Origin of the sequence: Endozoicomonas acroporae (genome assembly GCF_002864045.1) — a bacterium.
Taxonomy (GTDB): Bacteria; Pseudomonadota; Gammaproteobacteria; order Pseudomonadales; family Endozoicomonadaceae; genus Endozoicomonas; species Endozoicomonas acroporae.
Genome location: NZ_PJPV01000074.1, coordinates 1 through 57,671, shown reverse-complemented (window position 1 = coordinate 57,671; position 57,671 = coordinate 1). Strand labels below are relative to the sequence as shown.

Annotated in this window: 45 protein-coding genes and 1 pseudogene (1 of these 46 running past the window's edge); 7 read left to right on the top strand and 39 right to left on the bottom strand. The window is 50.1% G+C overall.

Translation table 11 applies throughout. The features are described 5' to 3' along the window. Both CX664_RS12650 and CX664_RS12645 read right to left on the bottom strand, forming a co-directional pair. Positions 1-349, bottom strand: the 5' portion of a protein-coding gene (locus CX664_RS12650) for a helix-turn-helix domain-containing protein (protein ID WP_101747135.1). Its footprint begins 20 nt before the window's first position; the window shows 349 of its 369 coding nt (coding positions 1-349); the start codon lies at positions 347-349; its stop codon lies off the left edge, out of view. Positions 350-381: 32 nt separating this feature from the next. Then, positions 382-624 carry a type II toxin-antitoxin system RelE family toxin gene (locus tag CX664_RS12645; RefSeq protein ID WP_145999983.1) on the bottom strand — a complete coding sequence of 81 codons (243 nt, stop codon included), beginning with the start codon at positions 622-624 and terminating at the stop codon, positions 382-384. Positions 625-983: 359 nt separating this feature from the next. Here CX664_RS12645 and mutS point away from each other — a divergent pair, with 359 nt between their 5' ends. Next, positions 984-3,566, top strand: a complete 2,583-nt coding sequence (gene mutS, locus CX664_RS12640) for a DNA mismatch repair protein MutS (protein WP_101747079.1) — start codon at positions 984-986, stop codon at positions 3,564-3,566. A 134-nt stretch (positions 3,567-3,700) separates the two neighbouring features. Further along, complete coding sequence (gene fdxA / locus CX664_RS12635; RefSeq protein ID WP_101747078.1) at positions 3,701-4,024, top strand: ferredoxin FdxA; 324 nt, start codon at positions 3,701-3,703, stop codon at positions 4,022-4,024. 69 nt (positions 4,025-4,093) lie between these two features. On the opposite strand, the gene rpoS is transcribed toward fdxA, so the two are convergent. From rpoS to CX664_RS12590, 9 genes are all read right to left on the bottom strand, one after another. Beyond that, a complete protein-coding gene (gene rpoS / locus CX664_RS12630) occupies positions 4,094-5,125 on the bottom strand; it encodes an RNA polymerase sigma factor RpoS (RefSeq protein ID WP_101747077.1) in 1,032 nt (343 codons plus the stop codon). A gap of 102 nt (positions 5,126-5,227) precedes the next feature. Continuing rightward, positions 5,228-6,022: a peptidoglycan DD-metalloendopeptidase family protein gene (locus CX664_RS12625; protein ID WP_244910658.1), complete on the bottom strand. Its 795-nt coding sequence runs from the start codon at positions 6,020-6,022 to the stop codon at positions 5,228-5,230. A gap of 125 nt (positions 6,023-6,147) precedes the next feature. Continuing rightward, the gene (locus CX664_RS12620) at positions 6,148-7,077 is read right to left on the bottom strand and encodes a polyprenyl-phosphate transporter (protein ID WP_101747132.1); all 930 of its coding nucleotides are present in this window, start codon (positions 7,075-7,077) and stop codon (positions 6,148-6,150) included. A gap of 107 nt (positions 7,078-7,184) precedes the next feature. Then, positions 7,185-7,853 carry a protein-L-isoaspartate(D-aspartate) O-methyltransferase gene (locus CX664_RS12615; RefSeq protein WP_101747076.1) on the bottom strand — a complete coding sequence of 223 codons (669 nt, stop codon included), beginning with the start codon at positions 7,851-7,853 and terminating at the stop codon, positions 7,185-7,187. Next, the gene (surE, locus tag CX664_RS12610; RefSeq protein WP_101747075.1) at positions 7,850-8,599 is read right to left on the bottom strand and encodes a 5'/3'-nucleotidase SurE; all 750 of its coding nucleotides are present in this window, start codon (positions 8,597-8,599) and stop codon (positions 7,850-7,852) included. Before surE ends, CX664_RS12615 begins: the two co-directional genes overlap by 4 nt. A gap of 79 nt (positions 8,600-8,678) precedes the next feature. Beyond that, entirely contained in the window at positions 8,679-9,743 is a 1,065-nt protein-coding gene (gene truD / locus CX664_RS12605; protein ID WP_219622178.1) for a tRNA pseudouridine(13) synthase TruD, read from the bottom strand. A gap of 122 nt (positions 9,744-9,865) precedes the next feature. Next, complete coding sequence (ispF, locus tag CX664_RS12600; protein ID WP_101747073.1) at positions 9,866-10,345, bottom strand: 2-C-methyl-D-erythritol 2,4-cyclodiphosphate synthase; 480 nt, start codon at positions 10,343-10,345, stop codon at positions 9,866-9,868. Then, positions 10,345-11,079 (bottom strand): 2-C-methyl-D-erythritol 4-phosphate cytidylyltransferase, encoded by a 735-nt coding sequence (ispD, locus tag CX664_RS12595; RefSeq protein ID WP_206679250.1) that lies wholly within the window; start codon positions 11,077-11,079, stop codon positions 10,345-10,347. The genes ispF and ispD overlap by 1 nt, the downstream gene beginning before the upstream one ends. 64 nt (positions 11,080-11,143) lie before the next feature. Continuing rightward, entirely contained in the window at positions 11,144-11,419 is a 276-nt protein-coding gene (locus tag CX664_RS12590) for a septum formation initiator family protein (RefSeq protein WP_241693352.1), read from the bottom strand. Between the two features lie 331 nt (positions 11,420-11,750). Between CX664_RS12590 and CX664_RS12585 the strand changes: the two genes are divergently transcribed. Continuing rightward, complete coding sequence (locus tag CX664_RS12585) at positions 11,751-13,718, top strand: WD40 repeat domain-containing protein (RefSeq protein WP_101747071.1); 1,968 nt, start codon at positions 11,751-11,753, stop codon at positions 13,716-13,718. A gap of 136 nt (positions 13,719-13,854) precedes the next feature. Here the strand turns inward: CX664_RS12585 and eno are convergent, their stop codons facing one another. Both eno and CX664_RS12575 read right to left on the bottom strand, forming a co-directional pair. Beyond that, positions 13,855-15,147, bottom strand: coding sequence for a phosphopyruvate hydratase (gene eno, locus CX664_RS12580; RefSeq protein ID WP_101747070.1), 1,293 nt, complete (start codon positions 15,145-15,147; stop codon positions 13,855-13,857). A 273-nt stretch (positions 15,148-15,420) separates the two neighbouring features. Next, the gene (locus tag CX664_RS12575) at positions 15,421-15,705 is read right to left on the bottom strand and encodes a DUF406 family protein (protein ID WP_163372582.1); all 285 of its coding nucleotides are present in this window, start codon (positions 15,703-15,705) and stop codon (positions 15,421-15,423) included. 257 nt (positions 15,706-15,962) lie between these two features. On the opposite strand from CX664_RS12575, the gene CX664_RS12570 reads away from it, so the two are divergent. Then, entirely contained in the window at positions 15,963-17,369 is a 1,407-nt protein-coding gene (locus tag CX664_RS12570) for a hypothetical protein (RefSeq protein WP_145999982.1), read from the top strand. 346 nt (positions 17,370-17,715) lie between these two features. Here the strand turns inward: CX664_RS12570 and CX664_RS12565 are convergent, their stop codons facing one another. Continuing rightward, a complete protein-coding gene (locus tag CX664_RS12565) occupies positions 17,716-18,210 on the bottom strand; it encodes a hypothetical protein (protein ID WP_145999981.1) in 495 nt (164 codons plus the stop codon). A gap of 326 nt (positions 18,211-18,536) precedes the next feature. After that, entirely contained in the window at positions 18,537-18,989 is a 453-nt protein-coding gene (locus CX664_RS12560) for a hypothetical protein (RefSeq protein WP_145999980.1), read from the bottom strand. A gap of 158 nt (positions 18,990-19,147) precedes the next feature. Here CX664_RS12560 and CX664_RS12555 point away from each other — a divergent pair, with 158 nt between their 5' ends. After that, positions 19,148-19,450: a DUF6506 family protein gene (locus CX664_RS12555; protein ID WP_101747065.1), complete on the top strand. Its 303-nt coding sequence runs from the start codon at positions 19,148-19,150 to the stop codon at positions 19,448-19,450. A 172-nt stretch (positions 19,451-19,622) separates the two neighbouring features. On the opposite strand, the gene CX664_RS12550 is transcribed toward CX664_RS12555, so the two are convergent. From CX664_RS12550 to CX664_RS25705, 4 genes are all read right to left on the bottom strand, one after another. Next, a complete protein-coding gene (locus CX664_RS12550) occupies positions 19,623-20,387 on the bottom strand; it encodes a helix-loop-helix domain-containing protein (RefSeq protein ID WP_101747064.1) in 765 nt (254 codons plus the stop codon). Between the two features lie 112 nt (positions 20,388-20,499). Further along, a complete protein-coding gene (gene kdsA, locus CX664_RS12545; protein ID WP_101747063.1) occupies positions 20,500-21,351 on the bottom strand; it encodes a 3-deoxy-8-phosphooctulonate synthase in 852 nt (283 codons plus the stop codon). A 59-nt stretch (positions 21,352-21,410) separates the two neighbouring features. Then, the gene (locus tag CX664_RS12540; RefSeq protein WP_101747062.1) at positions 21,411-23,042 is read right to left on the bottom strand and encodes a CTP synthase; all 1,632 of its coding nucleotides are present in this window, start codon (positions 23,040-23,042) and stop codon (positions 21,411-21,413) included. Between the two features lie 534 nt (positions 23,043-23,576). After that, positions 23,577-23,795, bottom strand: a complete 219-nt coding sequence (locus CX664_RS25705; RefSeq protein ID WP_145999979.1) for a hypothetical protein — start codon at positions 23,793-23,795, stop codon at positions 23,577-23,579. A 12-nt stretch (positions 23,796-23,807) separates the two neighbouring features. Between CX664_RS25705 and CX664_RS28445 the strand changes: the two are divergent. Next, positions 23,808-24,491 (top strand): annotated as a pseudogene (locus CX664_RS28445) (DUF7932 domain-containing protein); the annotation flags it as partial. A gap of 15 nt (positions 24,492-24,506) precedes the next feature. Continuing rightward, positions 24,507-26,345, top strand: coding sequence for a hypothetical protein (locus tag CX664_RS25695; protein WP_145999977.1), 1,839 nt, complete (start codon positions 24,507-24,509; stop codon positions 26,343-26,345). A gap of 18 nt (positions 26,346-26,363) precedes the next feature. On the opposite strand, the gene tilS is transcribed toward CX664_RS25695, so the two are convergent. From tilS to rpsB, 20 genes are all read right to left on the bottom strand, one after another. Next, the gene (tilS, locus tag CX664_RS12530) at positions 26,364-27,773 is read right to left on the bottom strand and encodes a tRNA lysidine(34) synthetase TilS (protein WP_101747060.1); all 1,410 of its coding nucleotides are present in this window, start codon (positions 27,771-27,773) and stop codon (positions 26,364-26,366) included. Further along, positions 27,770-28,720, bottom strand: coding sequence for an acetyl-CoA carboxylase carboxyl transferase subunit alpha (gene accA, locus CX664_RS12525; protein ID WP_101747059.1), 951 nt, complete (start codon positions 28,718-28,720; stop codon positions 27,770-27,772). The genes tilS and accA overlap by 4 nt, the downstream gene beginning before the upstream one ends. 212 nt (positions 28,721-28,932) lie before the next feature. Continuing rightward, entirely contained in the window at positions 28,933-29,517 is a 585-nt protein-coding gene (locus tag CX664_RS12520) for a hypothetical protein (protein WP_145999976.1), read from the bottom strand. Positions 29,518-30,029: 512 nt separating this feature from the next. Continuing rightward, positions 30,030-33,539 carry a DNA polymerase III subunit alpha gene (dnaE, locus tag CX664_RS12515; protein ID WP_101747057.1) on the bottom strand — a complete coding sequence of 1,170 codons (3,510 nt, stop codon included), beginning with the start codon at positions 33,537-33,539 and terminating at the stop codon, positions 30,030-30,032. A 168-nt stretch (positions 33,540-33,707) separates the two neighbouring features. After that, positions 33,708-41,528, bottom strand: a complete 7,821-nt coding sequence (locus tag CX664_RS12510) for an AAA family ATPase (RefSeq protein ID WP_101747056.1) — start codon at positions 41,526-41,528, stop codon at positions 33,708-33,710. A 284-nt stretch (positions 41,529-41,812) separates the two neighbouring features. Next, positions 41,813-42,430 carry a ribonuclease HII gene (gene rnhB / locus CX664_RS12505; RefSeq protein WP_101747055.1) on the bottom strand — a complete coding sequence of 206 codons (618 nt, stop codon included), beginning with the start codon at positions 42,428-42,430 and terminating at the stop codon, positions 41,813-41,815. After that, entirely contained in the window at positions 42,427-43,617 is a 1,191-nt protein-coding gene (gene lpxB, locus CX664_RS12500) for a lipid-A-disaccharide synthase (protein WP_101747054.1), read from the bottom strand. Before lpxB ends, rnhB begins: the two co-directional genes overlap by 4 nt. After that, entirely contained in the window at positions 43,617-44,399 is a 783-nt protein-coding gene (lpxA, locus tag CX664_RS12495; protein WP_101747130.1) for an acyl-ACP--UDP-N-acetylglucosamine O-acyltransferase, read from the bottom strand. Before lpxA ends, lpxB begins: the two co-directional genes overlap by 1 nt. Positions 44,400-44,470: 71 nt before the next feature. After that, on the bottom strand, positions 44,471-44,911 hold the full coding sequence (gene fabZ, locus CX664_RS12490; protein WP_101747053.1) for a 3-hydroxyacyl-ACP dehydratase FabZ: 441 nt from the start codon (positions 44,909-44,911) through the stop codon (positions 44,471-44,473). 98 nt (positions 44,912-45,009) lie between these two features. Further along, positions 45,010-46,023: a UDP-3-O-(3-hydroxymyristoyl)glucosamine N-acyltransferase gene (gene lpxD, locus CX664_RS12485; RefSeq protein ID WP_101747052.1), complete on the bottom strand. Its 1,014-nt coding sequence runs from the start codon at positions 46,021-46,023 to the stop codon at positions 45,010-45,012. 6 nt (positions 46,024-46,029) lie between these two features. After that, positions 46,030-46,539 (bottom strand): OmpH/Skp family outer membrane protein, encoded by a 510-nt coding sequence (locus CX664_RS12480; protein WP_163372576.1) that lies wholly within the window; start codon positions 46,537-46,539, stop codon positions 46,030-46,032. A gap of 100 nt (positions 46,540-46,639) precedes the next feature. Further along, positions 46,640-48,955, bottom strand: coding sequence for an outer membrane protein assembly factor BamA (bamA, locus tag CX664_RS12475; protein ID WP_101747050.1), 2,316 nt, complete (start codon positions 48,953-48,955; stop codon positions 46,640-46,642). A 176-nt stretch (positions 48,956-49,131) separates the two neighbouring features. After that, positions 49,132-50,535, bottom strand: a complete 1,404-nt coding sequence (rseP, locus tag CX664_RS12470) for a sigma E protease regulator RseP (RefSeq protein WP_101747049.1) — start codon at positions 50,533-50,535, stop codon at positions 49,132-49,134. Then, positions 50,532-51,746, bottom strand: a complete 1,215-nt coding sequence (gene ispC / locus CX664_RS12465; RefSeq protein WP_101747048.1) for a 1-deoxy-D-xylulose-5-phosphate reductoisomerase — start codon at positions 51,744-51,746, stop codon at positions 50,532-50,534. Before ispC ends, rseP begins: the two co-directional genes overlap by 4 nt. Positions 51,747-51,749: 3 nt before the next feature. Then, positions 51,750-52,556, bottom strand: a complete 807-nt coding sequence (locus tag CX664_RS12460; protein WP_101747047.1) for a phosphatidate cytidylyltransferase — start codon at positions 52,554-52,556, stop codon at positions 51,750-51,752. Next, positions 52,550-53,329, bottom strand: a complete 780-nt coding sequence (gene uppS / locus CX664_RS12455; RefSeq protein ID WP_101747046.1) for a polyprenyl diphosphate synthase — start codon at positions 53,327-53,329, stop codon at positions 52,550-52,552. Before uppS ends, CX664_RS12460 begins: the two co-directional genes overlap by 7 nt. 196 nt (positions 53,330-53,525) lie before the next feature. Next, positions 53,526-54,083: a ribosome recycling factor gene (gene frr / locus CX664_RS12450; RefSeq protein WP_101747129.1), complete on the bottom strand. Its 558-nt coding sequence runs from the start codon at positions 54,081-54,083 to the stop codon at positions 53,526-53,528. A gap of 2 nt (positions 54,084-54,085) precedes the next feature. Continuing rightward, complete coding sequence (gene pyrH / locus CX664_RS12445) at positions 54,086-54,817, bottom strand: UMP kinase (protein WP_101747128.1); 732 nt, start codon at positions 54,815-54,817, stop codon at positions 54,086-54,088. A gap of 544 nt (positions 54,818-55,361) precedes the next feature. Further along, positions 55,362-56,222, bottom strand: a complete 861-nt coding sequence (gene tsf, locus CX664_RS12440; protein ID WP_101747045.1) for a translation elongation factor Ts — start codon at positions 56,220-56,222, stop codon at positions 55,362-55,364. Positions 56,223-56,443: 221 nt separating this feature from the next. Continuing rightward, positions 56,444-57,226, bottom strand: a complete 783-nt coding sequence (rpsB, locus tag CX664_RS12435) for a 30S ribosomal protein S2 (protein ID WP_101747044.1) — start codon at positions 57,224-57,226, stop codon at positions 56,444-56,446. Between the last annotated feature and the right edge of the window lie 445 nt (positions 57,227-57,671).

Here is a 57,671-nt window from a genome sequence, read left to right as displayed (position 1 = left end):
CGGTGAGATTCAGGGCTTGTGCAATTTTAGTAATAGTTTTCAAGGAACCCTGCTTCCTGCCACTCTCAATCTGGCTGATCATGGCTTCGGAAATACCGGTTTTTTCAGCAAGGGACTTTTGACTCATGCCTCTGTACTCTCGCCACACCTTCACAGTATTTTCAGTCAACAACCGGTTTACTACTTCAGCAGGTATCAACTCTTCCTCACCCCGCCGTAACGCAGCCCGAAATTCATGAACAGCATCAGAATCTTCCAGGTCCTCCAGCTTCTTAAGCATTGCCTGATATTCGTCATAAGGCATAACCACAAAAGCCGGTTTCCCTTCATGCTTCAGTATATCGACCATCACCAAAACCTTTGGGGGCATTGCCCCCATCTTTAATGCTTGTAAACCTTGCCTCGCGGCGCAATTTTGATCACCTCAATGATCAGCCTGTCATGCTCAATCTCGTAAACAATGCGCCAGCCTCCAACCCGCAGCCTATAGCCTGATCCACCCGTCAGCTTCTTTACATCACCGTCTGGAAGCTTATTGATGGCCTTTTGAATCCTCAACCGGTCAAGTTCTGAAGTTTTCCTCAGAACTTTAACGGCCTGCTTTGAGTAAACCACCTTGAACATTGTATTATTCTACTGCGAATTAACTTAAAGTAAATATAGGATTTACTATAAGTTAATCAACAAAAAATCTTGCACATTTGGTATGCCGCCGATTTTGGCGAGGAATAAACTGGCGCGAAACGGTATTGCATTACTGGTTCTGTCATACAAAACAATTTGTCAAACCAGTGATACTTTTGCCTGCTGGCAAACTATCCGCATGTTAACATTGCATTTATTGCCGATCAGATGGGGCACACGGACTATTCGATGCCGGTTAAACGCCATGACCGCTGGATGAAAACCGAGAGCCAGAATGAGGTTAATCGGATCTGGACTGCCCCAAGAATCAGACACCACCACTTAAACTACCGAATTGAATGAATAATACAGACCTCTCCAACCACACTCCGATGATGCAGCAGTATTTGCGCATCAAACAGCAGCACAGGGATCACCTGGTGTTTTACCGGATGGGTGATTTCTACGAGCTGTTTTATGACGACGCTAAAAAGGCTGCACACCTGCTGGACATTACCCTGACCAAACGAGGGCAATCCGGTGGCGAACCCATCCCCATGGCGGGTATTCCATACCATGCGGTGGAGGGTTATCTGGCCAGGTTGATCCGGTTGCGTCAGTCCGTTGCCATTGCCGAGCAGATTGGTGATCCGGCCACCAGCAAAGGGCCGGTGGAGCGTAAGGTGGTTCGTATTCTGACCCCTGGCACCGTCAGTGATGAGGCTTTGCTGGATGAGCGTCAGGATAATCTGCTGATGGCGGTCAACCAGCGGGAAAACCGCTATGGGTTGGCATTTCTCGATATCAGCAGTGGCCGGTTCAACGTGCTTGAGGTGACCAGTGAAGAGGCACTGCTTTCTGAAGTTGAGCGCCTGAGCCCGGCCGAAGTATTGCTGAATGATGACCGCAACTGGCCTGAGATATTACTGCGTCGCCCCGGTTCCAGCAAACGCCCCCCATGGGACTTTGACCATGAGAGTGCGGTTGAGCAATTAACCCGACAGTTCCAGACACAAAGCCTTGATGGCTTTGGCTGCAGCCACTTAACACTGGCTATTGAAGCGGCTGGCTGTCTGCTGCAGTACGCCCGGGAAACACAGCGCACCGCCCTGCCCCACATTCGCGCCCTGGCCCAGGAAAACCGGGAAGAGAGCGTGGTGCTGGATGCCGCCAGCCGGAGAAACCTGGAACTGACCACCAATATGAATGGCGGCCGGGAGCACACCGTGGCTGCCGTGCTGGATCGCACAGCCACGGCCATGGGCAGCCGCCTGCTCGGACGATGGATCAACCGGCCACTGCGCAATATTGACAAACTGCAGGCCCGCCAGTCAGCAATCACTGCCCTGAAAGATGGCTGCCATTTTGAGTCCCTTTACCCCATTCTCAAACATATTGGCGACATTGAACGTATTCTTGCCAGGGTTGCCCTGAAATCTGCCCGACCACGGGATCTGGCACGGTTAAGGGATGCCCTGCAGCAACTGCCAGAACTGCAGCAACAGCTGGCGACGATTGATAGCCAGACAGTACATCAACTGGCAAAAAGCATCAGTGAACACCCTGCACTCGAAGCATTATTGACCCGGGCCATCATTGAGAACCCACCTGTGGTGATCCGTGATGGCGGGGTGATCGGCGAAGGTTATGACGCTGAGCTGGATGAGCTTCGTTCCATCAGTGAGAATGCGGGCGACTATCTGGTTCAAATGGAATTACGGGAGCGTGAGCGTACGGGTCTGCCCAGCCTGAAAGTCGGTTACAACCGGGTACATGGTTACTATATCGAGTTGAGTCGCCGTGAATCCGAAAACGCTCCAGTAGACTACATTCGCCGCCAGACCCTGAAAAATACGGAACGCTTTATTACTCCGGAGCTGAAAGAGTTTGAAGACAAGGCGCTGTCCAGCAAAAGCCGTGCCCTGGCCCGGGAAAAAGCACTGTACGATGAACTTCTGGACAAACTGGTGGCACAGCTGGGGCCGCTCCAGGAGTGCTCCATGGCCCTGTCAGAGCTGGATGTGCTCAGCAACCTGGCTGAACGGGCTGAGACACTGAACTTCTGCCGTCCTGAAATCCTGCAGAGCCCCGGTATTGACATTGTTGAAGGCCGCCATCCGGTTGTTGAGCAGGTTTTGGACGAACCGTTTGTGGCAAACAATGTCACCTTCAATGTTCAGCGTCGTATGCTGATTATCACCGGTCCCAATATGGGCGGTAAATCCACCTATATGCGACAGACGGCGTTGATTGTGCTGCTGGCTCATATTGGCAGCTTTGTACCGGCGTCCCGTGCGCGCATTGGTCTGGTGGATCGGATTTTCACCCGCATTGGCTCTTCGGATGACCTGGCCGGTGGTCGTTCAACCTTTATGGTGGAAATGACGGAAACCGCCAATATTCTGCATAACGCCACTGAGCAGAGTCTGGTGCTGATGGATGAAATCGGCCGAGGAACCAGCACCTTCGATGGGCTATCCCTGGCTTGGGCCTGCGCTCAATATCTGGCGGATTCAGTACGGGCATTCACCCTGTTTGCCACCCACTACTTTGAGTTGACCCAGCTGCCCGAAGAGTGCAATACGGTAGTGAACGTGCATCTCAATGCGACCGAACATGACGATCGCATTGTCTTTCTTCATGCGGTTCAGGAAGGTCCTGCCAGCCAGAGCTATGGCCTGCAGGTGGCACAACTGGCCGGTGTACCCCGACATGTCATTAACCAGGCACGGCAGAAACTGGCCATGCTGGAGCAGCAGGAATCCGCTCAACAACCTGTTGCAAAACCATTGGGAAAGGCTACTTTCACACCTCAGGCTGATCTGTTTGCCAGCCCTGAGCCACACCCGGCGCTTGAAGTCCTGGATAAAACAGACGTGGATAACCTGACACCCCGCCAGGCTCTGGAGCTTATTTATATGCTCAAGGGGCTGGGAAAATGATTTAATGGTGCTTATACCCTGACCGGTATAAGTTTATGTTCATCACGGGTATCCAGCGGGTTTACAACTCTGGTAGACTTGCCCGATATTTTTGAGTACTTTTTTTTAGTCAGATCAAATGGAGTTTAACCACCATGGCTTTCGTAGTGGGTGAAAACTGCATCAAGTGCAAATACACCGATTGCGTGGAAGTCTGTCCTGTGGACTGCTTCTATGAAGGACCAAACTTCCTGGTTATTCACCCGGATGAATGTATTGACTGCGCTCTTTGTGAGCCAGAGTGTCCGGCAAACGCTATTTTCTCCGAAGATGAGGTTCCCGATGATCAGCAGGAGTTCATCGAACTGAACGCCGTGCTCGCAGATGTCTGGGATAACATTACCGAGAAGAAAGACCCTCTCCCTGATGCAGCAGAGTGGGATGGCGTGAAGGGCAAGCTGGACCAGCTGGAACGCTGAGTTCAATAGTAAAAAAGCCATGGGGGTTACCCATGGCTTTTTTATTCACAGAGATTCAATGTCAGGCCATCAGTTAAACAGGGACTCTCCAGACAACCCCTGCTTTTCAAGAATAGATCGAAGCCGTTTTAAAGCCTCTACCTGAATCTGTCTTACCCGTTCACGGGTCAGGCCAATCTCCTTACCGACTTCCTCAAGCGTGCTGGTTTCATACCCCCTGAGACCAAACCGGCGGGCAACCACCTCTCGCTGTTTTTCTGATAACTCACCTAACCAGCGGTCAAGACTGTCATTGAGATCCAGATCCTGTAGCAATTCGGCCGGGTCGGCACCTTTTTCATCAGAGATCGTATCCAGAATGGATTTATCCGAGTCAGGTCCCAGTGGTGTATCAACCGATGTCACTCGTTCATTAAGACCGAGCATCCGTTTTACATCAGCCACCGGCTTATCCAGCAACTCGGCAATTTCTTCCGGGCTGGGATCATGATCCAGCTTCTGGGTTAATTCCCTGGCAGCCCTGAGATAGACGTTCAGTTCTTTAACCACATGAATGGGCAGCCGTATGGTGCGGGTCTGATTCATGATCGCCCGCTCAATCGTCTGTCGTATCCACCAGGTCGCGTAGGTTGAAAAACGGAATCCACGTTCCGGATCAAATTTCTCAACCGCACGAATCAGTCCGAGGTTACCCTCTTCAATCAGATCAAGCAGTGTCAGTCCACGGTTGACATAGCGCCTGGAGATTTTAACAACCAGCCGGAGATTACTTTCAATCATCCGGCGTCTGCCCGCTTCTACCCCTTTTCGGGCAAGGCGGGCATAGTGAACCTCTTCCTCGGGGGTGAGGAGAGGTGAAAAGCCAATCTCATTCAGGTACAGCTGGGTTGCATCGATGGATTTGTAAAATCCATCGTCTTCTTTTCGACGACCGGTACTCACCGGAGACACAGCCGCAGGCCGCGGCTTATCGATATCATCGTTCTCGTCAACCACTTCAATGAGGTCACCGGCATTTTCGTCCGGGCTCAATTCATCCTGTCCCTGGATTACATCGTCAGCATAACTGCTTAGCTCTGCGTCATCCCTCTTCGATGCCATAAGAGTTAGTCCTATCCGAAAGTCCCACTCTATGCCGGGCAACCCGAAGTTGCGCCGACACCCGTGAGATCCCTCTACTACAACAGCCACTGACCTTCGTTATCAGCGCCCTGGAAGGTACCCCATCGGGTCGACCGGTTTACCATCACGCCGAATTTCGAAGTGCAGCTTAGGCTCCGTCGTTCCTGTAGAACCTATTTCGGCTATCTTCTGGCCCGCTTTAACTGAGTCTCCCTCATTCACCAATAGATCCCTGTTGTGCGCATATGCGCTCAGATAGCTACTATTATGTTTCAAAATGATCAGCCTGCCATAGCCGGACAGGTCGCTCCCTGCGTACACTACCTCACCACTGGCTGCTGCCTTTACAGGCTCTCCTAATTTGCCGCCAATATCAATCCCCTTGTTAACGGGCATTTTGAGCGAATAGGCGGAAATAATTTTTCCGTTCGCAGGCCATTGCCAGCCACTGCTGCCGGAAGCGGTACTTTTTGGCGTCGAACTCTTTGCTGTATATTTTTTGACCGGAGCGCTGCTTTTGGCAACGGTTTTCTTTGGCTGCCTGACTGGAGTTACCGATGGAGTAGCAACCCCGGACCGGCGGATAGATAAGTTTATTTTCTGCCCCGGATAAATAGTATAAGGACTTCGAATGCTATTCTTTCGGGCCAACTCTCTGAAGTCTCTGCTATAGAGCCAGGCTATTGAATAAAGAGTTTCTCCCCTTTGGACAACATGCTGACCTGAAGTCACCTTCGGTGGTGATCTCAGGTCAGTGACCGTAACCCTGGCCGGATCATGGCTGCAACTTGCGGTTAGCAGGCAGGCTGTTAGAAAAAGTATTTTTTTTGAGCAATCACTCAAATTAATCAGAGTGATTTTCATGAAATCCAACACTTTATCAACTCCATTACCCTGCATGCCCACAAAAATCATTTATTCAATAAAAGAATATAAAAAGTAACTTATGGTTTAAAATATTATACCAACATCAGTATTTTCACCTATATTGGTGCACTGGTTTAGTGATTTTTACTACCCACCCACTCAATCATCGCCACCAAAGCAATGGCAAAAATCATCAGCCCAATAGATTCAACCAGATAAGCAGGCTGCCCGGTAATTCCCTGATAATTCATCGGCGACACATTCGCCTGAATCAGCGGGACCAGCTCCCCGGAACTGTTAACCCGTGTTTCCAGCGTCTCTTTCCATGGCCAGACTTTGCCCAGAGCTCCAAGCATCAGGCCGGTCAATAGTGAAATCGCCAGATCGCGGTGCTTTTTTAGCAGCCATGACAACACATGGGAAAAGCTGAGCAAACCACCGATACAGCCCAGGCCAAAAACGGTCAGTACACTGAAATTCAAACTCTTCACGGCATCAATGACCGGACCATACAGCCCCATCATCAGCAGCATAAAGCTACCGGAAATACCGGGCAGAATCATCGCGCAGATAGCAATGCTACCGGCAAAAAACAGCGTCACCGGCTCTGGTTCAAGGCTGGTCGGGGTTAATACACCCACAGCATAAGCAATCACAATTCCAGCGATCAGGGTGATGACAGTCGCCACATTCCACTGATCAACCTGACGAATCATATGCAATCCGGACACCAGAATCAGACCAAAAAAGAATGCCCAGAGCATCTCCGGATACGTCGCCAGGAACCAGGTAATCACATGGGCAAAGGACAGAATACTGGTCAGCACACCACCAAACACACACAACAGAAATGTGCCGTCTATTCTCTGCCACACTCCGGCAACCCCTTCCTCACCAAGTACCTTCAGTAACGATGGGTTAACACTTTTCAAGGCATTCAGCAGCCGGTCATAAATGCCAGTAATAAATGCGATGGTTCCACCGGATACGCCCGGCACAACATCGGCGGCCCCCATAGCCATTCCCCTGGCGATAAGGGCAAAGTAAGAAGAATGATTCGACATGTTCTGACCTTTGGAACAGAAGTTAAGTAAAAAGCCTTCAGTCATCCCTGACTGACCGCTTTTTTGTGTGGACACGCCCAAGAAAGCAACGTCTTTTTTATGACGTATTAGCGTATAACACCCGCCAGTAACGGTACAAACCGGACAGCTTCCAACACCTTGCGCTGATACTCTTCACCGTTTCTGGTCACTAACACAAGATCCTGAAAGTTGTGTCCTCCAACCGGAATGACCAGCCTGCCACCTTCCGGAGACAGCTGGCTCAACAACGCTGCCGGAATTTCTCCCGGTGCCGCCGTGACGATAATCCCATCAAATGGACTTTCTTCCGGCCACCCCATACCACCATCGGTATGACGAAGACGAACATTGTTCAGAGAGAGCCGAGAGAGTCTCTGCTGTGCCTTCTCCTGCAATGGCCTGATACGTTCCACGGAGCAGACCCTGGCTACCAGCGAAGCAAGCACAGCCGTCTGATAACCTGATCCGGTGCCAATTTCCAGCACCTTGTTCAGTTCACCCCGGGCCAACAGCACTTCCGTCATTTTGGCCACAATATACGGCTGGGACAGCGTCTGATTATGACCAATCGGCAGTGCTGTGTCTTCATAAGCACGATGTGCCAGCGCCTCATCAAGAAAAAGATGACGGGGAATGGTGCGAATGGCATCCAGAACCTTGCCGGACTGAATACCCTGATCCATCAGACGCTGGATCAGCCGCTCTCTGGTCCGGCGTGATGTCATACCGATACCATCAATTTCAAGATCCCTCATACACAGGCTCCAAGCCAATCCTCCATCAGTGATAACGTTGCATGGCCGGTCTTATCGTATTGCAATGGGGTAATGGATACATAGCCAGAAGCCACTGCATGAAAATCAGTCCCTTCCTCAGCAACCAGGGGCTTACCAACACCACCGATCCACCACACCGTATTGCCACGGGGATCGGTCATTTTTACCGGAGGCTTTGAGGGGTGACGATGGCCGAGCCGGGTAATTTTCATCCCACGGATCTCTTCATAGTCACAGGCCGGGACATTGACATTGAGTATCGTACCTTCTGGCAGAACCTGATCATCAAGGCGCAACATCAAATCGTGCAACACTCTGGCGCTCACTTCCAGATGGTGATCCTCTTGACCACAGGATGAAATAGCGATTGCGGTTTTTGCCAGCATGCGTCCTTCCATAGCCGCAGCCACAGTCCCTGAGTAGAGCACATCATCGCCCAGGTTTGCGCAACTGTTAATACCGGAAACTACACGTTCCGGAAGGCGGCCAAACAGCCCACTGACGGCGAGATTGACACAATCTGCCGGTGTCCCGTTCACGCTGAAGAATCCATTGTCGTGTTCTTTCATGCGCAGTGGCCGGTCCAGAGTGAGGGAATGGCCCTTGCCAGAACAGTCATTATCCGGAGCCACTACCCAGCACTGACCGTGCGATTTCATGGCGGCAAACGAAAGGGCCAATCCCCTGGCGGTAACGCCATCATCATTGGATAGCAATATGGTCATAGTCCCTCAATCCTGAATTAATCCAAACTTTTCTTAAGATCACTGTCGTGAACTGCATGACTCATTTCACGACCATTTTTCATGGCTCTTGTTCATAACAATCAAACAACTCCCTGAGTACAGACGTCGCAAAACAGCCCTTTGGCAATCTGAAGCGCAATACCAGTGAACTTCCTTCCGGGCTGCGTTCCCACACCCAGGTGAACTGCTGAGGTATCAGACAGTTAACTCTGCGCTCCTGCAGCAAACCAGCCCTCTCAAGTCCATCACACAACTGAGGATATCCGGCAGTGACCGACTGTTCAAAAGTCAGCACCTGGTCGGTCACTTTCGATGCCCCCCTGCCCAACAGCGGCGAAGTCGGACTCAATTCACCATTCCCCAGGCGGGTCATCATGGTTTCGTCCGGCGCTGCAAAAATCAGGCTATTACTATCTGGAAATCCTAATGCATCTCCACAAAGATACTGGTTCCAGACCCCGGCAGTAACCTTTTGCGACAGAACCCGGTTAAACAGCCAGGACCTGGCTGCAGACAGATAGACCGATCGTTTATTACGCTGAACCCTGAATTTTCCAGCCAGCATATCGACGGCTTTGTCAATATTACGCCCCTCATGACCAAAGCGCTGTTCACCGAAGTAATTAGGCACCCCTGCACGAGATATCTGCTCTAACCGGGCATTAACCAGGTCAGGATCAGCATCTACATTCCGCAATGTGATACAGAAATCATTTGCCTTCAGGGCTCCGGTTTTCAGTTTTTTCCGGTGGCGGGCCTGTCGAATGATCCGGATGGTGTCACTCTCCAGTCCACTCCAGTCGGGATCAGCCATACCAGGCAGGGAAACACAAAACCATTGACGTGTAATTCCATGGCGATCCTTTCTCCCGGCATAACTTACCGACTGTCTTCTGACTCCTGCATGTCGCGCCAGAAGCCCTGCGACCCAGTTGGTATTCTCACCTTTTTTTTCAATCAGCAGGAAAAGGTGCTCACCTTCACCTTCGGGCTCAAAGGGGAGTAGCTCATCAACCAGAAAATCTTCATGACAGGATTTGAAAAGACAGCTGCCTAAAGGACCACCAAAGGCGTAAAACCAATCAACGGAGTAATCGGCAGGCATCGGTACATCTGCATCCATGATGCGCACTCAACAAAGCAAAAATTAACAATAAACAATACCGCGTTTGACGCAGTTTTTGAAAGGAAATACTGAAAAATAACCATGGGTGGTGGGCCTCCTAGAAGACTCCACCCTTTGGATCACGATCCCGAATCTGTCAACAGAACAACGGCGTGAACTGCAATACCCTCTTTTCTACCGGTATAGCCCAGCTTTTCAGTGGTGGTCGCTTTGACATTCACCAGCGATGGGTCAATCCCCATGTCTTGACTGATATTCTGCCGCATCTGATCAATGTGCGGTGCCATTTTAGGCGACTGGGCAATGATGGTACTGTCCATATTGACGGGAACCAGGTTGTGCTGCTCAAGCAGAGCAATAACATGACGCAGTAACTTGCGACTATCAATGCCAGCATAGCGTGCATCAGTGTCCGGAAAATGCTTGCCAATATCACCCAGACCTGCCGCTCCCAGGAGTGCGTCGCAAAGGGCATGAAGCAGCACATCACCATCAGAGTGCGCCACCAGCCCATGGGTGTGAGGGATTTTTACCCCACCCAGAACAATATAATCGCCTTCACCAAAGCGGTGAACATCAAACCCATGACCAATACGCATCAAGTGACCTCAATAAGTTTCGACTGCTGTTCTATATATAGAGTGGCCAGAGCCAGATCGGTTCCCCGGGTCACCTTAATATTATCGGCATGTCCCTCCACCATCACGGGCTGTTTGCCAGCGTATTCAATGGCACTGGCCTCATCCGTTACCGGCATCCTATCTGCTACTGCTTTTGCCATTGCATCGTGTAGCATTCCGAGACGGAACATCTGCGGTGTCATGGCATGCCAGAGCCCCTGACGGTCTACCGTTTCAGACACAGCATCATTGCCCCCGGCGCGCTTGATGGTATCGGTAACCGGGCAACCCAGCAGACCGCCCACAGGGTGGTCATGGAGCTGGTTCACCAGCCACTCCATATCAGAACGGCGAATGCAGGGGCGGGCCACATCATGAACCAGTACCCAGTCATCAGGGGAACCAATATCCAATAGCACTTTCAAACCATTAAGTACTGAGAGGTAACGCTCATCTCCCCCCTGGGCCAGGAGAATTCCCGGGTTGCGGAGTAATTCAATGGATTGGTGATACTCATCATTATGATCAAGCACCACCACGATCTTTTCCAGCCTGGGAAAATCCAGCAACCGCTCCAGAGTATGCACCATCAGGGGCTTGCCCTTGATTTCAAGATACTGCTTGGGAATATCGATATTCATTCGGCGGCCAACGCCCGCTGCCGGAACAACCGCCCAGTAACGAACCGTATTCATGGTTTCTACGCTACTCACTCTGACACCCTTAATTTGAACATCCAGAAGCCCGCTCAGAAACGGCTCCTGATCAATACAGGATTTAATCGTAAGTCAAAAAGAACGTTTCATCACTGCGGATCATACCCAGCTCCTGACGCGCTCTCTCTTCAATCGTTTCCATCCCCTGCTGCAGCTCCACAACCTCTTTGGCCAGCAGACGATTACGCTGGTACAAACGTTCATTTTCCAGCCTGAAACGCTCAAGGTTATCTTGCTGTGTCAACATTTCAGCCACACTGCCTTCACCAATCCAGAGCCTGGTTTGCAGGTAAACCAGCAGCAGTGTCAACAGGGCTATTGCCAGTTTTTTCATCATCAGTTCCGCTTTAAACCGTCACTATCCAGCAGCAGGGGCAACACCAGATACAGGATGCAAAAAGCTGGGGGAGTAATAGAGACTTAACAATGGAGTTTAACAGGAGTACCCGTGGTTTAACATATGACCATTTATTTGAACTGTTTCACATTAATGAAGGTCATTAGAAAAAGCCAGACATCAAAATAAGCAACTCAAATAATCGCTCTTACTATCTTGGGTATTTATGACCGAAAGAAAAGCACTCTACACCCAGGCTGCGTCACCTGCTGAGTTCAATCTGGTACTGGCTAACCATCACCCGTAGGCCAAAGACCCGGGAGTTCGGAATATGCCGACTGGCAATCCCATTGGCAGTACCCACAGTTATCCCCCCCCGGCTGCCACCACCACCCTGCCCGTGGAACACACAACCAGTAATCGAATCACCGCCGTTACCAACCCAGGGCCGTTACTATTGCTGGATCTTCCAGAGCAACCCATAAGGCATATACTGGGTTTTTTAGGGGACCGTGATATCAAGGCCATGGCACAGACCTGTTCGTCTTTGCTGGCTATTGTCCGTGCAGAGCATCTGCCCGCCAGGATCTGGTTTAAACAGTTTGAGCCACGACAGCAGCAGCAATTCATCCAGATTGCCAAAAACACCAGCAACCATGAACTGAAAGCCTGGCTGGGGCAATTCACCGGCAGTGAAACGCTGATCAGCACTATTTGCGGCCATTCAGCCGGGGAAGTGACAAACAACGACATACCGCCACGGGAACCACAAAAAGGGAAATATTTCCCACAAATCCTGTTTTATACAGTGAGCCAGTTGATGGTTAACTGTCGTACTTTCCAGCCGGAATTGGCAATATCCATCGACTGCATCCCCTTTACGGCCGCATCAGCCACGCTCAGCAACGATGGACGCTTTCTGGCCACCAACAGTTACGCACGCTGTGGTCGGGATTATGGCAGAACGGAAATCACCGCAAGGCCCGCAGAGATAGCCATTGCCCATGAAGACAGAGTGCGGCGGATCACCTTCAGCACTGATAACCGGCATATATTGAGCTACACGGCTTCAACCGCAAAAATCACCAGCTGTAATGCCGACGGCAGCTGGACAGAAAAACTCATCATCATTTCTGATCGATTTATCAGCTCGGCGACTTTCAGCCCCGACAGCCGCCATGCAGTGATGGCCAGGAGTGGTCGCAGGGCCATAATATGCACAATGAACCAGGCTGGCCGCTGGGTAGTCACAACAACAATGGGACATAAAGGGAGGATTCTTTCAACAACATTCAGCCCTGACAGCCGCCTGATCGTCACCACCAGTGTCGATCACACGGCGAAAATCCATGGCCGTGACAGCAATGGCAACTGGCTGGAGCTGACCACCCTGAATCATAATGGCAAGGTCAGTGCCGCTGAATTCAGCCCTGATGGCAAACATATCATCACCATTAGCGACAAGAATAACCAACCTGATCGTACCGCAACGATTTTCAGCAACACCGATAACGGCTGGGTAAGAAAAACCAGTATTAACCACTCCCAGGAAATCACCGACACTTCATTCAGTCCTGACAGTCGTCATGCAGTAACGGAGAGCTTCGATTATACTGCCAGAATCCTGAGCTTTGATACCCGCGACAACTGGCAACATAAAACCACGATCAAGCATAAACGACGGATTTCTTCTACTAGATTTAGCCCCGATAGCCACTATTTAGTCACAGCCAGTAGCGATCATACAGCAAAAATCTACCGGTATGACGCAAACGCCAGGCGCTGGTCAAAACAACAGATTATCGTCCATGATGATATGTATATTACCTCAGCCACGTTCAGCGCTGACGGCCGCCATATTCTGACATTTTCCCGCAATTACTCACCCATATCCCTGCCTGTCTGCAACGCCAGAATCCACACTTGTACGGCCGGTGGCAACTGGATAACCAGCCTCAATTTTACAACAGCAGGCGGGGTTTACTCAGCCAAATTTAACCACGATGGCTCCCATATTGTCATCGAAGCCAGAAATGATGACGCCATCATCATCTATGGCCTTACGGCAGATGGCAACTGGTTACACAAATCGACGCTGCACCAACATTACAAGCTTGACTTTGTAACATTCAGTGCCAATGGGGGGCATTTAATGACTATCAGTAACGACGCTCAACTGGTGCAGGTCTGGCACCTTTATAAGGAAGATTTAGCGCCACATCCCCAGTGCTCTTTAAATGAACTGATGCCTCCCCCTAGAAAAAAGACCCGAAAGTCTGCTCCAAAAGTTCACAGGTAAAGGGCGATCGACGGATTGACTTTCCGCCGGTCGGGGCGGCTCAGGCTTCTTTCAGCCTGACGGGTTTGCCCGCTTCGCCGGGCAAACAAAAAAGGGAGGCTTAAAGCCTCCCCTTGCCATCAGCAGCGACTGCTAATCAGGCACGCTTGAATTCAGCAATACCACGGTAAGGCGCTTTGCCTTCCAGCTGCTCTTCGATACGGATCAGCTGGTTGTACTTGGCTACACGGTCAGAACGGCACAGGGAACCGGTCTTGATCTGGCCAGCACAGGTACCTACCGCCAGGTCAGCGATGGTCGCGTCTTCGGTTTCACCGGAACGGTGAGAGATAACGGCAGTGTAGCCAGCGTCCCTGGCCATCTTGATCGCATCCAGAGTTTCGCTCAGAGAGCCGATCTGGTTGAACTTGATCAGGATAGAGTTGGCGATGCCCTTATCGATACCTTCTTTCAGGATCTTGGTGTTGGTTACAAACAGGTCGTCACCAACGATCTGGATCTTGTTGCCCAGCAGTTCAGTCTGGTACTTGAAGCCGTCCCAGTCAGATTCATCCAGACCATCTTCAATGGAGATAATCGGGTAATCTTCGGTCAGACCTTTCAGGTAGTCAGAGAACTCATTGGAAGTGAAGACTTTGCCTTCGCCTTTCAGGTTGTACTTGCCATCTTCGTAGAACTCGGAAGCTGCACAGTCCATAGCCAGAGTGATGTCGGTGCCCAAAGTGTAACCGGCTGCAGCAACGGCTTCTTTGATGACTGCCAGAGCGTCTGCATTGGAAGCCAGGTTTGGCGCAAAACCACCTTCGTCACCCACGGCAGTGTTCAGGCCTTTGTCAGACAGTACTTTCTTCAGAGCGTGGAATACTTCAGCACCCATGCGCAGCGCTTCAGCAAAGTTTTTGGCACCAACCGGCTGGATCATGAATTCCTGAATGTCAACGTTGTTGTCAGCGTGCTCACCGCCGTTCAGGATGTTCATCATTGGCACTGGCATGGTGAATTGGCCAGCAGTACCGTTCAGCTCAGCAATGTGCGCGTACAGAGGCATGCCTTTATCAACGGCAGCGGCTTTGGCAGCGGCCAGAGACACCGCCAGGATGGCGTTAGCGCCCAGCTTGGCTTTGTTGTCAGTGCCGTCCAGATCGATCATCTTCTGATCCAGGCCACGCTGGTCATTGGCATCAAAACCAAGCAGTGCTCCACGGATAGGACCGTTAACATTGGCAACGGCTTGCAGAACGCCCTTGCCCAGGTAGCGGGACTTGTCACCATCACGCAGCTCCAGAGCTTCGCGGGAACCCGTGGAAGCGCCGCTGGGAGCACAGGCAGTACCAAAGGCACCAGACTCAAGAATGACGTCAGCTTCAACAGTGGGATTACCACGAGAATCGAGGACTTCGCGAGCCTTGATTTCCTTGATAGCGGTCATGAGATACTCCGGGTGAAGAATTCGGAAATTTCAAGTGAGAGGTAAGCAATACCGTAAAAGAGCGGTGGCATTGTTACGGGAGCGGCAACTATACCACCGGAAAACCCTGTGTCAAAGCCTTACAATTTCGCTGGACACCGCGCCAACATTGAGCTTCGTGGATTTCTGATCGTCACTGTTAACGACTGTTAATCGCCTGTTAACCATCGTTTAAACCAGGCATCAATGATCAAAATAATCATCAAACAGCCATAACAATGATAAGTAAAATTACTACCTGAGATACAACTCAAAAATCAGTTTTTCTGCTGTGCAGTCAAAATCAAACATGGCATCAATGGTGGCACTGCCCTGATGGAGACTCACCGTTTTCTTTACCTGACAGTGGTCAGAAATACGGTTGGCCAGGGCTTCCATCGTTGCCATCTGGTCGTTTGCCTGTTGCTCAGTATCCCCCTTTATGGTCATTTCGAGGTGAGTATCCCCGGGTGCAATCACCTGGCCAATCTCTAAACAGTGATCGGCATCAACTTCCAGTTCAGCGGTGGTATTGTCCATATCAGGCCTCCTGTTGAATGCCAGATGATGATATGCAAGGAATGGTTTTCTGAAAAAATCAACAATAAGATAGCACAATGGCCTTGAAAAATGAGTGAATAAGAAAAATCGAAAATAAAATGGAACCATATTCCAAATTATTGGTCAAATAATGGTAAGAATCAGATTCTATGAAAAAAGACTGGACACAAAACAGGAAAAACCGAATCAAATTAAAAAAATTTTATTTATAAACGAAAGTTATTATAGAGCCACCAATGTCTAACACAGTATCAAATTCAACGGGTTCAAAATACACTGGCTATCTTCAGGATAACTGTATTTTTGCCAGTTTTCTGAAAAGCCCGGTTACTGTCGCCAAGTCTTTATTTCCAAACTTAACTTTGTCTTCTCAAGCTTTGTCTTCTCAAGAAAGCAGCCTTCAATCAGAAAAAATTTCTTCATACAATATATCAGTTCGTAGAGTTGGTGATTATCTCCTGGTATCTCTCCCTTCTGACAAGGCTACTCATCCCGATAAAACCACGACAGCGCCCCCCCCATCAACAGGAGATTCTGACCAATTAGAATGCCGTATTCCCGATGATGAAGATAATGATCCGCGACGATACTTTTCATTCTGGTATAATGAGAATGCCACCCCGGGCAAATCCACTGATCACTCGTCCGCATCATTAAATATCAAGGATTCATTATGTGTGGCTATTGCGGATGATAGCGATGCAGATGATCAATTTTTCGAAGAAACGACGCCTGTTAATGGCCCTGACAGCATAATCCCTCCCATGAGTCAGCACTGCTTTGAAACTGACAGTATGATTTACATTGCTAACGATTCAGATCAACTGGATATTCATACTGTTGACATCATTAAGGGCAGTGAGCTTGCCAATCAGCTTGGCATTTCGGGTAAAGTCACCGTTGACAAAGTGTTTTATCAGGCAGGAACCGGTGCTATTATCGCCCAGGTAACGATCAATGGTCTGGAACAGTTATTGACTCTTTTTTATATCAATGTAGAAACCAACATCAAGCTTCCGGTCACCCAATATCAGCTGGATTCGTATCTCACAGAGACAAAAAATGAGTATGCTCCTCACTATAAATTTTTCAAGGAGGAATTAAAAAAGTGTCTTAGCCCAAAGGTCATGGGAACGAACAAAATAAAAGACGATGAAGACGGTGAAGACAATAAAATTGAAGAAAATAAAATCAAAGAAAATAAATTGAGAATGGAATCATTAAGAATAACGATGCCAACGTATATGCATCCGAAAACCATAGAACAGGAAAAATATTTTTGTTGCAATCAGGGTATCAGCGCCGTCACTAATAAAGAAGGAACTGACGTCATTGAAGCGGTCAAGAGGAGAATGTACCAGCAGGAGGAGAAATTAGTTAGCCTCAGAGGGCCACGGTTGGAACACCCGGATATAGATTCAGCAATAGAACACGTCAAGCAACAAAAAATCGCGATGGCGGCCAGTCAGCGTGATGCTAAAAATCTGAAAATACACTTTGACAAGCCACAGAAGGTTATCTTGTCCCAAAGACAACTAGAAACAGTCAATATGCTAAATCAAAGGAGGCTTATGCACCAAAAGGAAGGGATTGTTTTCGGAACCCGTAGGGATATTGCAACTGAATTTACCACATTCTTATGATTTAGCTATGATGATTTGGGAAGCAGTTCGGTAAGTAGAACCGCTTCACCTCACAAATGGAATTTCCATCCTCAATTTAATGCCGCTGCATGGATGCAGGAGCAGTTGCCGCGTAGGACAGTCTATTCTCGGACAGCCTCACAGCACACCATTTCAATGAGTTTGAGGTGTATAATCTCCGTTCACCCTGATCGTCCTTCGACCCCGCTCAGGATGCACGGTCGAAGGGAGATTGGCACAGTCTTTATTCAGGGTATGGTGTTTACGCACTTCGACTCCGCTCAGGACGAACGGAGTTTGGGCGTCATTGATAGAGGGAACCCATCAAATATATTGTAACCGTGCACTAGACTTCTTCAGGTTCAGGTTCAGGTTGCATTGCGATGGCATCATGTGACGGAATATGGCATAGCCGTTCATAAGCCGGAGTATGGCATAGCCGGTCATAGATTGATTTACATCCGTTATACACCTTGCACAAGCCACCGCTGGCAACAAAAAAGGCTGTTGACGTTACTGCTATCTCTGTCAAAAAGAGCGGGGTAAACGGAGTTAGTTCTCCGTACTCATCAGACTCAGCAAGGGTCATATTATTAAAACAATGCTCCCTCAAAAAGACTTTACCAGGATCATTCAGTGGTGAAACGACCCGATTTTTTACAAAGGTAGTACACGTCCCAACTCCAATTGAATATAAGGCGTGAAAGATCGCTGATGAAAAAAAATCATTGCGTTTTTGCTGGGTTGAATTATCAGGTGGATTAGTCACAGCCTGGAGTTCGGGATTGCCAGGCATCGATGATCCAGCGTTAATACCGGCAGTACAAATTGTTAAAGTCATTCTTAATATCCTTACTGGTTGTCATTTCTCAGACAATATCAGTAGGTATTTCGTTCAATTCTAATCAACTTTTTTCTAATTATTTTTACTATCGATGGTTAATATTTTGATGTCTGTGGAAATTTTCCCGGTTTGGCTTTTCAGGTTAGTTGCGGGCTTTTATCCTGCGACGGGCAAATGGATTGGGAAAGCGCTGGAATGGCGAATGGTCATCCCGGATAAGAGATGACCAGAGTCGTCTGAAAACCATAGCACCTGCAAAGCATTATGGCTGCTATCTGGTCAGGAGTTCGGACAAGGGAAGCGACTTAGACTTCATCATTGACTTATGGATAGTCTCTTGCAGGTTGATTTGCTGCGACATCATGCCCTGAAAAACAGGTGCATGCCCGGTCATAAATTGATTTGCATCCATCATACAATGTGCACAGGCCACCAGTGGCCAGAAAAAAGGCCGTTGACGTAACGGCCACCTGTGACAAATAAACCGGAGCAAACGGTGTTAGATCTGTGTACTCGTTTTTCTCGGCAATGGTCATATTATCGAAACAATGATAGACCAAAAAATCATCGCGAGGTTGATTCAGCATTGAAACAACGAATTTGTTTACCAGAGTAGTATACGATCCAAAAGCTAATGCATAAGCTGCATGTGTGAGCGTGGTTTGCAAAAGATGTTTGCCATTTCGTCGGGTTACATTATCAGGTGATTGAGTAGTTGCATCCATATTACCTGGCAGCACTGGTCCAGTCTTATTAGTTGCACAGCTTAGCGTCATGTCAGTATCCTCGTTTGTCGTTTTTGGACACTATAGAAGGTATTTCGTTCATTTTTTTATTGACCTTCTTTCTTGCACTTCCTTCATCCTCTGCCAGAATTCGTTTCTTACTTTTCAACAAATCCAGCATGCCTGACACAGAATTAAAAGGAGTTCACATGAAGTTTGCATTTATCTATACCATGCCCGGCTTACAGTCCTCATCCATCCAGGAGAATGTTACTGAAAAAGCCCACTTTTATTGTGTATCCGTTGATATGAACCACAGGGAAACCGCTGCAGATATCGCCAGAGAACTGGTTGAGAAAAACGGTGTACAGATGATTGAACTTTGTGGTGGGTTAGCCAGCGCTGAAATTATTGCACTGGTAAAGGAAGAAACCGAAAACAGGGTGCCTGTTGGGGCGGTATTTTATGGGCCTGAAAGTAGAAAGCCCCTGCTTGAACTAATGGGAAGTTAGCCATTAGAAAAGCCTTTATCATAAGCCAGCAAGAGTGAACAGTCAGGGGGTGAATACAATCAAATGATCTACCAGTGCTTTCGTTTGAGTCATAATAGACTCAGGCATTGAGTTATGAGTTCCGGGAATATCAATCTCCAGTCTGTCATGTTAAAAGTTAATACTACAAAGGTCATTTTATCCGCTGCACGGAATGTAATTGAGATTGCTCCGGCGATCCCTTTGCCAGAGTATCATTCAGCTTTCTGATATAACCAATGGCTCCACGCAATACTTCAGCATCCTTTAATTTCCTATTACGTATCCCTTCGGTGAAATAAGTTCCACAGAGCCGTTCTTTTAAATCACCCATTGCAACCCTTATTATTGCCGTACGTTTCCGTTCCCGGGCATTAGCCGCTAGCCGTTTCTCTCTGCCAGCTGTCAGGCTTGTCACCTTGCGTCTTCTATTCCTGGATGATGATTCAGTATCATCAACTGGCGGCTGGTTGATTTGACTGATATTTTCGGTTCTGCTTTCGATAACAGGAAGTGACTCTATCGCTGCCTGTTCCCGGGACATCTTATCAGTACCCGCCAGGCAGCCGTTCAATGGCCCGCTTTGAGATTTATCCGCATTTTCAGGATTTATTGCAAGAGAAACTGCAATTTCATTAAATTTCTGAGGGCAATGCCTTGCAGGGCCTACATTAACAGCACCGATTTTGAAACTGGATAATTGACTATCAATAATTGGACTGAACTGTGCTGATTGGCTCTCAGGATGTGATACGGGTTTATCTTCTACTTTCTGAAGTGCACGCCCGTCGAATAAAGGATCAGGACCTGAAGACTCTGAATAACCGGGATCCTCATCATCAAAGAGATATCTCAAGGGGCCATATTGAAGTTGAGAAAAATCGCCAGGAAATATATTGTAATTACCCGTCCCGTTCATAAATGTGCTCCAGATTTATTTTATTTATAACTATATGACCAATTTTAAAAACAATAGTTCATAAAAAAACCTCCCGCTTCTGAACAAAAGCAGGAGGTTCTGAGTAAAACAGCTAGTGAGTATCCAGTGCTTCAAATGATTTAACCAGCTCATCCATTGCTTTCATCTGAGTCAGGAAGGACTCAAGCATGGACAGGCGCAGTGCTGAAGGGCCATCACAGCGGGCATTATCAGGATCAGGATGAGCCTCCAGGAACAGTCCTGCCAGGCCAACCGCCATACCGGCACGGGCCAGTTCAGTCACCTGGTGGCGGCGGCCACCGGAGGCGGCCCCCATTGGATCACGGCACTGCAGCGAATGAGTCACATCGAAGATAACCGGTGCACCGCCGCTCACCTGCTTCATGGTATGAAAGCCAAGCATATCAACTACGAGGTTGTCATAACCAAAGTTCACACCACGCTCACAGAGGATCAAACGGTCATTACCCGCTTCACGGAATTTATCGGTAATATTACCCATCTGGCCGGGGCTGAGAAACTGCGGCTTCTTGATGTTAATGACTGCACCGGTTTTGGCCATGGCTTCTACCAGGTCAGTCTGCCGGGCCAGAAACGCCGGCAACTGAATCACATCCACCACTTCCGCCACAGACTGGCACTGATGAGGTTCATGGACATCAGTAATCACCGGAAAACCAAAGGTCGCTTTCAGCTCCTGAAAAATCTTTAACCCCTCATCAATGCCCGGACCACGGTAGGAGGCGATTGACGAACGGTTAGCCTTATCAAAGGAAGCCTTGAAGATATAGGGAATACCGAGCTTTTCGGTAACCCGTACATATTCTTCCGCCACTTTCATGGCCAGGTCTCTTGATTCCAGCACGTTCATCCCGGCAAACAGGACAAACGGCAGGTCATTAGCGACCTGAATGCCATTGACATCAACAATTTTGCTTTTCACAAACGTTCCTTCAGGCGTTCCAAAAAAAAACCTGCAAAAGCAGGTATCAACACTTGGCTTCAGTGAGAAGCGTGCTTAAAAGCCTGCGCTGCATAAATAAAGGCAGAAAACAGACCATGGCCATCCCGGGGCGTTGAGGTAAATTCCGGGTGGAATTGACAGGCGACAAACCATGGATGGTCGGCAACCTCAACGATCTCTACCAGACTGTTGTCTTCTGAGCGACCGGCAATGACCAGACCAGCCTCTGCCAGTGCCTCAACGTAATGGTTATTCACTTCATAACGGTGACGGTGGCGCTCGGTAATAACATCCTGACCATAGGCTTCACGGGAGAGTGTACCGGCAACCAGGTTACAGTTCTGGGCACCCAGACGCATGGTGCCGCCGAGATCGGAACCTTCGTCACGCTTTTCAACCATACCATCAGCGTCGATCCACTCAGTAATAAGACCAACCACCGGATGGGCCGCCTGACGATCAAATTCCGTACTGTTCGCCCCAGCCAGACCGGCAACATGGCGGGCATATTCAATGACCGCCACCTGCATGCCAAGGCAGATACCCAGGAAAGGAATCTTGTTCTCACGGGCATAGCGCACGGTCTGGATCTTGCCTTCCACACCACGGTGACCAAAGCCTCCGGGCACCAGAATAGCAGATACTCCTTCCAGGGCAGATAGACCATCCCGCTCAATGGTTTCAGAGTCAATGTAACGAATATTGACCTTGGTACGGGTTTTCAGACCGGCATGCTTGATCGCCTCAATCAGCGACTTATAGGCATCCAGCAGTTCCATGTATTTGCCCACCATGGCGATGGTGATCTCTTCGGAGTAGTTAAACTCACGATCCACCACATCGTCCCACTCAGAGAGATCCGCTGGCTGGCAGCCCAGGTTGAAGCGATCCACAATGATCTGATCCAGACCCTGCTCGTGGAGCATCCGCGGAATTTTGTAAATGCTGTCCGCATCTTCCAGGGAGATAACCGCACGCTCTTCTACGTTGGTAAACAGGGCAATCTTGCGGCGGGCCGAGGCATCAATGTACTGTTCGCTGCGACATACCAGGATATCGGGCTGAAGGCCAATCGAACGCAGCTCTTTAACCGAGTGCTGGGTTGGTTTGGTCTTGGTCTCACCGGCGGTTTTGATGTAAGGCACCAGGGTCAGGTGCATCAGCATGGCACGTTGAAATCCGAGCTCTACCTTCAACTGACGAATGGCTTCCAGAAATGGCTGTGATTCAATATCACCCACAGTCCCACCCACTTCCACCAGGGCGATATCCGCATCGCCCGCACCATTAACCACCCGACGCTTGATCTCATCGGTGATGTGCGGAATAACCTGTACCGTACCACCCAGATAGTCGCCACGACGCTCTTTACGCAGAACATCCTGGTAAATCCGGCCAGAGGTAAAGTTGTTACCCTGTTTCATGGTGGTTCGGATAAACCGCTCGTAATGCCCCAGGTCCAGGTCAGTCTCGGCACCATCTTCAGTAACGAAAACCTCGCCATGCTGAAAAGGGCTCATGGTACCCGGATCAACGTTGATGTAAGGGTCCAACTTGAGCATCGTCACCTTGAGACCACGTGCCTCAAGAATGGCGGCGAGAGATGCCGATGCGATGCCTTTGCCTAACGAGGAAACAACACCGCCGGTGACGAAAATATAACGCGTCATGCTTACCTGCTGTGAAAATAAAAAAAGCGGGGTGAAAAGAGAGTCTCAAGATGGGATATCAGGATACCAAAACCGGCAGTAAACGTAAAACCGTTATTACATTAACACAATACTGCCACGACCAATGCCTTAGCGAATGACACGTGCCAATCACCGAGGCGGACGTTCACTCGAATATCAGAACGACTAACACTCATTTTATTTTCGCCGGGGATAAAAAACCGACAGTCCGTAGTCTAACTAGAGCAAATTATTCTATTTGACGATCGCAAACACTCATAATTTCGCTGAGGTTTTTTTATGTCTCCTCAATCTGGAAACACTATAAGGTACGTTACCAACGGAGCCACGGGCAACAATGGAGCCTGCGGTGCAAACGGTAATTTCGGCGGTTATCCCGGGCAGGACGGCGCTCCGGGAAAATGCGGCCAAAATGCTCACGCACTGGATGTTGCAATAGCAACCTACAATAACGATATTTTTGTTCGAGGGAACCAGGCATCAAATGAGTTCAGTCTGTTCGATAGAACAGTATCAATCTTTCTTGAAGCCCGTGGCGGTGATGCTGGCAATGGCGGCAACGGCGGTGATGGGGGTAAAGGGGTAACCGGGTCCAAGGGGAATAACGCCACCCGATTTCGGATGGGTCAAAACGGAGGTCAAGGCGGCCCCGGGGGCAATGGGGGCAATGGCGCTCGAGGTGGCGATGGTGGCAATGGCGGTAAAGTAACCCTCACAGTAGCATCTTCGCAAACCGACTTGCTCATGCTTTTCAACACTCCTGACGTTCGCGGTGGTGCACACGGCCGGGGTGGAAAAGGCGGATATGGTGGCCCGGGAGGAGAGGGAGGAAAAGGTGGGGAGTCACACCGGTATGTCAGTACTGAGACCTGCACCGACGCAAGTGGGAGGACTCAAACACGTTTCACAACCCATTATCAACCGGGAGGATTTAAAGGCCCCCGTGGTTTACCGGGTCAAGATGGACGTAACGCCCCTGATGGACGTTGCGGAAATTCTGGCAGTTTTCAAATCAATGATTACACCAAACAATACCCCGGGCCTTATGACCTGTCTGTTACTGCCTCCAGACTGTTGCCAAATAAGCCCGGCGATGATGGTTTTTTCGAACCCGGCAAACAGGTCTCTGTTGATCTGTCAGTCACGAATACCGGTCAAATGCCTACACCAGATCCACAGCCAATCAGAATGAGCCTCGTGGATAATAAATGGGTCAGCTTCAACCCCCGCTCTATTTTCAACCTCCCTTGCGCTATACCCCCTGGCCAGGAAGTTCACCCACAAAATCGCCTGGAATTTACCATTAACAAACCTCAAACAATACCCACAGGGGAGCCGCTGTGTGAAACGGGTGTCGCCAACTTTAGCGCCACTGTTGCGCGGGTTGAGCGACAGTTCTCAAAAGTAGCCACCCAGCAAATAAAGTTTCCCGTAAGATATCCAGTGAATCTTGATACGATAGAGGGGAGCAAATCAATTAGCCGCAATGCAGAAGCCTTGCTGTCGGTAAAAGTGAATAATATTTCTTCGAAAGCCCTTGGTTTGCAGTGCAGGCAACAGCGGTTGCTCAAATTGAACTTTAAAGCAGATACCAATAATGACCAGACGAGAAGCGCCGACCTTACTTTTTACAGCAGAGATGGAGTACCATTCAGCGGCAACCAGGGGCTCACGAAATCGATCGATGATCTACCTCCCTATGGCCAGGGCGGACTTTCAGGTTCGATCGCATTCAAAGATCCTGCACAACCCCTTTACTCAAAAGTAACACTATTCGCAGAACTCGAACTGGGACGTTTGGATTGCCCGACAGATCACCAGCTGACGGAAGTGGTACACCGAAGAGTATTTGAAGTTCAGCTTGCCGAAGGTTACCAGTACGATCCTGATGCAGATTTTCTGTTAGTTACCAACGCCGACACTTCTTTGCCAGAATGGAATCAATGGAAAACCCTGGCCAATCGGCTTGGACTGACTTTTGCCACTTGGAACAGCTCGCTCAACAACGGGATAAGCCTGTTCCATGAGCTGCAATCCAGGGAAACTGAAGAGCATCCAGCTGTCGAAACCGACACTGCACCGTTGCCCGCGACCGGAGTACATGCAGATACCGGCGTCACGTTAGTTGATCACTTTAAAGACAAAACCATTGTTTTTCTAAATAATGACGATACCTGTGTAAAAACCCTTCCGCCCTGTGATTTTTTCAGATCTGCCAGCAGCGGCGTCAGGAGCTACATCGTGGGGCCAAAGCCGGTCAGGGAAGACCTGTTTTATCCAGAAAAAGATCTTGCTGAAAACCTCAACGGACGCGCGAGGAAAACGTTAGTAAGGAGCTACATCCACACTACGAACGGTTCAAAGGACAGACTGATAAAAGCAGCAGAAAAACAGGCAAAAAAATTGCGAAGAGAGTGGCCTGATAAAAGATTTACCGTCGTTTATAACTACGAAAATCTACCGCTACCAAGAAAAACCCTACCCATTGTCGGAAAGTACGGGCCCAAAAGATATCAGATGGGTACACTGATTTCCGTTCTTTCACCGACGAAGAATATGTTTACCAATCTATCCAGACGACCCTGCGAAAGTGATCGCTCTGATTACACCCTTGACCCAGGCAATGTCTTTGGCCTACTAAAAAGTCTTTCTCTACAGAAAAAAATTCAGCTGGTTCAAAACAATAGCACTGCAGACCGGGAAGCCTTGAAAAAAGCCATACTCTCAGATCTCGTAGATGAACATAAAGCGTTCCGTCAAGTAAAGTGGGCAGGCAGTATCGGTAAGAGCGAATTGAAGAAGCGCTTAACCTGTTTACAACAAGTAGTCGATGCCAGCTACCCTGAGACCCGAAGCAAAGAGCTGATACAAGAGATACTCATCGAATTTCGCGCTTTTGCTGCCCGAATGCTCAGGGATAAATGGTACCACCCTCGCCATCGCCAACTCGCCAAAGTGACCCATAAAATAATCGATAGTTTCAAGCAAAAAGGGGATATTGACCCGACACACTGGTTGGAAAATTACCAGGCAAAGAAACAGAGTTTTGCCGGGATTCACCGACGGGATTTATGGCGTCGCTATCAGGATTCTGACGTTTTTCCAGTCCATCAAAATGGTCTCAATGACCCGAACCCTGTGATTGATTTTAACGAATTACAAAATCCATACGATACGGTGTCCCGTGTTGCTGAAAATAGTCACTTTTTTAGAGACCAGGGAGAACGTTTGCGGGCATTGGAAGCATTAGAAAACGGTAACTCATACGACAATAACCCGTAAAACAAAGACGGATGGCTGTTACCAATGGAGAGCTAAACCATCACTCTCGTTGGCATAATAGCCATCACACACCCAGAGACCGGGAGCAGCCACCATTTGGTCACCATCAAACACCAATGGCAGATATTCTCTCAGCCAGGGTGGCACTTTATAGTCCTGCAGCCATTTTTTCAGTGTTTTTCGACCTTGCCGCCCGGCAATGGCAAACTTTTCATCCCCTGATATATGACAACGGCGTTTTAACAGTAATGGTTTTTGTGGCAGTCGGATGGCGCTACCACTGTGCTCCTGTCTAGCACGGCAGGTCAGCGACCGGTCTCCCAACACCACGATTGGCTCTTTCTGCCAGTCCCATACCATGGGCTCAAATGCCTGCAAATCCACTTCTTCATCCAGCAGCACGAGCATTTGTTGGCAGCGAGTCAGGGCAAAGCGAGGTGCCACTGCCAGCACCGGCTCGGCGTCGATTCGAGCCTCAACCACTTCATCAAAGATCTGTTCAAGAGTATGTCTGGAGGGAGGTTGTATGCCCTGCTGTTTCAGCCATTCGCGAACCACTCGACGCCGGGAACCGGCATCAAGGGATTGCAGCGTTGCCAGATTAATCAGCGGTTGCCGGTCAAGCAGCCATTGCGGGCGATAATCAAGACACAGGGCCAACTGTTCGACAGTTTGCTGCTGCACGGTTTGATTCATCTGCCCCACATCCCGCACAAATTCGACCAATCGTTCCGACGCACCCGGCCAGCGCTCTTCCACCATGGGAATCAGTCGCTGACGGAGAAAGTTGCGGGAGAAGCGTTCATCCGTATTACTGTCATCTTCAATAAATCGGAGGTTATGTGCCCGGGCGTAATCTTCAATGGATGCTCGGGCCACATTCAGTAAGGGCCGTAACAACAGCCCATTGCCCAGGGACCTTTGTTCGGGAATCCCCTGAACACCATCAACACCGGTCCCGCGGAATAACCTGAGCAGAACCGTCTCTGCCTGATCATCCCGATGATGCCCCTGCAACAGACAGCCACCCTCCTCCACGGCATTGATAAATACCTGGTATCGCGCATCCCTGGCCGCCTGCTCCAAACCATAGCCATCATTTTCCAGAGAAACTCGGGCGATGGTCAGCGGTATCTGCCACTGCTCACATACCGACTGACAGTGCTCAGCCCACTGATCAGCGAAGCGGCTCAAACCATGATGAACATGAACAGCACATACATCAGCGATATCTCCCCGGTCACGCAGGCAGGCCAGCAAATGGAGTAAAACGGTGGAGTCAACACCGCCACTGAATGCCACCGTTACAGGGCATTCAGATGCCGGTAACTGCAGACTTGAAGATAGTTGATCAAGCACCCACCCAGGGCTGAGTGGGTGACAGGAAGTGATCTCTGCGCTGGTTTTTGCCATCGTTTTCGCAATCAAAGCGCCCCAAAATCCCTGATTTTCTGGTAACGATTTTCCAGCAGGGTATCGCTGTCCAGTGCCGAAAGCATGTTCAGCTGATCCACCAGTGTTGCTTGCAAACTGGCAGCCGCTGCTTCAGGATCCCGGTGCGCACCACCCAATGGCTCTGCCACCAGGGTATCCACCAGACCCAGCTCCTGTAAACGCCCGGCAGTTACTCCCATGGCTTCTGCGGCGGTAGAAGCGTACTCGGCTTTTTTCCAGAGAATGGAGGCGCAACCCTCAGGGGAAATAACAGAGTAGGTTGAATACCCCATCATCACCAGATGATCACAAACCCCAATGGCCAATGCGCCACCGGAACCGCCTTCACCGATCACCGTGGAAATCACGGGCACTTTCAAGCGGGACATCACCGCCAGGTTGTAGGCAATCGCCTCACTCTGCCCACGTTCCTCGGCACCAATACCGGGGTATGCGCCCGGTGTATCAATAAAGGTCAGGATGGGCATCTTGAAACGTTCCGCCATTTCCATCAGGCGACAGGCTTTACGGTAACCTTCCGGTTTGGGCATTCCGAAATTCCGGCGTACTTTTTCTTCGATCTCACGCCCCTTCTGATGACCAATCACCATCACCGGCCGACCATCCAGTCGGGCCATGCCCCCCACAATGGAAGGGTCATCGGCAAAATGGCGATCGCCATGGAGTTCATCAAACTCGGTGAAAATATGGCGAATATAGTCCAGCGTATAAGGCCTTCTGGGGTGCCGGGCCAGCTGGGCCACCTGCCAGGAAGAAAGGTTGCTGAAAATGGCATCCGTCAGACTGCGACACTTATCCTGCAGTGTGGCAATCTCTTCAGTAATATTCAGCTCTGCATCGCTGCTGACCAGCCGAAGCTCTTCTATCTTGGCTTCCAGTTCAGCAATTGGCTGTTCAAAGTCCAGGTAATTCGGGTTCATGAAGTCCACTTATCATGGCCGGAGAGTAAATAGGGATCAAAATACGTAAACACCGCCAGAAAGTCGAGTTAAAAAGCGTAATCGCCTGTAAACAAAGCGACGGTATTGAAGTCCTCAAGGGCAGCAGAAAAGCAATATGAGAATCGGATGATACCTTTTGAAAAGGTGAAACTCCTGCCTGACAAGGTAGTGAAGAATTGATCAGAGTCGCATCAGAATAAAGACATATCCTCTTCAGCAATGGCAATCCGCACAGGGTCTTCCGGTGGTCTTTCGGGGACTTTCGGTTTTTGCGCTTCAAGAATTGCACTGAAAGAGTCAGACCCAAATCCCAGCAGCGGTCTGATGAAAGTCGCTATGTCGGTGCCCTGGCAAGCCTGTTCAAAAGTTGCCAGTGCTTCTTCTAAGGTCTTTCCGCAATAGAGGGAATAAGGGTGGGTTCCGGGGAATACCTCGAATTCATTAACCCCCAAGTACTGGATGTTTTGGCGGTGATGATCTAATTTATATTGCCATTCACATTGGCTGGGGTTCAACAACTTGAGGAAAAACATACCATCATCAAGTTGACCAGCATGTATTGAATCAGGGTGACGAAAATGTCTGAATCCCTTATTCAAAGATTGATGATATTCACCTTGATAAAAATTATTGAGATCACAAACTCCTGTAATCTCTTTCAGGGTATTACCACATGTTTTGCAATCCGTCTCCCTCAATCTGCCATCAGCACACTGGAAATATTTCCCAAACTGGTCAAGAGAGATTTGAGGGCTCTGAATTTCAAGTTTTTCCATATTCCGAAATACCAGTAAAGGCGAACCCGTTGCCGCTATATTGGTATTGGGGTCCACCCGGCTGGGTGAATATTTTCTTAACAACTCTGATCCGGACCGGGAATTATCAGCCTGTGGTATCGCAGCATAAGCCCCGGGAACTATGGTAGTCGACAGGTTGTTAAACTTTCCCTGATGATCATCTGTTATGGGGTTAGTCTCTTGCTTTGGTTGTGCTGGCAACGCCTTTTGGCAAGACTCGACAGGAGTCATAAATAAATTCCTTCCATAAAAATTTCACTAAGTTCATGACCGTTTGCTTTTCAGGCAACCCGGAAACCCGGCGCAGCCTTCAAGCAAGAAAATTTAGATTCCATTTGGTCATTAACTCTGACTGCATATTCCAATGAAAGTTCTATACAAGGTGATTTTATTTTTCCGTTGAGATTTTCTTATTCCTGAAAAGGGAAACTGCAAAAGACCACAGCTCCCGTTTCATACCTCAATTCTGCATACTCAGTAAGTTCTTTAAGTCAGGCATACTCAACGTTAGCCGCATTTTTGCCAAGCCACTGCCTGAGTTCCAGCACCAATTCATCACTGGGGCTGACCAGCCATTGCTCACCGAGCATCAGGCTGGCACGGGCATCGTCCCGATGGTAATCAATCCTGACCGGCAACCGCCCCGGCTGCCCGCCCAGCATGGACGACAATTTTCGTTCAAAATGACCATCAATCTGTTCATGGGACACCTCAAGAACCAGACGACGGGCATAATGGCTGCGGGCATCCACCACTTTCATCACTTTTTTCGAGCGGACTTTCAGGCTACCGGAGTAATCATCAAAGGTGACTTCCCCTTCCACCACCAGCACTGCGTCTTTATGGAGCAGGTGTTGATACTCCCCAAACACGTCGGCAAACACCGACACTTCAATCCGTCCGGTGCGATCATCCAGGGTAACAAACGCCATTTTGTCCCCCTTCTTGTTTTTCATGATCCGCATATCCACCACCAGCCCGGCGATGTTCTGGCTATCGCCCCGGGCAGGCTGAAGGTCTTTGATACGGTTGCGGATAAAATGCCGGATTTCACTTTCGTATTCATCAATGGGGTGACCAGTCAGATAGAGCCCCAGGGTATCCTTCTCGCCACCCAAACGAACCTTATCCGTCCATTCGCTGGTTTTCAGATAAGTGTCGTAAACAGCGTCTTCTCCGGCGGGAACCAGGGCACCAAACATATCCATATGACCGGAATCCAGGCTTTTGGCCGCCTGATCCGCCGCTTTGATCGCCTCAAGCTGGCTCGCTTCCAGCACGGCCCGGTTAAAATTCAACTGTTGCGGCTTTTGTGGGACAGGTCCAAGCAGGTCTAGCGCCCCGGATTTGATCAACGCCTCCAGCACCCGCTTGTTGATGCTTTTGGCATCCACCCGCTCACAGAAGTCAAACAGGTCCTTGAATGACCCACCCTCTTTACGTGCCCGGACAATCGCCTCAATAGGGCCTTCACCCACGCCCTTGATGGCTCCCAGCCCATAGACAATATGACCATCGTCGTTCACACCGAACATATATTCGCCGCTGTTCACGCTGGGCGGCAGCACAGTCAGGCCCATATCCCGACACTCTTCGATAAAGGTCACCACCTTATCGGTATTCTGCATATCGGAGCTCATGACCGCCGCCATAAACTCCGATGGATAGTGAGCCTTCAGCCACAGCGTCTGGTAGGAAACCAGGGCGTAGGCTGCCGAGTGGGATTTGTTAAAGCCATAGCCCGCAAACTTCTCAACCAGGTCGAAGATCTTCATGGCCAGCTCACCATCAACCCCCTGGCTGATAGCGCCCTCTTCAAAGACTGTCCGCTGCTTGGCCATCTCCTCCGGCTTTTTCTTACCCATGGCCCGGCGCAGCATATCCGCACCGCCCAGGGTGTAACCGGCCAGCACCTGGGCAATCTGCATCACCTGTTCCTGGTAGAGGATAATGCCGTACGTGGGCTGCAAAATAGGCTGAAGCGACTCGTGCTGATACTGGGCATCCGGGAACGAGAGTTCCTCCCGGCCATGCTTACGGTTAATAAAGTTGTCCACCATCCCGGACTGCAACGGACCGGGACGAAACAGGGCCACCAAAGCGATAATATCTTCAAAGCAGTCGGGCTGGAGACGCTTGATCAGATCTTTCATCCCACGGGATTCCAGCTGGAAGACCGCGGTGGTTTCCGCCCGCTTCAGCATGTCATAGGAGCTTTTATCTTCAAGATCGATGGCTTCAATGGCCAGAGGCTCTTCACCCCGCTGCGCCCGGCGGGGATTAATCAGCTTCAGGGCCCAGTCAATAATGGTCAGCGTACGCAGACCCAGGAAGTCGAACTTAACAAGACCCGCGTATTCCACATCATTCTTGTCATACTGGGTGACCACCCCTTTACCGTGCTCATCACAGTAAAGCGGAGCAAAGTCCGTCAACTTGGTGGGGGCAATCACCACACCACCGGCGTGCTTGCCGACATTGCGCGTGACCCCTTCCAGCTTCAGCGCCATCTCCCAGATTTCCGCCGCCTCTTCATCGGACTCCAGAAACTCCCGGATGACTTCTTCCTGCTCAAAGGCCTTACTGAGGGTCATGCCGATTTCAAAGGGGATCATTTTGGAAAGACGATCCGCCAGACCGTAGGATTTACCCTGAACCCGGGCTACATCACGCACCACCGCCTTGGCCGCCATGGTACCGAAGGTGATGATCTGGGATACCGCATTGCGTCCATAGGTACGGGCCACATAATCAATCACCCGGTCCCGGCCTTCCATACAGAAGTCAACGTCAAAGTCGGGCATTGACACCCGCTCAGGATTCAGGAATCGCTCAAACAGCAGGTCGTATTTGATCGGGTCCAGATCGGTGATTTTCTGAGCATAGGCCACCAGCGACCCGGCACCGGAACCACGTCCGGGGCCAACGGGAATATCGTTATTTTTAGACCACTGGATAAAGTCCATAACGATCAGGAAGTACCCGGGGAACCCCATCTGCAGAATGGTGTTCAGCTCAAAGTCCAATCGCTCCCGGTAAATTTTTTCGGTTTCCGGAAAGTCCGGTGCCGACGTATCAAACAGAAACGCCAGACGCTCCGTCAGACCGTCATGGGAAAATTCACGGAAAAACTGATCCATGGTTTTACCTTCTGGCACGGGATATTCCGGCAGAAAGTACTCACCCAGTTTGACATTAATAGAACAGCGCTGGGCAATGGCAACGGAGTTGGCCAGTGCTTCAGGAATATCCGCAAAGAGTTCAGCCATCTCCTGTTCAGACTTCAGGTACTGTTCTTCACTGTAGCGATGTTCCCGGCGGGGATCATCCAGAACCATACTTTCACCAATGCAGACCCTGGACTCATGGGCTTCGAAATCATCCCGGGTCATAAACATCACATCATTGGTGGCCACCACCGGACAGTTGAATTCTGCCGCCAGAGCCACGGAACCATGAACGCACTCTTCATCCCCTGCCCGGTTGGTACGGTGCAGTTCCAGGTAGAAGCGATCAGGAAACGCCCCCATCCACTCCTGCAATAACTCACCCGCCAGCGACTTTTTGCCCGATAACAGTGCCCGGCCAATCTCACCTTCCCTGGCACCGGAAAGCGCAATCAGCCCTTCTGACTGAGCCATGATCCACTCCCGTTTAACCAGTGCTTTTTCATGGTGTTGATTTTCCATAAACGCCCGGGAGATCAGCTCGGTCAGATTGTGATAACCCTGCTCATCCATACACAGCAACACCAGACGGGACGGTGCATACTTATCCGCCGGATTTTCCACCCAGAGGTCAGCGCCACAAATGGGCTTGATACCTGCACCCATGGCCCCCGAATAAAACTTCACCAGCGCACAGAGATTGGACTGGTCGGTCACCGCCACCGCCGGTGTACCACAGCCGGAAATCGCGCTGATCAACGGTTTTATTCGCACCAGCCCGTCGCTGAGGGAAAATTCGGTGTGCACCCGTAAGTGGATAAATCGTGCGGTCATGGAAGAAGGAAGTCCTGAATGGCAATCCGATTATGATAACAATGGAGATATGCACCTAACAAATTAATATTTAATGCAATATTTAAAAGCAAGTGATAAATTCCAACAGCAAAAAAGCACATTTAAAAAAACAGGGAATACTTTATCCTCAATTTCTCGCAATCCTCACTACGGGCGCTTAAATCCGACAGGATCCCGGGCATTTAGCAGTGACTCATAAATCGACTTAAAATTTACCGTATTCAGGAATTCCCTGGCAATGGTGGTTAATTCCTCAGATTTAAGCACCAGCGCATTGCCCGAGTTGTGTGCCTGCCTCAAATAACGAGCCTTAACAGATCTTTCAAGAGCAGAATTATTCTGTGTTTCAGTCATCATGACATACAGCTCTTCCGGTGAGGATACCTCTTGGGCACCATATCTGTTGGAATATATGCGTCCGACAGAGGCCTCCAGAAAACAATAAGTTAAACGACTGCCCCTGGTTTTTGTCATATGATACAGGTAAAAAATGAATGCCTGGTAAATAGCCTGTTTAACTATTTTGTCAGGGACACTTGAACGGTCATTACCAGACACACGGAGGGAATTTATAATTGGCATGTACCTTGCCCAGATTTCCTTGGTTTTTTTATTAATCTCTTCAGACTTTTTTTGATGTCGACTACCTTCTCGCTTCGCTGGAAGACGAACATTCCTGTGAGTTTTATTAGTATGTTTTCCGGATACTTTACAAACTTCAGCGCGATATTGATCGTATGTCAGATTATATCTGAAGTTTTTTCCCATAACCTGCCATGGTTCTGATGAATAATGGGCTTCAACTTCATCCGCGATAACTGTGTAGGCCCAATCAGGCTGACCCAGTATAATAACCGGGCGAATGCCAGTCTTACTGGCGTTTAACTGTGGAAAAGCGGGCTTTCGCACCAACATTCGCTCAATGTCCGGAATGCCCTCAGGGTTGTTCGTCCAGGACAACTGTAAAGACGAACAGTCGATTTGTTCTTCCAGGAATGGCGAAACCCCATTAAAACTTTGGGTTACGAAAAAATGATTGTCTCCTTTCAGTTCCCATTCGTAACAACTCAGCCACTTCTGGCTATTCCCCAACGGAGTCAGCAATGCTTTATACCAATGTTCCAGGTAACTGACGGCCTGAGCCTTCAATTCCTTTACAGTTTCCAGACGTACCATCAGGTCATGATACTTAGCCGCTGGAATAATACTGCTAAGGTATCTTTGCGGGGGTCTTAGCCAACCCGCCTTGAATGCTTCAATGGCAAAATGAATGACTGGGGGGTGGGCTAAATTACTCTCTGTCAGTATATCCACCATTGAACCCAACCAATCGTCATGATATCCATAACGGTTGTGAACAATCGTTTTTGAGTAGAGCGCCTTGAGCAGCCCGGTCACCTGATCTTCACTACTGCTGGACAATATTTGACTCACCGCCTCAGACATCGGTTTATAGTAGGTACCGGTACGCCTACAAAACACCTTGCCAATCAACCGAGATTCCTCAAAGTTCAGTGTCTCTTTCTTTAGCAGGATTGAGACTCCCAGAGAAAAACCGGTTAAGTCTTTGTCTTCCCAAAGCCTTTTTACCACCTCGCTGGTATCTGGCGTTTTATTTGGTAATGCACAGCCTGCCTCAAGGGTTTTGTGCAGATCTTCGACACTCCGACCATAAGCTTTGGCAAGGCGCTGCTGTTGCTCTGGATCAGCACTGTCCAGAAACGCCTTAATCTTCTTTGACTCGGTGCTGGAACCACTTCCCTGCCGGAAAGGCTGAAAGTCAGGTTCGATTCGTTTTACCTGTACAGGAGCACCTCCGAGATCCTCTGACTTCCAGCTCATTCCGCCATCCAGTGAATACTCCGGATATAGGTGGTATTTACCGCTTACTGCGCGTGCAGGAATTCCAAAATAGCGGCAGAGCGCCACAAATATCGGCGTTCTGTGTTGACACTTGCCCTGTTGACGCCACAGCAGAAAGCGAAAAAAACCTTCGCCACCTTCATATTTCTCTGAGCCCTTAAAATTTTTGCAGTACTCTGCTATCGCAGCAATACGATCATTCAGGGTCTTTGCCGACTGAATACAACGAATCTGTTCCTTTTGATTCTCCGCCATATCAGCTGCTGCAAAGCCGTTAAAGAATTCAGTTAATTGTAATTTCATGGCTTCAGAAACAGTGCAGTCTAACCTCGCGTCGCCAGATTGCTGCAATAAATCCAACGTGTCGACCGAAGGTTTTTTACAGGAACTTTCTGTCACTCTTTTTTCTACAACGTAATTAACTGTTATTTCCTGATCATCCCCGACATTTGGAAAACGCACCATGTGAAGACCTGTATACCTGTCTTTTATCAACCGGTAATCCAGAGACGGTTTTATTCGCAAAGCCTGGATAGTTTCATCCGGGTTCAGACCTGGCAGGTAAAAATACTTATCCTTGTTTACCCGCAGGCAATGAACCCCCAGACTCTGCTCGCTGCCCAGGGTTACTTCTCCATCAGGCAGAGTGGAGGGAAACACCACCTCAAAACCGTGCACCCCGGGGCTAAAACTGCGTAGTTCAACATTACCCTGATTATTCAAAGCCACATCAAAGACCTCCAGGCGATACATCCCGGGACTTTTACGAGAGGCAAAAATCTTTCTCTCCACCAACTGACGTAACGCTCTGTGTTCATAAGCGGTATCAACATCCAGATAATGAATCGTTTTGGCGGGTAGCTCTGCCTGATTATCAAGAGGCAGGGTATCGTTTGCACAGATAGTGGCAGCCTCTGTTTTGCCATTTTCCCGTGGTGCAGATTGAGCAGCTTCAGAGAGGGGCTTTCCCGGAGAGTTATGTGTATCGCCACTATTTACTGAAACAGCACCAGGATATTTTACTGAAACAGCACCAGGATATTGTCCATCAATTTTTGCCAGTTTATGGGCCATCGCTTCTGCGCCGGAACTGTGAGAATCTGACCTTTTTCTGCCACTGCCGGAATAGTGTCTGACGGGGTTTGATACTATCCGTGAAATTTTCTGCCAAAAGGCAGGCCACAAAAAAACCTTGTTGGCATCCCATGCACTTATCTGTTTGTCAGCTTCCCGGAAATATGGCTGGTTAATGGACATTTTCAGGGTTTGCTTTTGAGCATCCGTCAGGGTAAATACAGTATTTGCCTCCAACCCAGTCTGATTAAACCGGTGATCAAACCAGCAGTGCTGCCAGTATCGATAAAGAGTCTGGGTCAGAATATCATCCGCATCTTTCGGTTTCGGGGAGAGACCCGAAGCCTGCCATTGGGCCTGCGCCACACGCCTGATGATTTCCGTTCGGGCCTCTGCATCACTCAGCTCAGCCTTGATGTGTATTTCATGGTGCTGTTCATCAATATGGTTGAGATTGCTGCGACGTATCAACCAGGGGCGATCAGAGCCAGCCCTGGTGTGGTGAAACCAATTGCAAAGTACAGGATCAATCCCCCGCTGGCCAATGGGTACAGCCGATAATTCTGGCAATTTCTCCAGGGTTGCTCTGACCGCGATAAAATAAAGCTGATAGTGATGATTGATGTGTTGACGGAGCGTATTTTCGGTAAAGTCTCCGTCTTTAATGACGGCCCTGGCCAGATTTTGTAAATCCAGGCCGGTGGGCTGCAAGGGCAGGCCTTGCTGTTGCAAACAGGCCCTCAGTTGACAGTGCCACTGGGTCAACAATGCAGCTGCGGACTTTCCCTTTGGCGTTTGTGGCAACACTTTTTCAACAATGGCCAGCAGTTCCGCCGGATTATATTGTCGGATAGGCAAATAGCGGAAACGTCCTTTGAGCGCTGGTGATAACGGTTTGCGGCCACTGTACCGGGGAGGATTGGTGGTGGCAAACAGGTGGAAACCCGGATGAGCATCACCGGCCAGAATATCATTAAGCTCCCCCTCCAGGTGCTGGCTATCAATCAGATTCAATTCAGAAATGACTACGATGCCGCCATTGACTTTCGCCCGCTGGATGGCTTCGCACACTCTGTCCCAGGAGCAATCCCCGGCATTGCAATAAAATACCTCTGGCATGGATTCTCCCTGCTGTTTGAAGCTTTCAATCAACAGGTTCAGGGTGACATCCTTACCCCGCCCGGCAGGGCCTTCAATCAGGGTAGCCTGACGACCATGATGTTTTCTGACGTGATGATGCGCCTGCTGACATCGGCTTAAATCCTGACCAAGCCGTTGCACCAATTCACTGACCGCTGATCCGGAGGTATCAAACTCAGGCCGGGTTTGTAACGTCGCCCGGATAAAAGTGTTACGTATAACCTCCAGGACCTGATTATGTACCAGGTCTCTCAAAGTGTTGTCTACCTGGTCACGGGCAGAAAACCAGAGTTCCAGTGCTGTCCTGGCATCCTGACTCACCCCGGGAATTTCTGAGCCCAGTACATCCTGAAAACTCTGCAAAATCAACCCATCCACCTGCTCACGGGTAACGCTGCCCTGTCTGTGCCTGGTGGCTAATGCACGATCCAGATACCAACCCACCCAGCTGCAGATATCGGTCAAATCCCTGGGGGTAAACTCATGTTCCGGCAGCAATTCCGGATAATATTGCCAAAGCACCATCACACGGTCACTGGCGCTACGTACAATGTCGTCTGTTTGCGGTTCTGGCAAATACCGTTGTAACTGCCTTAGCAGAGCAGGTTCAACCACCCGGTCCCGAAGAAAAGCCCGATTTAAGGGAAGGTAGTATGGCCCGGGCAGTTTCTCCTTCAGCACAGGGTCTAATTGGCGTCCGGCGTAATGGCCCGGGTTACCGGTCAAAATCACTCGGTGCTGAGCAGTCACCTTGACCGGGTGACCGTTAACATAGATGCACGGTACCGGTTCCCATAAACCATTCAGGGAAGCCTGCAATCCGGTATTGGCCAGATTGGCCTCATCCAGAACCACTGTGACATAATGACCTGCAGCGGCGGGTTGAGTATTGGCCCATTCCAGTAACGCCCGGTCTTGTAATGCCATATAACGGTCACCACCATCTCCGGTGCCGGTATGTTCCTGCCATTGCCAGCGTTTCATCAGGGTCTGTTCGCTGTCGCAGGGGCCCAGAGAAATCAGCGAAGCCAATCCGGACGCCTCGGCAGTTTTGGCGGCAAAATAACTTTTACCAGTCCCGGTTTCTCCTTGCAGGAAAATGACGGGGGAGTCCTCAAGCCGGTCATGGAGCCTGGATAAACGACGAAGTTCCCGATCCTTCTGGTCAACCGAACCGTAATAAAGATCATGGGCCAGCGCCTGAAGTGGGGCTTGAGCGCAACCCTGCCATTCAAGTGATTGCACCAATAGATGCTCCAGGCGTGAAATGTGCTCTGGGTCACTATTTCTGGATACGCTCTGCTGGCTAACACGATAACAATCCATCGCCAGAGTATGAATGGCATCAGATCGAGTCTGTGCTGAATGTGGACGTAACTGCCAGCCAGAAGCCAGCGCATCTTCTAACCGCCTGATCTGATTTTGTGGCCTGATTGCTAACTGTTGGTACCGCTCTGCCTGCAGTGGGTCAACCTGCAGCTGCAAAGCCACCGAACTCCGCTGCATCCGGGGCGTTTGTGCGACAATCAAGGCACAGAGGCAATCCATACATTCGTTGGACATGCAAGCTTGAAATGGATATTCATAGGACAGGTTCAGTTGTTCAAATACAGTATTGGCAAAGACAGTCGGGCCAAAAGCCCTGGCCAGTTGCCACACATTGAGGCAGACAAAACTCCTGTCCAACGGCTGGGCACTGTTAATGACAGCATTCAAACGATCAGGATCCACCCAGGCAGTTTGCGCTGTATCCGGCAATAGCTGTCTGCAAGCCACCTTCATAAAATCACGAACTGACCGATTCTGCCGGGTGCCATGGCTGAATACGCTATCGATGGCTTTGCGCCAATGGCAGGGTTGCAGCTGCGGTGCATGGTCAACCTGCTGTGCCCGCCGGGCAGCCAATATCAGGTTATTCAACAGCCCTTCTGTGATTTCAGGCAATGGATGACAAAGGGTGGCAGGTACGGTTTTAAAAGCTTCGCAGAGTTGCCTGAGCGCCTGTTCCGGGAGTTCAGTCCGGGACATACCATGATGTTCGGCGGTGATATTCCAGATATCTACCGGTGGACATAACTCTGCGGCGGCGATCATTGCGCTCCATACCGGGGATGGGCTTTGTGCAAGCTCAGGCCAGAGTACTGTGATACAAGCTTTCGGGTAAGCCTGTAATATGCCGTTAACCAGCAGGGGTTGTCCAGATACCAGGGGCTCAAGCAGCTGCTGAAGCTTTGGATTGCTCTCCAGCCCCCGGAATACAACGGGCTTGCCCGTGGTCAAAGCTGCCTGCAAGCCGCTCTGACAGCGACCAAAATACGCCTTTTGCTCCGAAGTGATAAAGATATTGTCAAACAACTGGCTGAAGCCGGTCTGGTTGTTGATCTGTATCACCAGGGGAATTTCCTGGTGGCTATTAATCCAATGATTTGCCTGGGCACTGTGCTGATAAGTCACTGTGTTAACGGGGGCGTGATCCCCGGTATTATCTTTACCGCCAATACAGCTGGCCAGTTCGGGTTGCCCGGCTTTTTCTGTCAGCCCAAGTGATTGCGGTTGCCGCTGTGAATGAGCGACCTGAAGCTTCGGTTTTACCCCTGTGGTCTGGTGGATATTCTGCAGTGTACCCAGCAAAAGAAACCAGAGCGCTTCACTGAGAGGTGAAGTGACTGTCACCACGTCACCGGCCTTCACCTGGTCCAGCAAGCTGGTGTTAGGAACCGCAAAACCTTCCTGCCCGATACTGATTGGCCCCAACCATTCCATAATATTGCTATGGTTAATAATCAATGGGTTTTGTGGCTCGTTACCGGCAAGTCTTGCATCCCCAGAGTTAGCCATGATTTGAAACAGCGATAGCAGCTCGTCATCTCCCACCGGCATCCGGTAAAACTGAATATCTTCTGGCAGAGTACAGAGAGCACCGTTGCTCTCATAACGCTTTTGCGCCAGCAGTTGGCGAATGGTCTGTTCAAATGCCAGATTATGCCAGTCGGCTCCTTTGAGAATCACCCGTTGCCCGGTTTTCAATTGCTCAAATTTGCCTGGCAGGTGCCGGATACGCCCCTGCTTATCCACCCCGGGTCCACCAAAAAACAGCTGTCGCCAATTACTGTGCAAATGACAGTGGATAATAACGGTATTGCCATCATCCATAGCACTGCCCGAGGGGAGTTCAGCCAATACCGGTGGCACATCACCGATGTCCATTGTCTGGTCATTGCCACTGTCTGCGTCAAACTGCCAGGTATTGCCCGGTCGATTAATTCGTCGCCAGAAATCCGCACCCGGTGCTTCGTCACTTTTCCCCACCATCGCCAACTGCTCATGACTGGCCAATACCAGCAGCGAAACATGTTCACCCAGAGCACGTTTTTTCTGAGTGACTTGGTCAAACAGACAAGGATTATCGGGATCCAGCAAATCATTAAGTTTTGGCAGCTCGTCACTGGTGAGCATTCGGATATCGATAACCAGGGTCAAAGGCTCGTTATTTTCAAATAGCTTGCCCGGTTTCAGAGAGTGATGACCGGTCCCGGAAATACTCAAGCGGCTGAGCAGGTTCCCCTGCGAGAGATCATCCGGATGAGAAAGAATGACTACGTCTTGCTGCTCATCATGGGTTTGAGCAGATAAAAGATGTCGAACCTGATGATTATTAGCGACAAAACGAAAATCAAAGGAATGTGAAAACCTCAGGTTTGGTGAGACCTGTAAGCATACAGTTCTCGCAGTGTCAGACAGCGGAATCCGGGGTGACGTTAAATGCAGCCTGGATTGTACTTCAACGCACATATCCACTGGCTTTAATGGTTGCTTCAATTTTGCCTTTTTGGCCGACAAGTTACGCTCTGATGCCAATTGTACATTGCTTCCACTATTTTGAATGTTCATAGATCCCGCCACTCCATTAACCTTTGAGGTTCTTTTTGGATTACAGACTGCTGAACTATTCTTTGCAGAAAAAAAACCGGTATCAGAAATGACACCTATCAAGAAATACTGCGTTAGAACTGAAAGTTGTCAGGTAGTTTAGAACACAAATAGCTGACCACGGTTTAGCTCATGATCGGAACCTGAAGGGGAGCTTACGACTGGGAACATTTCAATCACACGATTGCGCCCCAAAGACCTGCACAGGCCAAGCCTGGCAGGGCTTGTTGCGTCCATTGCTTTTTTCAACTGACCACGTCAGCCAGGAGCTCCCGAACCGGCTTGAAGGAGCGACGATGGACGGGAGCAGGCCCCAACTTTCTTAACGCTTCAAGGTGGACTTTTGTAGGATAACCTTTATGCCCTGCAATGCCATAACCGGGCCACTCCATGTCCATAATCAACATTTCCCGGTCGCGGGTCACCTTGGCAATAATGGAAGCAGCAGCAATCTCAGGAACACGACTATCGCCTTTTACAATGGCTTCAGCACGACAGGAAAGCGCTGGACAGCGGTTACCATCGATATAAGCCAGTTCGGGCCTGACCGATAATCCCTCTACGGCACGCTGCATTGCCAGCATGGTGGCATGGAGAATATTCAGTTCATCAATCTCTGCTACTTCAGCCCTGCCCAGTGACCAGGCCAGGGCGTTATGACAAATAACGTTAAAAAGTGCCTCTCGCTTTTTCTCCGACAGTTTCTTGGAATCATTCAAACCTTCAATCGGGCGGGCAGGATCCAGGATGACAGCAGCAGCAATCACCGGGCCACACAGTGGACCTCTGCCCACTTCATCAACACCAGCAACAATAATTCCTGTGTCACTGGCGTCACACCAGTCAAATTGATTTTGCTTCACTGACTCTCTACCCGCTGCCTGGTCTGCTGAATAACTGACATCACCGCTTCATAGGCCAGTCTGCTGGCATCCTGCTTCAGTTGATGGTGAATCTCCTTAAAAGAATGTTCCAGAGCCCCTCTGTACTCTTGGTCCTCAATGGCCTTCTTAATCAAAACCCTGAGATTTTCAGGAGTAGCATCGTCCTGTAACACTTCAGGTACCAGCTCTTTGTCGGCCAGAAGATTGGGCAGTGCGACATATTTGACCTTCACCATCCGGCTGATAATGGCAAAACTGAGCGGTGCCATTTTATAACTGACTACCAGCGGTTTTTTATGCAGTGCAGCCTCAAGAACAGCGGTGCCCGAAGCGATCAGAATCGCATCCGAGGCGGCCATAACCGATTGTGCCTGACCATCATAGACCGTTACGTCCAGATCCGGAAACTCACGGACAATGGGTAGAAGTTGCTTTTTTCGTCGCTCATTGGCACAGGGAATTAAAAAGCGGGCATCCGGGAAGTCTTTCCTGAGCAGGCGGGCGGTCTCAAGAAATAGTTGACCAAGTTTGGCTATCTCTGGTTTGCGGCTGCCCGGCAAGAGCCCGATCACCGGCCCACCACCATGACTGACACCCAGGGTATGTCTGGCTGCGTCTTGATCCGGGTTCATGGAAATCTGGTCAGCCAGGGGGTGGCCAACAAAGGTCACAGGTACACCGTGATTCCTGTAATAGTCCGCTTCAAATGGGAGCAGTGCCAACATGTGGTCTACGGAGTGCCGGATTTTTTTCAGACGACCTTCACGCCAGGCCCATACCTGGGGGCTGACATAATGCACGGTTGGAATACCGGCCGCTTTCAGCCTGCGTTCAAGCGCCAGGTTAAAATCAGGGGCATCAATACCAATAAACACATCAGGCTGATCGGCAATCAGTCGCTCCCGCAACTGTTTGCGAATACCCAGCAGTTCTCGCAAACGCCCGAGAACCTCAACCAGCCCCATCACCGATAACCGTTCCATGGGGAACACGCTGTCAAAACCCTCTGACTGCATCAGGGGACCGCCAATACCATAGCAGTAAGCATCCGGATAATGTCGTTTGATTTCCCGGATCAGCCCGGCCCCGAGAACATCCCCTGAGGCTTCTCCTGCAACCAATGCAATACGTAATGATATCCCCGGGGAAGAAACAGCCGACTGCATCACCGGGTAATACCACGGCTTGATGATTTCAGAGAGTCAATCAGCAGTTGGATTTCCGGTAACGGCTCCATACTCTCGAGACGATCAATCGCTTCAGCCGTTCTCAACCCCTGACGGTAAATGATCTTGTAGCACTGTCGCAGTTTGCTGATCAGTTCAGGCGTATATCCCCGGCGACGCATGCCTTCAAAGTTCATACCATGGGCTTCAGCAGGATTACCGCTGGACATGATAAATGCCGGCACATCTTTGAACAGTGCCGTATGGGCAGCGCTCATACTGAAGGCACCAATCTTGCAGAACTGATGCACCGTCGTGTAACCGCCCAGGATGACACAATCACCAACCATCACATGACCGGCAAGTGCCACATTGTTAGCAATAATACAGTTGTCGCCTATAACACAGTCATGGGCCACATGCACATAGGCCATCAGCAAATTGTTACTGCCAATAGCAGTCAGCCATTGATCCTGAATGGTGCCACGATGGATGGTACAGCCTTCACGGATAATATTGTTATCGCCAATCACCAGGCGAGTGGGTTCACCAGCGTATTTTTTATCCTGACACTCTTCACCAACACTGGAAAACTGAAAAATACGGTTATTTTTCCCGATCACCGTCGGGCCCTTGATCACCACATGGGAGTGAATACGGCTACCCATACCCACTTCAACACCCGGCCCAATATAAGTCCATGGCCCAACTTCAACATCTTCACCAATACGGGCACCCGGTTCGACAATAGCCGACGGATGAACTCTGGCGGTTGGATGAATATCGGCTTGCAACGGGCTAATGGCTTCAACCGCCCCGGCCGCTTCAGAATCAGTAACGGAGAGTGTGTCGCTCAAGATTTTATTTCCTTTCTTGCACACGTAACTTCTGCAGAGCAGACAATATTACCATCAACCACCGCCTCACAGGCAAATTTCCAGATATCCCGTTTCAGTGCCAACAGTGTTGCCCGGAGAATCAGCTGATCACCGGGAACCACCGGTTTGCGAAAACGCACCTTATCCACCCCGGCAAAAAAATAGATTGTGTCGCCATCCGTCTTGCGAATGTGATAACCAAGGATACCTGCTGATTGAGCCATCGCCTCAATAATCAATACCCCCGGCATCACCGGATGCTGTGGGAAATGACCATTAAAATGTGGCTCATTACTGGATACATTTTTAAGACATTCGATGGAGCCTTTTTCTGTATCCACATGAAGAACCCGATCCACCAGCAGAAAAGGATACCGATGGGGCAGGATCTCCTTTATTACCTCAATTCGTCTCATTCGCCATAAACTCTATAACAGAAAAAGGCTGGACAACCAGCCTTTCCTTTACCGTAAAAATTCTTACCCTGCCAGGTTTCAGTGCACTTATCTCAGTCTCACTGTTTCTCCAGCTGTTTAACCCGCCTGGCCAGATCATCCAGTTGCCGGAAACGAACCACGTTTTTCCGCCACTCACGACTCTCCATAAAACCAGTACCGGAAGAGTAGGAACCAGCCCGGGTAATTGAGCGCGTAATCATGGCCATGCCACTGATAAACGTCCCATCAGCAATGGTCAGATGACCGGCAAAACCAGCGGCTCCGGCAATAGTACAGTTTTTACCAATCTTTGTACTTCCGGAAATACCGACACCAGCGGCAATAGCCGTGTTCTCGCCGATTACCACATTGTGAGCAATCTGAATCAGGTTATCGAGGCGAACTCCATTGTGTATTTCCGTATTACCCAGGGCACCACGGTCAATACAGGTGTTGTTGCCAATTTCAACATCACTGCCGATCACCACACCACCGATCTGGGCGATTTTGTACCAGCGGCCATCCGCGTGTGCATTACCGAAACCATCACCACCAATCACCGCTCCGGAGTGAATGATGGTCCGATCACCGATGGTGACACCGTGGCAGACCGTAACATTGCGATGAAGGTGAACATGGGCACCAAGCACGGAGTCGTGCCCCACCACGGTACCGGCATCTATGCGAACACCGACGGCAATCTGAACGCCTGCCTCAATAACAACATTGGCACCAATGGCAGCGGTCGCATCCACAACAGCAGTCTCATCAACCAAGGCGCTGGGGTGGATACCTGCATTGCCACCACGGTCAGTATCGAACAGGGAGGAGAGCCGGGCATAACCCAGGTATGGGTTATCAAGAACCAGGGCATTTCCGGCAAAGCCACTGGCGGAATCCGGGCAGAGAATAACCGCACCGGCCTGAGTGGTTTCCAGATATCGGGCATAGGCCGGATTGGCCAGAAAGCTTAACTCATGCCCCCCGGCATCCTGAAGGGTATTCAGACCTGAGACCTGCTTATCCCCATCTCCCTGCAGTCGGGCACCACACTGTTCTGCCAGTTGGGACAAAGTATAAACATCAGTCATGATTCATTACTTCATCTGGTTGAGGCTTTCAATGACCTTGCGAGTGATATCGATACTTGGACTGCCATAGATGGCCATCTGACGATCAATGACCAGGTCCAGCTTTAATTCACTAATAACAGTATCGATGGCAGTCTGCAGTTTTGGCCGTAGCTTTTCACGTTCTGCGTTATCCGCTTCTGACCTTTCAGTCTGATACTGGCGTCCTTTCAGTTGCCAGTCTTCATACTTGCGTTGTAACTCTAGCTGACGAACTTTCAATTGCTCGGCGCTCAAAGTCGGGCCATCTTTTTGCAGCTTTTCCTGCATATTACGAACGTCACTCTCCAGCTTCTGCAGAGCGACCAACTGAGGCTTGAACTTGGCTTCAGACTTTTTGGCGTATTGTTTGCCCGCATCGGATTCACTTAACACCATCACCGTATCAAGCACACCTACTTTACTGCCAGTAGTGGCTGCATTGGCCAGGGGGGCCAGCATAATCAGGGCCAGGAATGCCAGTCTGATGGATTTCAAAATAAATCTCCTGAAAACGGTAAAAGGAGGCATTATAAAGAAAAGGTGCCTGATAGCACCTTTTAATTACGTAAAATACCCTCCTAAAAGAGGGATTTGCTTAGAATGGAGTCCCCAGAGAGAACTGGAAGGTCTGGGTTTCATCTCTGCCTTTGGCATTCAGAGCCTTAGCCAGACTGAAAGTCAGCGGGCCAAGGGGGGTAATCCAGGTCAGGCCCACACCAGCACTGTAACGCAGCTCACCCAGGTCCGGCTTGTAGCAATCGACCACCTTTGAGCTGCAGCTCGTATCAAACACATTACCGTAATCAAAGAACAAGCTGGTCCTTAATGAACGCTGGTCCTTGACAAAGGGTAACGGGAATAGCACTTCAACCGTACCCTCAAGCAGCACATCACCACCCATGCTGTTGAAGTCATCGCCGTTATCCCGTTGCGCAGCCTTGGGTCCAAGGGAGTTATCATTGTAACCCCTTACAGAACCAAAACCACCGGCATAGAAGTTCTCAAAGAACGGCATTTCAGAAGTGCTGCCATAGGCACCGCCATAACCCAGGCGAGTGGCAAAACGCGCCGTCAGACTGCGGGTAATGGGCTGGAAGTACTGACCTCGATACACCAGCTTATAAAACGTAGTGGTTGAGCCCGGCATCGCGGCAGACAGCGACAAACTCTGCGAATAACCCGCCGTTGGCAGCAGCCCACGGTTCAACTCTGACTGCGACCAGCCCAGTGACGCCTTGATATTGGTAAACTTGCGTCCTTCTTCATCCAGATAATCCAGGATAACCTGGGGAGTGCCGGAACCGGTGGTAATTTCCGTACCATCAACCCCGAGACTGAAATTAATGGACTCTGTTTCAGACAATGGATACCCGAAACGAACGTTACCGCCAAAGGTGTCAGCCGCATAACTGGAAATGTCCGAATCACTGTAATCGTAGGTTCGATAGTAAATATCATAACCACGGGATACACCGTCAATGGTGTAATAGGGATCCATAAAACTGAAATTATAGAGCTGGCTGACATCACTCTTGTTCAAACCAACGGTGACCTTGTTGCCGGTTCCCAGGAAGTTATTCTGGCTGACCGAGCCACCGAGCAACAGACCGTCAGACTGGGAGAAACCGATACTGGCCGTAACACTGCCGGAAGGCTGCTCTTCTACGGTGTAATTAACATCAATCTGATCGCTGGTTCCCGGCACCGGCGGCGTTTCAACATTGACCTCCTTGAAATACCCCAGACGCTCTAGCCGCACCTTGGACTGCTCAATCTTCTGGGTATTGGCAGATGCACCCTCCATCTGGCGCATTTCCCGACGCAGTACCTCATCATCGGTCTTGGTATTCCCGGAGAAATTAATCCGTCGGACATAGGCTCTGCGGCCCGGATCAACAAAGAAGGTCAACTCAACGGTTTTGTTGTCATGGTCCGGTTTGGGAATGCCAGTCACATTGGCAAAGGTATACCCTTCGTTGCCCAGGCGACGGCTCAGAATCTCTTCCGTGGTAGTAATCAGTCTGCGGGAGAACACTTGCTCCGGCTGGGCCAGCAGCAGCTTTCTTGCCTCGTCTTCGGGAATCACCAGGTCACCGGCCAGCTTAACGTCACTGACTGTGTACTTATCACCCTCAGCAACGTTGACCGTAATGTACACACTCTGCTTGTCAGGGCTGATAGAAACCTGGGTGGAGGTAATATTGAAGTTGATATAACCCCGGTCCAGGTACCATGACCGCAAGCGCTCCAGGTCACCGGACAGTTTCTCCCGGGAGTATTTATCCGCGGAACTGAAGAATTGATACCACTCGGTCTTTTGCAGCTCAAACAGGTCAATCAGTTCATCCCTGGGGAAGGCCGTATTACCCACAACATTGACATGCTGTATGGTCGCCACCTTGCCTTCCTTGACATTGATGCGCAACTTCACCCGGTTGCGGGGCTGCGCTTCAACATCGGCAGTGATCCTGGCACCGTATCGCCCCTGGGCAACGTATTGACGCTCAAGCTCAAGACGGATCGCTTCCAGTGTGGCCTGCTGGAAAATCTCACCTTCCGCCAGACCGGACCGCTCCAGGCCGGTTATCAGATCTTCCGTCTTGATCGCCTTATTGCCCTTGATCTCAATTGCGCTGATGGAGGGTCGCTCAACCACGGCAACCACCAGAACATCACCTTCACGGGCCATACGAATATCATTGAAATACCCGGTTTGATAGAGCGCCCGGGCGGCCCCGGCGATATCCGGTGATTTAATATCATCGCCCACCTCAACCGGCAGGGCATTAAAAACTGTCCCGGCTGAAACCCGTTGCAGGCCATCAATCCGGATATCTGAGACGACGAAGGCCTGGGCAGCAGGCGCGATGGCTAAAGAGCCAATCAGCAGAGACAACAGTGATCGCTTCATGGAATCCGTTCTTATCCGTGTTCATTTCGCATTAACGTGAAAAACATGCTCTTCAATTTCCACATCGCTATTCATGACGCGCAGAGCGCAAAGTGCTTTTCTTTCACCTGGATGTTTGCTGGTCAAACCGGTGCTGTTACAGCCTCATCAGGCCGTGCATCAGTCTGACCAGCGTATCATTGGAAGAGTCGGCTCAGGTCGTTATACATAGCCAGCATCATCACTCCGACAACAAACGTTACCCCGATTTTCAAACCCAGCGTCTGGGTTTTCTCGGAAAGCGGCTTGCCCCTGACCATTTCAACGAGGTAGAAAAGCAGATGACCACCATCCAGCACGGGTATGGGGAGCAGGTTCAACACCCCCAGGCTGACACTCAACATGGCCAGAAAATAGAGAAAATTTTCCAGCCCAGACTCAAGCGACGCGCCAGCCACTTTAGCAATGGTTATCGGACCGCTCAAGTTTTTCACGGAAACAAGCCCGACAACCATCTTCCAGAGGGATTCCAGGGTCATACTGGTCAGCGACCAGGTCGCCTGGGCACCTTTTACCAGCGAATCAATCGGCCCAAACTGTAAATGACGAATCATGGTTTCTGGCCAGGAAACCTGTTGGACACCTGCACCGATAAAACCGGTTGTCACCCCATCAGTGGATCGACTGCCCGGGGTCAACGGCATTTCCTGACTGACGCCATCCCGCTCAACCAGCAATTGCAACGTTTGACCGGCATTGTCACGGATCAGTTCAACAAAGTGCATCCAGTCAATGACGGTTTCGCCATTAACCTGCAGGATTTTATCACCCGACTCCAGACCATCTCTTGCTGCCGCCCCATCGTCCGCTATCTGACCAATGACCGCTGGGATAACAGGAGAGTAAGGCACAATACCCAGGGACCGCACAGGATTGGGCTGTTCCTCATTAACCAGCCAGTCGACTATTGCGATATTTTTATCCCGCACAGCCCCCTCTGAGGCCTCTCCGGGCTCACCCGCCCGGATAGAGACATCAAGATTTCTGCTCTCACCAATGAAGGACAGCAGCTCCATGTTTACGGCCTGCCAGCCCGGTGTTTCCACACCGTTCACAGCAACGATTTCATCTCCGGGGTGAATACCGGCAACGGCAGACGGAGAATCGGGAATCACTTCGCCAACCTGAGGCATCAGGGTACGAACACCCACCATGTACATGAGCCAGAGGGCAAAAATGGCCAGCAGAAAGTTGGCAACAGGCCCGGCAGCGACAATGGCAATCCGGGCAAGGACGGGCTTACTATTGAAGGAAAGGTGCTGCTCATTATCGGGCACCGGCCCTTCCCTCTCATCCAGCATCTTGACATAGCCACCCAGCGGTACTGCTGCAATACTGAATTCAGTACCGTGACGATCAGTCCAGCGCCATAATGACTTGCCAAAACCCACGGAGAAACGAAGTACTTTAACACCGCAACGGCGAGCCACCCAGAAGTGACCATACTCGTGAATACTCACCAGTATTCCAAGGGTTACTACAAAAGCAAAAATGGTCTGTGCTGAGCCAGCTATCTCCGACAAAAGCGATTCAAAAATCATGCAACACCCTGCATTTGTGAAACCTGTTTCCGGGCCAGATAGCGGGCTTCCCTGTCAGCTTCCAGCACTTGATCTATGTCGCCGGCACTCATGACCGGTAAGGTCTGCAATGTGGCATTAATGACTTCAGGTATGCGATCAAAACGCAGTTTGCGTTCCAGAAATGCATCAACGGCAATTTCATTGGCAGCATTGAGCATAGCAGCCGCGGTACCACCGCTGCGGGCCACGTCCTGGGCCAGCTTCAGACATCGGTAACGCATCATGTCCGGCGCATAGAAGTCCAGTCTGGCAATCTCGGTCAGAGACAGGGGAGCAACACCGGATGGTATTCTTCCCGGCCATGCCAGGGCATGGGCAATGGGCGTTCTCATGTCCGGATTCCCCATCTGGGCAAGTACCGAGCCATCCTCATAATCCACCATTGAGTGGATGATGCTTTGCGGATGAATCACCACCTCCACCTGCTCAGGACGGGCATCAAACAACCAGCAGGCTTCAATAAACTCAAGCCCTTTATTCATCATCGTGGCAGAGTCTACGGAAATTTTACGCCCCATACTCCAGTTTGGATGGGCACAGGCCTGTTCAGGCGTCACAGCGGCAAAACTTTCTACCGGAGACTGTCGGAATGGACCGCCGGAAGCGGTCAGCAAAATTCGCCTGACCCCTACCCGTTCGAGCCCCCTGAGGTGATCAGCAGGCAGGCACTGAAAAATGGCGTTATGCTCACTGTCGATAGGAAGAAGAACAGAACCAGATGCCTTAACCGCATCCATGAACAAGGCACCGGTCATCACCAGCGTTTCCTTATTCGCCAGCAATATTTTTTTTCCGGCACGAACCGCGGCCATGGTGGGCGGTAGCCCGGCAGCACCAACAATGGCTGCCATAACCACGTCAACATCACCATCCGCTGCCACCTGGTTCATGGCATCCTGGCCGGATTCAACAGCAATGCGCAAACCTTCAGACTGAAGGTCTGCCCTGAGTTTATTGGCCGCCTGTTCGTCTGCCATAACGATATATTGCGGGCGAAACTGACGGGCCTGCTCCAGCATAACGTCCGCGTTTCTGCCGGCTACTAAAGAATGCACGGTGTATTGATCCGGGTTCCGCGCGATCACATCCAAAGTACTTTTGCCAATGGACCCCGTGGAACCCAACACACAAACCCGCTGTCTGCCGGATTGAGCACATGATGCAGTCATGACCTAAAATACGCCCCTGGTTATCATGACAAAAAGAGTAAATATCGGAACGGCAGCCGTCAGGCTATCAATTCGATCAAGCACACCACCATGACCTGGCAGCAGGCTTCCGCTGTCCTTAACCCCGCGGTGACGCTTCAAGACACTTTCCCAGAGGTCGCCCAGAACGGAAACCAGAACAGTCAGTATGGTCAGAATCAACAACAACACCCCCTGTAAAAAGCTGACACTGAAGAACAACGTTACAATACTTGAAATCAGCACTGAGACCAGTAAGCCGCCGACCAATCCCTCCATCGTCTTTTTCGGGCTGACCCGCTCAATCAGTTTTGTTCTGCCAAAACGCTTGCCAGCAAAATAAGCACCGCAGTCTGCCCCCCAGACCATCACCAGAAGGGTAACAACCAACCAGGCAGAGTCTGGCATTTGTTTGAGCTCATAAAGACCAAGCCATGGCGGCACCAGAGTCAGCGCCCCCATCAATAATCTCAGGGGCTTATTCTCAAGCCAGTGCGCGCTCCTGGGATATTGCCCGACGAGGATAAAGGCGACCAGCCACCAGACAGCAGCCAGACCAAGAATCAGAGAAGAAGGTAAAAAAAGTGTCAGAGCACAAAAAACACCAATAGCCAGCGCATAGAACAGACGTACAGATCGCTGTTCAAAACCGGAAAGGTTTGCCCACTCCCAAGCCGCTAACATAATAATCGCGGCAATAAAAAAACCAAAACCGGTTAAAGGTAATAAAAAAACGCCTGCCAGCGCCACTGGCGCTAATATGACAGCAGTTATGATTCTTTCTTTCAGCACAGTGTTTCAGCCTCCACTTGCTCGCTGGTTTTGCCAAACCGTCGCTGGCGACGGGCGTAGCTCAGCAGGGCCTGCTGTAATTCATTACGGCCAAAATCCGGCCACAGGGTGTCGGTAAAATAAAACTCACTGTAAGCACATTGCCACAATAGAAAGTTACTGATTCGCTGTTCACCACTGGTACGAATCAATAGATCAGGGGCAGGCAAACCCGACGTACTGAGATGCTGTTCAATGGCAAACTCATCAATATTTTTAGCATCAAGCTCACCACGCGCCACTTTTTCAGCCAGTAGCCTCGCAGCAGAAGCGATATCCCACCTGCCACCATAGTTGGCAGCAATGACCAGGGTCACTGAATAATCATTGGCAGTGAGCGTTTCTACTTCTTGAATGTATTTCTGAATTTCAGGACTGAATCGGGTAATGTCGCCAATGACCTTCAGCCGGATGCGTTTTTTCTTCATCCGACGAGCCTCTCGCTTGAGAACCCCCAGAAACAGGCGCATCAGGCCATTGACTTCAATGACCGGCCGACTCCAGTTCTCGCTGCTGAACGCAAACAGCGTGAGCACTTCAACACCCTGTTCATCGCAGGCTTCAACCACTTCACGAACCCGATTAACACCCGCGCGGTGTCCGGCGAGTCCGGGCAGGTGTTTCCGTTTGGCCCAGCGGTTGTTCCCATCAAGAATAATAGCCACATGGCGCGGCAGCCTCTCTGGCGGAACTCCCTGAATGCCGCTTTTTCCCTGTAACGATGTATTGGCCATGGATTAAGACGATCTGAAAATTGGCAGGTTAAAAAAAGTGTAACAATAGAACCTTGCAGGAGCCCGCCGTAAAAAGCAAGCGCCCACAAAGCATCAAAAGACAACTGACGCCTGAAATATTGCAGTCATTACCAGCAGGATTCTGTCTGACGCCAGCCAGACAAAGGCAATAACTGCAATCCAGTACAGTCAGCCATTAGATCGCCATTAAATCTTCTTCCTTAGCAGAAAGATTTTTATCAACTTCAGCAATAAACTGATCAGTCAGCTTCTGCACATCATCCTGACCACGACGCTCGTCGTCTTCACTGATCTCTTTTTCCTTTTCCAGCTCTTTAATATCAGCCAGTGCATCACGGCGGATATTGCGAATAGCAATGCGGGCATTCTCCGCATCCTGACGCGCCTGACGAATATAGCCCTTGCGGGTCTCTTCGGTCAGCGGTGGCAGAGGAATACGAATAACTTCACCGGCAGTCGATGGGTTCAGCCCCAGGTCAGACTTCAGAATCGCCTTTTCAACATCCGGCACAATCTGTCTTTCCCAGACACGAACAGCCAGCGTACGACCGTCTTCAACAGAAATGTTAGCCATCTGGCTCAGCGGTGTTTCTGAGCCGTAGTAAGACACCTTAATGCCATCCAGAAGACTTGGATGGGCCCGACCGGTACGAATCTTGTTGAAGGCAACCGTCAACGATTCAATGGTTTTGCCCATACGCTCTTTGGCATCATCTTTAATCTCATTGATCATCATTAACCCCCGTTTACCAGTGTTCCTTCATGACCGCCAACCACAAGATTTAACAGAGCGCCGGATTTGTTCATATTAAACACCCGAACAGGCATCTGCTGGTCGCGCACCAGGCAAATTGCCGTTAAATCCATAACGCCCAGCTTGCGAGCCAGGACATCATCATAGGTCAGCTGATCAAATTTAACCGCATCAGAATACTTTACCGGATCTTTATCATAGACACCGTCAACCTTGGTGGCCTTGAGAACGACATCAACGCCCACCTCAATGCCTCTCAGACAGGCCGCAGAGTCAGTGGTAAAAAATGGATTTCCGGTACCAGCAGAAAAAATCACCACATCGCCAGAGTTGAGATACCGCACAGCACGACGATGATCATAATGCTCCACAACACCACTCATGGGAATGGCTGACATCACCCGGGTATTGATATTGGAGCGTTCCAGGGCATCACGCAGGGCAAGGGCATTCATCACGGTTGCCAGCATCCCCATGTGATCACCGGTGACCCGGTCCAGGCCTGCGGCACTCAGCGCAGCGCCACGGAAGAGGTTTCCACCGCCGATAACGATACCAACCTGTACACCGATCCCTACTAACTGACCGATTTCCAGGGCCATTCGATCCAGGACCCTGGGATCAATACCAAACTCACCTTCGCCCTGCAGAGCTTCACCGCTGAGCTTCAGCAGTATACGTTTGTATTTCGGTTGACTATCACTTGCCGGCATGTTCAGTTTCCGAGTCTGGTTGGCTAAATTACACACATCCCGCAAATGCGCTGCCATCTGGAGACTAGGAGGCTGTCCGAGAATAGACTGCCCTACGCGGCAACTGCTCCTGCGTTGCTCTAACTCCTGCATCCATGCAGTCGTGCGGTGGCAGCAAATTGGTCTAAAAAGTCGGAAATTTTTAGCAAATAGAACCACTATTCACTAAAAATTTCCGACTTTTTATCCTCAATTTTCTGCCATCCTCGCTACGGGCGCTATTCTCGGTCAGCCTCCTAGCCATGAAAGCTGCATTCGATGAACCGTCTGACCGAAAATGATCTGATCTGACCAATCAGCCAGCGAGTTGATGTGTTCTGACAGTTGACATTCTTGTCCATGAAACTTTCCCATGAAGAAAACCTGAAAATCAACCATCAGCTATAGATAGACATGAAAAGGCCAACCCAATGGGCTGGCCCAGGAGCCTGTCGGAATCAAGACTGTCCTGCGCGGCAACTGCTCCTGCGTTGCCCCGGGAGGCTGTCCGACAGGCTTCTGGTTATTACAGTCCTGCCTGAGCGCGGACTTCAGCAGCAAAGTCCACTTCTTCTTTCTCGATACCTTCACCCACTTCGAAACGTACGAAGCTGGATACAGTAGCGCCAGCTTTCCTGGCCAGTGCACCAACAGTGGTATCAGGATCTTTAACGAAAGGCTGCTCAACCAGGCTGCTTTCTGCCAGGAACTTGCTGATACGACCTTCAATCATCTTCTCGATGATATTGGCTGGCTTGCCAGACTGCTCAGCCTGAGCCTGGAAGATCTCTTTCTCTTTCTCTACCAGTTCAGTCGGCATATCTTCCTTGTTAACCACCTGTGGGTTAACCGCTGCAACGTGCATGGCGATATCACGAGCCAGTTCAGTATCACCACCTTCCAGTTTGGTCAGAACAGCGATACGGTTGTTACCGTGAACGTATGAGCCAATCACGCCGCCTGCAACGATAGCGATACGACGAACGCCGATGTTTTCACCGATCTTCTGAACCAGCGCCTGACGGGCTTCTTCCAGCTCGCCTTCCATCAGCACGTTAACGTCAGCTTCTTTACGGGCAAAAGCAGCGCCAACCACCTGCTGAACGAAGTTCAGGAAGTTATCATCACGGGCTACGAAGTCAGTTTCACTGTTGACTTCAACCAGTACACCAAAGCTGGCATCGTCAGCCACTTTAACGGCGACAATACCTTCTGCTGCGATACGACCGGCTTTTTTGGCAGCTTTTGCCTGACCGGACTTACGCATTTCTTCGATTGCAACTTCAATGTCACCCTGTGCTTCAACCAGTGCTTTTTTGCACTCCATCATGCCCAGGCCAGTACGCTCACGCAGTTCTTTTACCAGTGCTGCACTAATAGCTGCCATGGTTGATTCCTCGCAAATTGACAGTCTTTTTATGCCACCACCAATAACAGCGGCATAAAAGAATAGTTATCTGTACATCGGAAAAAAGGGGGCAAAGCCCCCTTACTCTTTTCCAAAATCGGCAAGCAGCATCTGTTATAATGCAGAACAACCCCAAAGTCTGCACTCCAGTCATAAGACCAGCTTAATCAGATACTGCCTGACACCAGGTCTTCGAAGCCTCAGGCTTCTTCAGAACCCTGCGCTTCTTCAGACTTGGGAGCTTCCTCAGCCTTTGGCGCTTCTTCGATTTCTACGAACTCGTCTTCAGCACCAGTGCTCGCACGGGCACGACCTTCCAGAATCACATCAGCAGCAGCCTTCAGGTACAGCTGGATAGCACGGATGGCATCATCGTTACCTGGAATGATGTAGTCCACACCTTCAGGGCTGGAGTTGGTATCCACGATACCAATAACCGGAATACCCAGCTTGTTGGCTTCCTGGATAGCGATGCGCTCATGCTCAACGTCGATAACGAACAGAGCGTCTGGCAGACTGCCCATGTCCTTGATACCGCCCAGGCTGCGATCCAGTTTTTCCAGATCACGACTGCGCATCAGCGCTTCTTTCTTGGTCAGTTTTTCAAAAGTACCGTCGTCACGCTGGCTTTCAAGATCACGCAGACGCTTGATGGACTGGCGAATGGTCTTGTAGTTGGTCAGCATACCACCCAACCAGCGGTGATCAACGTAAGGCATGCCACAGCGAGTAGCTTCTTCACGAATGATCTTGCCAGCAGCACGCTTGGTACCAACAAACATGACCTTGTTCTTGCCTTCAGCCAGCTTGCCGATGAACTGCAGAGCGCCATTAAAGGCAGGCAGGGTGTGCTCAAGGTTAATGATATGAATTCGGTTGCGTGCACCAAAGATGAACTTGTTCATCTTCGGGTTCCAGTAGCGGGTCTGGTGACCGAAATGCACGCCGGCCTTGAGCATGTCACGCATAGTGACTTGAGTCATGGGAATCTCCTGATTCAGGGTTATGCCTCCAAACACCCCATGTGTTCGACCAGATCATCATCCGTTTAACGGATTAAAAACTGGCACCCGGAACCATGTGTCGGTGAATGTGAGATCTTTTATCAACGTTAAGTTTAATGAAGTCCATGCTGCTCAGTCGTGAGACTAACCGCCATGTACCTCATCTTGAAATCGCATCTCGAAATCAAGTGGCGCTTTATACCATACCCGGACAATTTTCGAAACTTTTTCTGCCATTAGCCAAAACGCTGGTTATCTTCTTTCACCGCATCATATCGTTAAAGACACTGGTCCTCATGGAGAATTCACCCGCCAGGGGATAACGAAAGCTGTCCAGATATTCGAGTACTCCATCGGCCCAAGGATCTTTTTCAGCGCCCGCAAAAGGGGCGTAAGTAGTTGGCCAAATGGAATCGTATATTTC

Excerpts from the sequence above, each read along its gene's own strand:
- CX664_RS12645 (WP_145999983.1), bottom strand. The coding sequence starts at position 624 with ATGTTCAAGGTGGTTTACTCAAAGCAGGCCGTTAAAGTTCTGAGGAAA.
- mutS (WP_101747079.1), top strand. The coding sequence starts at position 984 with ATGAATAATACAGACCTCTCCAACCACACTCCGATGATGCAGCAGTAT.
- fdxA (WP_101747078.1), top strand. The coding sequence starts at position 3,701 with ATGGCTTTCGTAGTGGGTGAAAACTGCATCAAGTGCAAATACACCGAT.
- rpoS (WP_101747077.1), bottom strand. The coding sequence starts at position 5,125 with ATGGCATCGAAGAGGGATGACGCAGAGCTAAGCAGTTATGCTGACGAT.
- CX664_RS12620 (WP_101747132.1), bottom strand. The coding sequence starts at position 7,077 with ATGTCGAATCATTCTTCTTACTTTGCCCTTATCGCCAGGGGAATGGCT.
- CX664_RS12615 (WP_101747076.1), bottom strand. The coding sequence starts at position 7,853 with ATGAGGGATCTTGAAATTGATGGTATCGGTATGACATCACGCCGGACC.
- surE (WP_101747075.1), bottom strand. The coding sequence starts at position 8,599 with ATGACCATATTGCTATCCAATGATGATGGCGTTACCGCCAGGGGATTG.
- truD (WP_219622178.1), bottom strand. The coding sequence starts at position 9,743 with ATGGATGCAGATGTACCGATGCCTGCCGATTACTCCGTTGATTGGTTT.
- ispF (WP_101747073.1), bottom strand. The coding sequence starts at position 10,345 with ATGCGTATTGGTCATGGGTTTGATGTTCACCGCTTTGGTGAAGGCGAT.
- CX664_RS12590 (WP_241693352.1), bottom strand. The coding sequence starts at position 11,419 with ATGATGAAAAAACTGGCAATAGCCCTGTTGACACTGCTGCTGGTTTAC.
- CX664_RS12585 (WP_101747071.1), top strand. The coding sequence starts at position 11,751 with ATGCCGACTGGCAATCCCATTGGCAGTACCCACAGTTATCCCCCCCCG.
- eno (WP_101747070.1), bottom strand. The coding sequence starts at position 15,147 with ATGACCGCTATCAAGGAAATCAAGGCTCGCGAAGTCCTCGATTCTCGT.
- CX664_RS12575 (WP_163372582.1), bottom strand. The coding sequence starts at position 15,705 with ATGGACAATACCACCGCTGAACTGGAAGTTGATGCCGATCACTGTTTA.
- CX664_RS12570 (WP_145999982.1), top strand. The coding sequence starts at position 15,963 with ATGTCTAACACAGTATCAAATTCAACGGGTTCAAAATACACTGGCTAT.
- CX664_RS12565 (WP_145999981.1), bottom strand. The coding sequence starts at position 18,210 with ATGACTTTAACAATTTGTACTGCCGGTATTAACGCTGGATCATCGATG.
- CX664_RS12560 (WP_145999980.1), bottom strand. The coding sequence starts at position 18,989 with ATGACGCTAAGCTGTGCAACTAATAAGACTGGACCAGTGCTGCCAGGT.
- CX664_RS12555 (WP_101747065.1), top strand. The coding sequence starts at position 19,148 with ATGAAGTTTGCATTTATCTATACCATGCCCGGCTTACAGTCCTCATCC.
- CX664_RS12550 (WP_101747064.1), bottom strand. The coding sequence starts at position 20,387 with ATGAACGGGACGGGTAATTACAATATATTTCCTGGCGATTTTTCTCAA.
- CX664_RS12540 (WP_101747062.1), bottom strand. The coding sequence starts at position 23,042 with ATGACGCGTTATATTTTCGTCACCGGCGGTGTTGTTTCCTCGTTAGGC.
- accA (WP_101747059.1), bottom strand. The coding sequence starts at position 28,720 with ATGAACCCGAATTACCTGGACTTTGAACAGCCAATTGCTGAACTGGAA.
- CX664_RS12520 (WP_145999976.1), bottom strand. The coding sequence starts at position 29,517 with ATGGAAAAACTTGAAATTCAGAGCCCTCAAATCTCTCTTGACCAGTTT.
- dnaE (WP_101747057.1), bottom strand. The coding sequence starts at position 33,539 with ATGACCGCACGATTTATCCACTTACGGGTGCACACCGAATTTTCCCTC.
- CX664_RS12510 (WP_101747056.1), bottom strand. The coding sequence starts at position 41,528 with ATGAACATTCAAAATAGTGGAAGCAATGTACAATTGGCATCAGAGCGT.
- lpxB (WP_101747054.1), bottom strand. The coding sequence starts at position 43,617 with ATGCAGTCGGCTGTTTCTTCCCCGGGGATATCATTACGTATTGCATTG.
- fabZ (WP_101747053.1), bottom strand. The coding sequence starts at position 44,911 with ATGAGACGAATTGAGGTAATAAAGGAGATCCTGCCCCATCGGTATCCT.
- lpxD (WP_101747052.1), bottom strand. The coding sequence starts at position 46,023 with ATGACTGATGTTTATACTTTGTCCCAACTGGCAGAACAGTGTGGTGCC.
- bamA (WP_101747050.1), bottom strand. The coding sequence starts at position 48,955 with ATGAAGCGATCACTGTTGTCTCTGCTGATTGGCTCTTTAGCCATCGCG.
- rseP (WP_101747049.1), bottom strand. The coding sequence starts at position 50,535 with ATGATTTTTGAATCGCTTTTGTCGGAGATAGCTGGCTCAGCACAGACC.
- ispC (WP_101747048.1), bottom strand. The coding sequence starts at position 51,746 with ATGACTGCATCATGTGCTCAATCCGGCAGACAGCGGGTTTGTGTGTTG.
- uppS (WP_101747046.1), bottom strand. The coding sequence starts at position 53,329 with ATGGCCAATACATCGTTACAGGGAAAAAGCGGCATTCAGGGAGTTCCG.
- frr (WP_101747129.1), bottom strand. The coding sequence starts at position 54,083 with ATGATCAATGAGATTAAAGATGATGCCAAAGAGCGTATGGGCAAAACC.
- pyrH (WP_101747128.1), bottom strand. The coding sequence starts at position 54,817 with ATGCCGGCAAGTGATAGTCAACCGAAATACAAACGTATACTGCTGAAG.
- tsf (WP_101747045.1), bottom strand. The coding sequence starts at position 56,222 with ATGGCAGCTATTAGTGCAGCACTGGTAAAAGAACTGCGTGAGCGTACT.
- rpsB (WP_101747044.1), bottom strand. The coding sequence starts at position 57,226 with ATGACTCAAGTCACTATGCGTGACATGCTCAAGGCCGGCGTGCATTTC.